At 73.3% G+C, this 56,784-nt stretch carries 49 protein-coding genes, 1 tRNA gene, 1 pseudogene and 1 riboswitch (2 of these 52 only partly in view); of the genes and pseudogenes, 25 read left to right on the top strand and 26 right to left on the bottom strand.

The genetic code is table 11. From position 1 onward, the window contains the following. Nucleotides 1–798 carry the 3' portion of an ABC transporter substrate-binding protein gene (locus K2F47_RS09355; RefSeq protein ID WP_242902364.1) on the top strand. The gene continues 84 nt to the left of window position 1, outside the view, so only the last 798 of its 882 coding nucleotides appear in the window; its start codon lies off the left edge, out of view; it ends in the stop codon at nt 796–798. A gap of 543 nt (nt 799–1,341) precedes the next feature. Next, nucleotides 1,342–1,752 carry a hypothetical protein gene (locus K2F47_RS09360; protein ID WP_242902365.1) on the top strand — a complete coding sequence of 137 codons (411 nt, stop codon included), beginning with the start codon at nt 1,342–1,344 and terminating at the stop codon, nt 1,750–1,752. Between the two features lie 371 nt (nt 1,753–2,123). Here K2F47_RS09360 and K2F47_RS09365 read toward each other — a convergent pair whose 3' ends face one another. Then, the gene (locus K2F47_RS09365; protein ID WP_242902366.1) at nt 2,124–2,654 is read right to left on the bottom strand and encodes a PM0498 family protein; all 531 of its coding nucleotides are present in this window, start codon (nt 2,652–2,654) and stop codon (nt 2,124–2,126) included. A gap of 237 nt (nt 2,655–2,891) precedes the next feature. Here K2F47_RS09365 and K2F47_RS41305 point away from each other — a divergent pair, with 237 nt between their 5' ends. Next, on the top strand, nt 2,892–4,028 hold the full coding sequence (locus K2F47_RS41305; RefSeq protein WP_242902367.1) for a barstar family protein: 1,137 nt from the start codon (nt 2,892–2,894) through the stop codon (nt 4,026–4,028). A 373-nt stretch (nt 4,029–4,401) separates the two neighbouring features. On the opposite strand, the gene K2F47_RS09375 is transcribed toward K2F47_RS41305, so the two are convergent. Both K2F47_RS09375 and K2F47_RS09380 read right to left on the bottom strand, forming a co-directional pair. Beyond that, entirely contained in the window at nt 4,402–4,821 is a 420-nt protein-coding gene (locus K2F47_RS09375; RefSeq protein WP_242902368.1) for a hypothetical protein, read from the bottom strand. A 138-nt stretch (nt 4,822–4,959) separates the two neighbouring features. Next, on the bottom strand, nt 4,960–5,814 hold the full coding sequence (locus tag K2F47_RS09380; RefSeq protein ID WP_242902369.1) for a hypothetical protein: 855 nt from the start codon (nt 5,812–5,814) through the stop codon (nt 4,960–4,962). 359 nt (nt 5,815–6,173) lie between these two features. On the opposite strand from K2F47_RS09380, the gene K2F47_RS09385 reads away from it, so the two are divergent. Further along, the gene (locus K2F47_RS09385; protein ID WP_242902370.1) at nt 6,174–6,506 is read left to right on the top strand and encodes a S8 family serine peptidase; all 333 of its coding nucleotides are present in this window, start codon (nt 6,174–6,176) and stop codon (nt 6,504–6,506) included. Nucleotides 6,507–6,526: 20 nt separating this feature from the next. Next, the gene (locus K2F47_RS41670; RefSeq protein WP_372490839.1) at nt 6,527–6,847 is read left to right on the top strand and encodes a tyrosine-type recombinase/integrase; all 321 of its coding nucleotides are present in this window, start codon (nt 6,527–6,529) and stop codon (nt 6,845–6,847) included. Here the strand turns inward: K2F47_RS41670 and K2F47_RS09390 are convergent. After that, a tRNA-Pro gene (locus K2F47_RS09390) sits at nt 6,829–6,902 on the bottom strand. The genes K2F47_RS41670 and K2F47_RS09390 overlap by 19 nt on opposite strands. A gap of 134 nt (nt 6,903–7,036) precedes the next feature. Beyond that, on the bottom strand, nt 7,037–9,133 hold the full coding sequence (locus K2F47_RS09395) for an MMPL family transporter (protein WP_242902371.1): 2,097 nt from the start codon (nt 9,131–9,133) through the stop codon (nt 7,037–7,039). Nucleotides 9,134–9,410: 277 nt separating this feature from the next. Between K2F47_RS09395 and K2F47_RS09400 the strand changes: the two genes are divergently transcribed. From K2F47_RS09400 to K2F47_RS09425, 7 genes and pseudogenes are all read left to right on the top strand, one after another. Continuing rightward, nucleotides 9,411–10,310: a sigma-70 family RNA polymerase sigma factor gene (locus tag K2F47_RS09400; protein ID WP_242902372.1), complete on the top strand. Its 900-nt coding sequence runs from the start codon at nt 9,411–9,413 to the stop codon at nt 10,308–10,310. Between the two features lie 2 nt (nt 10,311–10,312). Next, nucleotides 10,313–11,629 (top strand): FAD-binding oxidoreductase, encoded by a 1,317-nt coding sequence (locus K2F47_RS09405; RefSeq protein WP_242902373.1) that lies wholly within the window; start codon nt 10,313–10,315, stop codon nt 11,627–11,629. Between the two features lie 33 nt (nt 11,630–11,662). Continuing rightward, nucleotides 11,663–13,168, top strand: a complete 1,506-nt coding sequence (locus K2F47_RS09410) for an MFS transporter (RefSeq protein ID WP_242902374.1) — start codon at nt 11,663–11,665, stop codon at nt 13,166–13,168. Between the two features lie 50 nt (nt 13,169–13,218). Continuing rightward, nucleotides 13,219–13,731 (top strand): annotated as a pseudogene (locus K2F47_RS41675) (class I SAM-dependent methyltransferase); the annotation flags it as partial. A gap of 208 nt (nt 13,732–13,939) precedes the next feature. Next, nucleotides 13,940–14,143, top strand: a complete 204-nt coding sequence (locus K2F47_RS09415; protein ID WP_242902375.1) for a hypothetical protein — start codon at nt 13,940–13,942, stop codon at nt 14,141–14,143. Continuing rightward, on the top strand, nt 14,133–14,678 hold the full coding sequence (locus K2F47_RS09420; RefSeq protein ID WP_242902376.1) for an AAA family ATPase: 546 nt from the start codon (nt 14,133–14,135) through the stop codon (nt 14,676–14,678). Before K2F47_RS09415 ends, K2F47_RS09420 begins: the two co-directional genes overlap by 11 nt. Nucleotides 14,679–14,847: 169 nt before the next feature. Continuing rightward, nucleotides 14,848–15,642, top strand: a complete 795-nt coding sequence (locus K2F47_RS09425) for a hypothetical protein (protein WP_242902377.1) — start codon at nt 14,848–14,850, stop codon at nt 15,640–15,642. Here K2F47_RS09425 and K2F47_RS09430 read toward each other — a convergent pair. Beyond that, on the bottom strand, nt 15,621–16,967 hold the full coding sequence (locus K2F47_RS09430) for a pyridoxal phosphate-dependent decarboxylase family protein (RefSeq protein WP_242902378.1): 1,347 nt from the start codon (nt 16,965–16,967) through the stop codon (nt 15,621–15,623). The two genes, K2F47_RS09425 and K2F47_RS09430, sit on opposite strands and share 22 nt — an antisense overlap. A gap of 263 nt (nt 16,968–17,230) precedes the next feature. Here K2F47_RS09430 and K2F47_RS09435 point away from each other — a divergent pair, with 263 nt between their 5' ends. The 4 genes from K2F47_RS09435 to K2F47_RS09450 all read left to right on the top strand — a co-directional run bounded on the left by K2F47_RS09435 (nt 17,231) and on the right by K2F47_RS09450 (nt 23,812). Further along, nucleotides 17,231–19,219 carry a PP2C family protein-serine/threonine phosphatase gene (locus tag K2F47_RS09435; RefSeq protein WP_242902379.1) on the top strand — a complete coding sequence of 663 codons (1,989 nt, stop codon included), beginning with the start codon at nt 17,231–17,233 and terminating at the stop codon, nt 19,217–19,219. Between the two features lie 486 nt (nt 19,220–19,705). Next, a riboswitch (cyclic di-AMP (ydaO/yuaA leader) is annotated at nt 19,706–19,861 on the top strand. Between the two features lie 11 nt (nt 19,862–19,872). Then, nucleotides 19,873–20,640, top strand: a complete 768-nt coding sequence (locus tag K2F47_RS09440; RefSeq protein ID WP_242902380.1) for a CHAP domain-containing protein — start codon at nt 19,873–19,875, stop codon at nt 20,638–20,640. A gap of 204 nt (nt 20,641–20,844) precedes the next feature. Continuing rightward, complete coding sequence (locus K2F47_RS09445; protein ID WP_242902381.1) at nt 20,845–22,587, top strand: glycosyltransferase family 2 protein; 1,743 nt, start codon at nt 20,845–20,847, stop codon at nt 22,585–22,587. Further along, on the top strand, nt 22,574–23,812 hold the full coding sequence (locus K2F47_RS09450) for a glycosyltransferase (RefSeq protein WP_242902382.1): 1,239 nt from the start codon (nt 22,574–22,576) through the stop codon (nt 23,810–23,812). Before K2F47_RS09445 ends, K2F47_RS09450 begins: the two co-directional genes overlap by 14 nt. Nucleotides 23,813–23,819: 7 nt before the next feature. On the opposite strand, the gene K2F47_RS09455 is transcribed toward K2F47_RS09450, so the two are convergent. From K2F47_RS09455 to K2F47_RS09465, 3 genes are read right to left on the bottom strand one after another with little or no spacing between them, the layout of a single operon-like run. Next, complete coding sequence (locus K2F47_RS09455) at nt 23,820–25,481, bottom strand: glycerol-3-phosphate dehydrogenase/oxidase (protein ID WP_242902383.1); 1,662 nt, start codon at nt 25,479–25,481, stop codon at nt 23,820–23,822. A 37-nt stretch (nt 25,482–25,518) separates the two neighbouring features. Then, nucleotides 25,519–27,033, bottom strand: a complete 1,515-nt coding sequence (gene glpK, locus K2F47_RS09460) for a glycerol kinase GlpK (RefSeq protein ID WP_242902384.1) — start codon at nt 27,031–27,033, stop codon at nt 25,519–25,521. Further along, nucleotides 27,026–27,862 (bottom strand): MIP/aquaporin family protein, encoded by an 837-nt coding sequence (locus tag K2F47_RS09465; protein ID WP_242902385.1) that lies wholly within the window; start codon nt 27,860–27,862, stop codon nt 27,026–27,028. Before K2F47_RS09465 ends, glpK (K2F47_RS09460) begins: the two co-directional genes overlap by 8 nt. Nucleotides 27,863–28,100: 238 nt before the next feature. Here K2F47_RS09465 and K2F47_RS09470 point away from each other — a divergent pair, with 238 nt between their 5' ends. The 3 genes from K2F47_RS09470 to K2F47_RS09480 are packed head-to-tail and all read left to right on the top strand — an operon-like array spanning nt 28,101 to nt 31,230. Then, nucleotides 28,101–28,868, top strand: coding sequence for an IclR family transcriptional regulator (locus K2F47_RS09470; RefSeq protein ID WP_242902386.1), 768 nt, complete (start codon nt 28,101–28,103; stop codon nt 28,866–28,868). 37 nt (nt 28,869–28,905) lie between these two features. After that, complete coding sequence (gene glpK / locus K2F47_RS09475; RefSeq protein WP_242902387.1) at nt 28,906–30,432, top strand: glycerol kinase GlpK; 1,527 nt, start codon at nt 28,906–28,908, stop codon at nt 30,430–30,432. A 33-nt stretch (nt 30,433–30,465) separates the two neighbouring features. Beyond that, nucleotides 30,466–31,230, top strand: coding sequence for an enoyl-CoA hydratase/isomerase family protein (locus K2F47_RS09480; protein WP_242902388.1), 765 nt, complete (start codon nt 30,466–30,468; stop codon nt 31,228–31,230). 170 nt (nt 31,231–31,400) lie between these two features. Here K2F47_RS09480 and K2F47_RS09485 read toward each other — a convergent pair whose 3' ends face one another. The 4 genes from K2F47_RS09485 to K2F47_RS09500 form a co-directional block, all read right to left on the bottom strand. Next, the gene (locus tag K2F47_RS09485) at nt 31,401–32,171 is read right to left on the bottom strand and encodes an ABC transporter ATP-binding protein (RefSeq protein WP_242902389.1); all 771 of its coding nucleotides are present in this window, start codon (nt 32,169–32,171) and stop codon (nt 31,401–31,403) included. Beyond that, nucleotides 32,171–33,223: a FecCD family ABC transporter permease gene (locus K2F47_RS09490; protein WP_242902390.1), complete on the bottom strand. Its 1,053-nt coding sequence runs from the start codon at nt 33,221–33,223 to the stop codon at nt 32,171–32,173. The genes K2F47_RS09485 and K2F47_RS09490 overlap by 1 nt, the downstream gene beginning before the upstream one ends. Continuing rightward, on the bottom strand, nt 33,216–34,289 hold the full coding sequence (locus tag K2F47_RS09495; protein ID WP_242902391.1) for an ABC transporter substrate-binding protein: 1,074 nt from the start codon (nt 34,287–34,289) through the stop codon (nt 33,216–33,218). Before K2F47_RS09495 ends, K2F47_RS09490 begins: the two co-directional genes overlap by 8 nt. Before the next feature lie 71 nt (nt 34,290–34,360). Next, nucleotides 34,361–35,011 (bottom strand): hypothetical protein, encoded by a 651-nt coding sequence (locus K2F47_RS09500; RefSeq protein ID WP_242902392.1) that lies wholly within the window; start codon nt 35,009–35,011, stop codon nt 34,361–34,363. 102 nt (nt 35,012–35,113) lie between these two features. On the opposite strand from K2F47_RS09500, the gene K2F47_RS09505 reads away from it, so the two are divergent. Beyond that, the gene (locus tag K2F47_RS09505) at nt 35,114–36,124 is read left to right on the top strand and encodes an aldo/keto reductase (RefSeq protein ID WP_242902393.1); all 1,011 of its coding nucleotides are present in this window, start codon (nt 35,114–35,116) and stop codon (nt 36,122–36,124) included. A 12-nt stretch (nt 36,125–36,136) separates the two neighbouring features. Here K2F47_RS09505 and K2F47_RS09510 read toward each other — a convergent pair whose 3' ends face one another. Then, entirely contained in the window at nt 36,137–37,588 is a 1,452-nt protein-coding gene (locus K2F47_RS09510) for a serine/threonine-protein kinase (RefSeq protein ID WP_242902394.1), read from the bottom strand. Between the two features lie 217 nt (nt 37,589–37,805). Between K2F47_RS09510 and hrpA the strand changes: the two genes are divergently transcribed. The 3 genes from hrpA to K2F47_RS09525 all read left to right on the top strand — a co-directional run bounded on the left by hrpA (nt 37,806) and on the right by K2F47_RS09525 (nt 44,642). After that, a complete protein-coding gene (hrpA, locus tag K2F47_RS09515; RefSeq protein WP_242902395.1) occupies nt 37,806–41,744 on the top strand; it encodes an ATP-dependent RNA helicase HrpA in 3,939 nt (1,312 codons plus the stop codon). Between the two features lie 38 nt (nt 41,745–41,782). Continuing rightward, a complete protein-coding gene (pip, locus tag K2F47_RS09520; protein ID WP_242902396.1) occupies nt 41,783–42,739 on the top strand; it encodes a prolyl aminopeptidase in 957 nt (318 codons plus the stop codon). Nucleotides 42,740–42,941: 202 nt separating this feature from the next. Beyond that, nucleotides 42,942–44,642, top strand: a complete 1,701-nt coding sequence (locus tag K2F47_RS09525) for a coiled-coil domain-containing protein (RefSeq protein WP_242902397.1) — start codon at nt 42,942–42,944, stop codon at nt 44,640–44,642. 48 nt (nt 44,643–44,690) lie between these two features. Here K2F47_RS09525 and K2F47_RS09530 read toward each other — a convergent pair whose 3' ends face one another. From K2F47_RS09530 to K2F47_RS09540, 3 genes are all read right to left on the bottom strand, one after another. Then, nucleotides 44,691–44,906 carry a hypothetical protein gene (locus K2F47_RS09530; protein WP_156222490.1) on the bottom strand — a complete coding sequence of 72 codons (216 nt, stop codon included), beginning with the start codon at nt 44,904–44,906 and terminating at the stop codon, nt 44,691–44,693. A gap of 196 nt (nt 44,907–45,102) precedes the next feature. Beyond that, nucleotides 45,103–45,834 carry a hypothetical protein gene (locus K2F47_RS09535; RefSeq protein WP_242902398.1) on the bottom strand — a complete coding sequence of 244 codons (732 nt, stop codon included), beginning with the start codon at nt 45,832–45,834 and terminating at the stop codon, nt 45,103–45,105. Nucleotides 45,835–45,964: 130 nt separating this feature from the next. After that, nucleotides 45,965–46,480 carry a hypothetical protein gene (locus K2F47_RS09540; protein WP_242902399.1) on the bottom strand — a complete coding sequence of 172 codons (516 nt, stop codon included), beginning with the start codon at nt 46,478–46,480 and terminating at the stop codon, nt 45,965–45,967. Between the two features lie 127 nt (nt 46,481–46,607). On the opposite strand from K2F47_RS09540, the gene K2F47_RS09545 reads away from it, so the two are divergent. Beyond that, nucleotides 46,608–47,402 (top strand): ABC transporter ATP-binding protein, encoded by a 795-nt coding sequence (locus K2F47_RS09545; protein WP_242902400.1) that lies wholly within the window; start codon nt 46,608–46,610, stop codon nt 47,400–47,402. Nucleotides 47,403–47,426: 24 nt separating this feature from the next. Here K2F47_RS09545 and K2F47_RS09550 read toward each other — a convergent pair whose 3' ends face one another. The 8 genes from K2F47_RS09550 to K2F47_RS09585 form a co-directional block, all read right to left on the bottom strand. After that, complete coding sequence (locus K2F47_RS09550) at nt 47,427–48,770, bottom strand: AAA family ATPase (protein WP_242902401.1); 1,344 nt, start codon at nt 48,768–48,770, stop codon at nt 47,427–47,429. Further along, nucleotides 48,767–50,239, bottom strand: coding sequence for a hypothetical protein (locus tag K2F47_RS09555; protein ID WP_242902402.1), 1,473 nt, complete (start codon nt 50,237–50,239; stop codon nt 48,767–48,769). The genes K2F47_RS09550 and K2F47_RS09555 overlap by 4 nt, the downstream gene beginning before the upstream one ends. A 190-nt stretch (nt 50,240–50,429) precedes the next feature. Beyond that, nucleotides 50,430–51,536, bottom strand: coding sequence for a hypothetical protein (locus K2F47_RS09560; protein WP_242902403.1), 1,107 nt, complete (start codon nt 51,534–51,536; stop codon nt 50,430–50,432). After that, nucleotides 51,533–52,393, bottom strand: coding sequence for a hypothetical protein (locus tag K2F47_RS09565; RefSeq protein WP_242902404.1), 861 nt, complete (start codon nt 52,391–52,393; stop codon nt 51,533–51,535). The genes K2F47_RS09560 and K2F47_RS09565 overlap by 4 nt, the downstream gene beginning before the upstream one ends. 109 nt (nt 52,394–52,502) lie before the next feature. Beyond that, nucleotides 52,503–52,886, bottom strand: a complete 384-nt coding sequence (locus K2F47_RS09570; RefSeq protein WP_242902405.1) for a VOC family protein — start codon at nt 52,884–52,886, stop codon at nt 52,503–52,505. Between the two features lie 35 nt (nt 52,887–52,921). Further along, a complete protein-coding gene (locus K2F47_RS09575) occupies nt 52,922–53,788 on the bottom strand; it encodes an NAD(P)-dependent oxidoreductase (RefSeq protein WP_242902406.1) in 867 nt (288 codons plus the stop codon). 76 nt (nt 53,789–53,864) lie between these two features. Continuing rightward, nucleotides 53,865–54,455, bottom strand: a complete 591-nt coding sequence (locus K2F47_RS09580) for a TetR/AcrR family transcriptional regulator (RefSeq protein WP_242902407.1) — start codon at nt 54,453–54,455, stop codon at nt 53,865–53,867. A gap of 53 nt (nt 54,456–54,508) precedes the next feature. Next, nucleotides 54,509–55,561 carry a phosphotransferase enzyme family protein gene (locus tag K2F47_RS09585; protein ID WP_242902408.1) on the bottom strand — a complete coding sequence of 351 codons (1,053 nt, stop codon included), beginning with the start codon at nt 55,559–55,561 and terminating at the stop codon, nt 54,509–54,511. A gap of 266 nt (nt 55,562–55,827) precedes the next feature. Here K2F47_RS09585 and paaI point away from each other — a divergent pair, with 266 nt between their 5' ends. Beyond that, entirely contained in the window at nt 55,828–56,262 is a 435-nt protein-coding gene (paaI, locus tag K2F47_RS09590) for a hydroxyphenylacetyl-CoA thioesterase PaaI (protein WP_242902409.1), read from the top strand. A 226-nt stretch (nt 56,263–56,488) separates the two neighbouring features. Here the strand turns inward: paaI and K2F47_RS09595 are convergent, their stop codons facing one another. Next, a protein-coding gene (locus K2F47_RS09595; protein WP_372490827.1) for a Sco1979 family transcriptional regulator crosses the window boundary here: on the bottom strand, nt 56,489–56,784 show its 3' portion. 628 nt of this gene lie beyond the right edge of the window; only the last 296 of its 924 coding nucleotides appear in the window; its start codon lies off the right edge, out of view — the gene reads right to left on this strand; it ends in the stop codon at nt 56,489–56,491.

The raw sequence follows: 56,784 nt of genomic DNA on the forward strand, positions 1-56,784 counted from the left end.
AGCGAGCGCCTCCGCATCGTCTCTCTATCCCCTACCGCCACGGAAATCCTTTACGCCGTCGACGCCGCGGACCAGGTCGTCGCGGTGGACAACGTCTCCGACTATCCGCCGCAGGTCAGCGGCAAGGTGGACAAAAAACTTTTCGCCATCAATCCTGCGTTTCGGGAAATCATGCGGCACAAACCAACCCTGGTGGTCATGACCGAGCTTGACGAGGCGGCCCCCAACACCGGCGTCGTTGACCAGCTCCGACACGCGAACGTTGACGTGCTCGTCCAGAAGGCGCCACGCAACCTCGATCAGGTCTACTCGTCGATCCTAGATCTTGGCAGCCGAGTCGGTCGGGAGCGGCAAGCGAAGTCGGTGGTTCGCACCATGCGTGCGCGGGTCACCGCTGCCCTGGCCTCCGTCTCCAAGAGCACCGCGGAGCGCACGTACTTCCATGAGGTCGACAAAAGCTTCTACACTGCCACCTCCAACACCTTCATCGGCTCCATATATGCACTTTTCGGAATGCAGAACATCGCCGATGGCTACGACATGGCCAACTCGGGTTATCCGCGACTGACTTCAAGGCAGATCATTGCGGGCGACCCTGATTTCGTCTTCCTGGCCGACACCAAGTGTTGCGGGCAGAACGTCGAAGCCGTGCGAGCCAGGCCTGGCTGGCAGAAGATCGCTGCCGTGCGCGGCCAAGGCCGCATAGTGGAGCTGAACGCCGACACGGCCTCGCGATGGGGCCCAAGAATCATTGATTTCGTCCAGCGAATCGCACGGGCAATCCATGAAGCGAAATAAGGATGGCATGGCGCCGGCACGAGGTTCCTACCGCAAGGCAGACTAGCGGCAGCGACAGGCGTCGTGGATCGCACCAAGCCGTCGAGGAACGTCATCCTACGGTCGTCGGGCGGAGCAGCGTGGAGGTCGTCCCTACCGCGCTCCAGAGCCGACCTGGAAGGGCGCCTCCAGAGGGATACAAAGGTTCCGATGCCGTCCAGACGATCCGTGGCGTGGGTCATGGTCCCGAAAAAGTCCAGCTCGGGGCGACCCCCGGACGTGGTGAACGAAGCACTGGTCGGGGCCTTGAGCCAGGGGAGCCGGGATCCCATCCCGGGAGGCCCGCTGGCCGTCGCGCTGCTATTCATCGAGTCCACGAGCGGCGGCCAGGACGCGGGGCCCGCCGTGACACAGCGGTAGACGGAACTGAAGGCGACGGCACCGCCCCGGAGCCCACAGCGGCCCGGCTCGACCTGGAGTACCGCACGGCACGAGCGCTCGGCGCGAGCACTCGTTCATAAAGGGGGCCCGGAAGATCATCGCCCAGTCCAAGGCCACCGAGCAATGGGGAAGGACGGCGACTCCGCTGGCTGGTGGGGGCGGCACCGCTTACGGGAGCCGGGCGCGACCGGGCGGCCCGCTGACGATCGACGGCTGGTCTACGTCGCGTCCATGGTGATGCTCGACAGCGCCTGCCGGAACCTCCAGGTGCCCGCCCTGGCGTGGTTCACGCTCGTCCTGGGGAATCGATACGACCGTCGCCGTGAACGCCCTCCGCCGTGTCGCGACGGGTCCGTCGGCGCGGTCATCGCCGCATGGTCAGCGGTCACGCTCATGGTCGCCGTCGAGCTGCTGATGGGCATGATCCGGCACGGCCAGGCCGACCCGGCTCCCCGCGGGCGCGGGACGGTTGGCGTGGACGGGCGCGCAGCTCGTCCAGGCCGCCCCGCGGGATGGTGCCGCACCGTGTGCTGATCTGCGTCATCGTGATCAGCGCGCCACCGGAATGTGCACGTGGCAGCGCACGACCTCGCCCCGGGTCACCAGCGGCCCAGCCGCAGCTGAGAACGGCAGCGCCACCCCTTTGAAAACCTGCTAGGTGACACCGGACGGCGCGGTCGTCGGGACTTGTTGGCTGGTGTCGGTCGGGCGGCAGCCCCTGGTCAGAACACCGCCCCCTTTTCCGGCCGCGGTGGGCTGGCGAGACGAGGTCGCGGACGGGCCCGCCTGGAGGACATCCGCGGCGAGATGCACCCGATGGACGTGCCCTCGGATCCAAACCTGGAATGACCTCGCGGCGCACTGCGCCCTTACGGCAACGATCTGCCGCCGTGGCGGCTGCTGGGTCATCGGGTGCCGGCCGGTTCGACATCGAGCACGATCATCTTGTCGAGTCGGTAGGTGTCGAGGTCGGGGGCGTGCCCGAATTGTCCGGGTCTGATCTGGTGGAACCGGAAGGTGGCGTTGCTGTCGTTCGCGCCCAAGATGCAGCGCACGGGGCTGGGCGGGTCGAGGGCGTAAACCAATCGGCTGAACTCAAAGGCGAACGCGAGGCCATGCAGAAGGAGGATCCGCTGATCGGCTTCGTTGATCATGGGTGCGTCATCGACGGTCCGAACATCGACCGGGACGGCGTCCTCCAGGTGGAAGGAACTGTCGGAGCACTCCCAGGCGGTCAGGTCCTTGAAGAACGAGGGCGCGCCCGCTGCTCCTCCGGTCGAGGATGCCCAGGTCAACACCTTCCCCCGGCGGACGATTCCCCGGCTCGCACGTTCTCGGAGGCCCGCCGCGAGGCCGCCGGGAGGCTCGAGGTCCGCCCGCCCGCTCAGCACCCCGAGCATGTCGGCCGCGGCATCGTTCATCGTCAGTGAAAGCACGCGCCCCATGATTGCAGCGGAGCACGGTAGGAGCACCGCCTGGAGGATCGAGTGAGCGAGGTTCCCCACACCAAGCGACTGCTGGCGCTGCATGCTGGCGCTGCCAGGAAGCGCTCCACCGAGGCGCCGAGGATTGCAGTGCCTTCAGCAACTTCGGGAGTCCGGGGTCGATGATCTATGAATTCGGGGGCTGAGGTGCAGGTCGCGAGTCATGTCGGATGGGGTCGGAAGGTGCCGGTGCGGTATCTCCTGGCCCGGGAGGACGAGGATGGCGTTGAGCGGTTCTGGGGCAAGGCTGCCGGCGTGGAGGGGTTGTTCGTCGATCCCGTCCCGCCACGGCGGGAGATCATCACTCTGCTTGGCTGTCGCCCCGACGGCCCGCTGAAGGACGCCCTGTTCAGCGACGATGTCTCGGCTCAACGTCCGGGTGAGGTGTGCGTCGAGGTCTGGGACGATGAGCGGCCCGTGCAGTGGTGGACCCTCCTCGACGCGGTCGTGATCGCGCGTCAGCCCCATCCCGGCGATGCGACGCGGTACGACATCGTGCTCGGAGCCGGTGTCCAGCATGAGGAGAGCTTTCTCCAGCTCCCTGCGGCGCCGCGCTTCGAGCTGTTCGCCGGAACGACCGCGGCTGCTGGAGGGGCGGGAGAGTGCCTGGCAGTCGACGGACTGTTCAAGCAGCGACCAGCCCCAGCCCCCGTCGCCCTGGAACTGGTCGGCTGCGAACCCGCCGAGCCTCTCCTCGCGGTTCTGCGGCGTCCGCGGGCATGGGAACGGGACTGGGCTCACCTTCTGGTCCTGGACCGTCATGGCGCCGTCATGGCCTCCCACGTCGTAGGGCTGGCCATCGCCGGTGCCCGCCCGTCCGTCCTGGGTGGCGCCCTGGTCGACATCACCTTGGCCAACGGTGGAGACGACCGTCCTCTCCCAGCGATCCGCCCGGTCTGGGATCAGTGGTATCAGGGCCCGCCGACCGAACCGAACCTGTGGGCGCCTTATGACGCGGCGGGCAGGCTCGAATGGATCGGCCTCACTACCCGCGCCTTTCGGCTGCCCGCGCCCAAGCCGGATCGGTCGGGGGGCCGCCACCATCTCGACGGTCGTTTCGTCACCGACATTCCAGGGCTGCACTGTGCGGTCGCCGAGGCACTCCTGGGCCCTGGTCACTACTTCGGCCGGGAGTGGAACGCTTTCAAAGACTGCCTGGGCGGCGGCTTCGGGGTAGCCCCGCCGTTCACCCTGATCTGGCATGACTCCGAGGTGGCACGTCGAGCGCTGGCCGAGGAGATCGACGGTCCGACAAGTGATATCTCCTACTTTGAGGATATTGTGCAGCTTCTCCGCCGATGCGGAGCCACCGTCGTGCTCCAGTGAGTCCTTGCGAGGGGGCGGAACCGGCCGACTCCGCCCCCTCACCGGACCCAACCGAGCACAGCGGGCCCGGCCTACCGAAACGGGGCGCCGGTCCAATCGAATTCGATCCAGATCCGCTTCCCCTTTTCACTCTCTGTGATGCGGAACTCGGCCCTTCGTTGGACGTGCGCATGCACGGGACGCGCGGCCGTCGTCGTGGTGCCTACAGCTGGGTGTGCACAGCTAAGGCGCTAGCCGCCCCGGCCGCTGAGGGGCCGCCTACCTAGCAGTATCGGTGCCGCCGCCGCGCCGTCAGCACCGTGGTCGCCACGGCCGGCCTGGCGCGACCACGAGGATCCCGGCCGCAGCGGCGTCGCCCCGCCTCACCACCCGGTCAGCAGCCCCCGACCCATTTGTTCGACAGGCTGTTGTCATTCAGGTCCGAGAAGTATCGCGCGCCCCAGCCGCGGTCGAGACAGAGCTGATAGCCGCCGTGCCAGTTGAGCGTCGCGTAGATGATGACCGACGAGGGGTAGTCCGGCGTTCCGTTGTTGTACCAGGACGAGTCCTCTTCGGCGACCCACGAGTAGTTCACCCGCCAGTCCTTGACGCTACCGGGGATGTTCGCGACGGGATATCCGGCCGGATTGAAGTCGATGTCCCGGTAGACGCACAGCGACCCGTAGGCGCAGCCGTTGGGGGCCGCGCCGTGGTACCACACGGGTGCGGCGGCGTGCGCGGCGGTCGCGGGCAGCGCGGTCAGGGCCGCGACGGTCGCACCGGCTCCCGCGATCGCATGAATGATCTTTCGCATTGTTCTGCACCTCGATTGGTTCGGTTGGATTGCGCGGTTCGTGAGGAGGATTGCGGCGGCGCGGTCTCTCGGAGGCGCGCCGGAATGCGGCGGGAGGGGCGCGGGATCGGGGAGGAGCGGACGTGACGGACGCCCTCATCAGCCGGAAAGCTTCGTGGCGCGTGCCAAGGCCTTGGCTATGACGTCGCCGTAGACGGCGGCCTCGTTCCGAAAGCGTCCACGGGCTGCCAGGTTGATCAGGCCCTGGTGGCGCTGCGCGCCGACCACCGTGAGCTGGGACGAAGCATTGCATTGCGCATCGGCGACGGCGGTACGGCGCTCGGCTGGCCGAACGGACTGCGTGGTCGACCCGCGCGCGGCGGTCATAGCCCTGGCGGCGTCCGCCGGGCTGGAATAGTGGAATCCCCGGCCGCTCATGCAGGAGCGCCAGGCCCCGAGCGCCGCCGAGTAAGCCGGATCCTTCTGCAGGTCAGAGAAGGTGCTCGCCGGCAGGTTGGTGATGATGACCTTGGCCCGGATCCATTTCCTCTGGTCCCCGTAGAGGCGCTGACGGGCCTTGGACTGGCAGCCGTCGGCGCTGGTGAATATGGTTCCGAGTTCGGGCACTTCCACGGTGATCGCGGACGGGTCGGTGCCGTCCAGGGCTCGCCGGTAAAGTTCCCGGCGATCCTTGGACAGGCCCGCTATGTAACGGCCGTTCGACCTGTCCCGTGGAACTTCGGACGCGGTGCCCCTCTGGGAGTAGCCGTCCGTCCCGGCCCGGGCGACGTCGTTGCTCCCATAGGGCTGCTCGGCCTGCGGTCGCGACCGGGCGGGAGGCGGCACGACGAAGTACTCGAAGCCGCGGCCCTTCATGCATTCCTGGATCAAGCGCTGCTCGGCCACATAGAGGAGATCGCTTTCGGCCTGCGAGAGCCGCGTCCGCGGCTCGGCGGTATGGCCGTCAGGGGCGGTCGCCGAGCAGCCGGCAGTGAGCGCGGCGACGAGGAGCACGCCGCCCATTCGACGCCGGGCAGGGCCGAATACCATGCCGGGGCTTAAAGGAGTGGAACGCATCGAGTCGCTGCCCGCCTCTCCTGTGTCCTGCACTTCGATATGTAATCGAGCGCTTCCTCAGTGCGGTGCCGTGATGTTAAGCAGACGTAGATTCCGCGATCAATCACTTTTCTGCGAATTACAGTGAGTGAGCACTCAACCAGATCTTGAAAAAAGTCGAACCCGGCAGGTGGCGCAGAAGGAAGTGGGGCGGTTTACTGAAACTAAGTAAATATTTCTTTACTATCGGATGCCAGGCAGTGCGCTACCACCAGTCGGCGACCTGCGTCCGAACCGACATCAGATACGCCGAGGGTTTGGGCGTCGTCGAGGGGCCCTGCTCGATCAGGGCGTGGTGCGGCGGCAACGGCGTGAACGGGAGGCTTCCGGATCTGCAAGCGGCAATGGTTCCCGGGACGAACGCGGAGACCGGCGGCGGGGACGGTCAGGTGGGTTCCTCCTCGGTGTTGGACGATTCGCACGGAACGGCGATGGCGAGCTTGATCGCGAGTCAGGGGACCGGCACCGGTTTCGTGGGAGTCGCCCCCGAGTCGAAGATCATGCCGATCAACGCCAATGTCGCCGTCTGGGACAAGGCCATCCGGTTCGCCGTTGATCACGGCGCCAAGGTGACTGGGACGAGGTCGTAGAGAGGCTCGGCTATGAGCACCTGCGGCGCCACGACCTCCGGCACACGAAGTTGACCTGGATGGCCGACGCGGGCGTTCCGGTGCACGTCCTGCGGGAGATCGCCGGCCACGGTTCACTCACCACCACGCAGCGGTACCTGCACCCGGACATGCAGTCGATCACAGACGCGGGAGAGGCGCTCAGCCTGCACTTGAGCGTGCGCAGGTCTCCAAATGGTCCCCAGCTTCGGGCGGTCGGATCAACCCGCTGCGCTGCGATGCTAGACGCGAATAAGCCCGCTGACCTGGCTAAAGCCAAGATCGGCGGGCTTTCGTGTCGCTGTCGGGACGGCGGGATTTGAACCCACGACCCCTTGACCCCCAGTCAAGTGCGCTGCCAAACTGCGCTACGTCCCGGTGCCTGGCGGAGCAGGCGTGATTACTCTAGCGCAGTCTGCGGGTGTGTGCGTACCGGGTTACGGCGGTCCAGGAGGCGTCGGTGCGGCCGTCGGCTGGGCGGGATTCCGCCTGGCAAGGGGGCCGGGGTGGGGTCAGTCTTCTAGTCTGGTGGGCCACCAGATGCGTTTGCCCGCGTCCAGTGCCAGGGCGGGGACGAGCAGGCTGCGGACGGCGAGGGTGTCGAGGAGGACGCCTCCGGCGATGAGCAGGCCCTGCTGGAGGGCGCCGACGGTCGGGAGAACGACCAGGACGCTGAAGGTGGCGGCGAGGACGAGGCCGGCGCTGGTGATGACGCCGCCGGTGAGGCTCAGGCCGTCGCGGATGCCCGCCCGGTGCCCGTGGAGCTGGGCCTCCTCTCTCGCCCGGGACATCAGGAAGATCGTGTAGTCGATGCCCAGGGCGACCAGGAACAGGAAGCCGAACAGCAGGAGGCCGCGGTCGATGTGCGGGTGGCCGAGCGCCCGGTACAGCAGGCCCGCCAGGCCGAGGGCCGCGCCGTAGGAGAGCACGACGGACGCGATGAGCAGCAGGGACGCGGTGACGGCGCGCAGCAGCAGGACGAGCATGAGCAGGACCACGGCGAGGATCAGCGGGATGAGGACGGCCTCCTCGGTGCCCTGGGCGTGCGAGGTGTCCAGCGCGACGGCCGTCTGCCCGCCGACGACGGCTCCGCTGCCGTCCAGGGCGTCGCGGATGCGGGTGATGGTGGCGCGGGCCGACGGGGTGTCGGGTTCGTCGGCGAAGACGGCGGTCAGGTGGGTGTAGCCGCCCGCCGCGCGCTCCTTGGCGACGGCGGCGACGCCGGGGACCTTGGCGACGCGGGCCAGTGTCGTCGCGGCCTGGGCGTCGGCGACGTAGATGTCGGCGGGCTCGGATGATCCGGCGGCGAAGTGGCGGCCGATCTGGCGCTGTCCCGCGATGGCGTCGGTGGTCTTGGTGAACTGCTCGTCGAGCCGCTGGCCGGAGTCCAGGGTGAACGACGCCGCCGCCAGGGCGGCCAGGATCACGGCGGTGCCGACCCAGATCCGGCGCGGGTGCGCGTCGACGGCCGTGGCCAGGCGCCGCCACAGGCCCGAGCCGGTGTCGGGGGAGGGCGAGGTCCGGACGGTGGGCCGCCGGGGCCAGAACACCCAGCGGCCGAGGCAGATCAGCAGTGCGGGCAGCAGGGACACGGCGGCCAGGCAGACGACGGCGACGCCGATCGCGATGACCGGGCCCAGGCCCTGGGTGTTGTTCATCTTCCCGAAGACCAGGCACAGCGACGCGATCACGACGGTGGCGGCCGAGGCGGTGACGGCGGGCAGGCAGCGGTGCAGCGCGTGCGCCATCGCCTCGTGGCGGTCGGCGCGCCGGCCCAGCTCCTCGCGGTAGCGGGCGATGAGGAGCAGCGCGTAGTCGGTGCCGACGCCGAGGGCGAGCACCGTCAGGACGTAGCTGGACTGGCCGTCCACCTTCAGGCCCGCGTGCTTGGCGAGCAGGTAGACCACGCCGGTGGCGATCCAGGTGCCGAGGAACGTCGACAGGAGCGGGACCAGCCACAGCACGGGGCTGCGGTAGGTGACGAGGAGGACGAGGGTGACGATCGCGAGGGTGACGCCCAGCAGGGCGCCGTCCATGCCGGAGTAGGCGTCGATGAAGTCGGCGATGGTGCCCGCCTGGCCGGTGACGCGGACGTCCAGCCCGGACGGCGCGCCTGCGGAGGTCGTCCTCCTCAGCTTGTCGACGGCGTCGCCGAGCACCTCGTTGTCGTTGGGGGCCATCGGGACGGGCGCGCTGAACAGGACCGACTTGCCGTCGGCGGACCTGGTCTCCGCGGTCGCGCCGGGCGCCGTCCCGCGGTCGGCGTCGACCTTGGCCAGGTCGGCCGGGGTGAGCCCGGCGTCGCGGGTGTAGACGACGACGGCGGTGGCGCGGTCGTGGTCGGCGAAGTGCCGCTCGGCGATCTCGACGGCCCGGGTGGACTGGGAGTCGGCGGGCAGCCAGGACGCCGGATCGTTGTCCTGCACCTGGGAGAGCTTGGCGGCGAACCCGCCGGCGACCATCAGGACGAGCAGCCAGGCGGCCAGGACCGCCCATTTGGAGCGCCTGCCGGTGACGGCGGCGATGTAGCGGTTCCAGTGGGACGGGGGAAGCGGCGCGGGCGCCGCTCGCGGCGGCTCGGGGAGCCGGTTCACGGATGTCTCGGTCATGTACGTCTCTCAGGAGGTGGCCGGGAGGAGAGGGGCGGCCGGTCAGGCGGCGTCCCGTCGTGCCTCCTCGAACATTTGTGCGGTCGTTTGCGTTGACCGGCGCCGCCCACCGGATGTGACTGCCCTCCACAGTGACCTGGATCACAACGGGACGTCAGCGGCGTGACCGGCGTCATAGCGGCGTCCGGTCACAGGGGGCGCCTCGCCGAGGTCAGGGAGGAGAACGCGGAGCACCCGCTCCCGAACCGGACTGCCAGACCAAAGGTGGTGCGACCACATGACCGACCCGTCCGGCGACCCGTTCGTCGCCGAGGAGTTCGAGCGCCTCCGGCCGCATCTGCGGTCGGTCGCCTACCGCGTGCTCGGTTCGCTGACCGAGGCCGAGGACGCCGTCCAGGAGGCGTGGCTGCGGCTGCACCGCTCCGACCGGGCGGAGATCGACAATCTGGGCGGCTGGCTGACCACCGTGGTCGGCAGGGTCAGCCTCAACCTGCTGAAGGCGCGCCGGGGGCGGCGGGAGAGCGGCCTGGCCGAGCTGGCCGAGTGCCTGCCGGACCCGATCGTCACCCCGGCCGACCGCACGCCCTCCCCGGAGGAGTCGGTGCTGCTGGCCGACTCGCTCGGGCTCGCGCTGCTGGTGGTGCTCGACACGCTCACGCCCACCGAGCGCCTGACCTTCGTCCTGCACGACATGTTCGGCGTGGGCTACGACGAGATCGCCCGGATGGTGGAGCGTTCCCCCGAGGCCGCCCGCAAGGCCGCCAGCCGGGCCCGGCGGCGGGTGCGCGGCAGCGGCGCCCTGCCCGATCCGGATCCGGCGCGCCAGCGCAGGGTCGTGGACGCGTTCCTCGCCGCCACCCGCGACGGCGACATCGGGGGGCTCGTGCGCGTCCTCGCCCCGGACGTCGTGCTGCGCGCCGACACCGGCGTCCTGCGCGTCATCGCCGGAGCGCCCGCGGTGGCGCAGCAGGCCGCCGTGTTCCGCCGCCTGGCGCACAACACCCGGCCCGTCCTGGTGAACGGCGTCGCCGGGCTCGCCAACGACGCGGCCGTGCTGGCCTTCACCGTCCAGGACGGCCTGATCACCGAGATCGACATCCTCGGCGACAGGGAACGCCTGGCCCGCCTGGACCTGACCTTCCTCGACGACGAGACCCTTACCGAAGGAGCGCGGTGAGCATGCGCGACGGCATCCTGAACGATCTCCGCGACCGTGTCGTGGGCCCGGTGCTGCTGCCCGGCGACGCCGGCTACGACGCTGCCCGGACGCCGTGGAACCTGTCCGTCGACCAGCGGGTGGACGCGGTCGTCGAGGCCGAGCACGCGGGCGACGTGGTCGCGGTCGTGCGCTTCGCCCGTGAGCACGGGCTGGCCGTGACCGCCCAGCCGAGCGGGCACGGGGCGGCGCCGCTCGGCGACGGCACGATCCTCCTGCGCACCCGCGCGCTGGACGAGGTGTCCATCGATCCCGGCGGGGCGGCCGTCCGCGTCGGCGCGGGGGTCCCGTGGTCGCGCGTCCAGGAGGTCGCGTCGCCGCACGGGCTGACCGGCCTGCTCGGCAGCGCCCCCCACACCAGCGTCGTCGGCTACACGCTGGGCGGCGGCCTGTCGTGGTTCTCGCGCCGCTGGGGCCGCGCCTCCGACCATGTCACCGCGTTCGACGTGGTCACCGCCGACGGTGACACGGTGCGGGTGGACGCCGAGACCGACCCGGACCTGTTCTGGGCGCTGCGCGGAGGCGGCGGCGACTTCGCGATCGTCACGGCGATGGAGTTCGGGCTCCAGGAGGCGGGACTCGTCCAGGGCGGGCAGATGATGTGGCCGGGCGAGCAGGCCGCCCGGGTGCTGGCCGCCTTCCGCGAGGTGACCTGGAACGCCCCGCCCCAGCTGACGGTGTGGCTGCGCCTGTTCCGGCCGCCCGTTCCGGACGGGCAGCCGATGGTCATCGTGGACTCCACCTTCGTCGGCGCCGCCGAGGAGGCCGGACGGCTGCTGAAGCCGCTGGAGGCCGCCGGCGCCCCCGTGCTCGACACCCGCCGCGCGCGGCGGCCGGTGGAACTCGGCGACATCACCGGCGACCCCGTCGACCCCGCGCCCCTGCGCGCCCGTACCGAGATGCTGACCGACCTGGACGACACGACGGTGTACGCGCTGGCGCGGGCCGCGGGGGAGCTGCCGCCGCTGATCGCCGTCCAGGTGCGCCACCTGGGCGGGGCGCTGGCCGCCTCGACGGGGGCGGCCGGGCCGGTCGAGGACCCGTTCCTGATCTCCATGATGACCGTCCCGTTCGGCCCACCCGAGCCCGGCATCGCCCGGCGGCGGGCGCTCGCCGACACGCTGTCGCTGAGCGGCGGGCCGAAACCGTTCACGCTGCTCGCGCCCGAGGAGAAGGCAGCGGCGGCGTTCGAGCCGCGCACCCTGGACCGGCTGCGGGCGATCAAGCGCGAACGCGACCCGGGCGGGGTCGTGCGCGGCAACCACCCGGTGCTCGGCTGAGCCCGGCCTGCGGAATCGAGAAGGAAGACTCACATGACCCAGCTCGCGGACGACCCGGTCGGCCCCGGCCGGCTCGGATTCCTCGGCACCGGGCGCGGCAGGATCATCCTGGCCCTGCTCTGCCTGGTCGCCTTCGTCGACCTCATCGACGCCTCGATCGTGAACGTCGCCCTGCCCGAGATGAAGGCGGACCTCGACTTCTCCCAGCAGTCCCTCCAGTGGGTGCCGTCCGGCTACCTGCTCACCTACGGCGGGTTCATGCTGCTCGGCGGACGGTTCGCCGACCTGCTCGGACGGCGCCGCGTGCTGGTGGCCGGCACCGCCCTGTTCGGGGTCGCCTCGGTGCTCGGCGGGCTCGCCCAGAACGAGGAGACGATGATCGCCGCCCGGCTCGCCCAGGGGCTCGGCGCGGCGCTGATGTCCCCGGCCGCGCTGTCGGTGCTGACCACCGCCTTCGTCGGCCGGGACCGCGCCGCCGCCCTCGGCGTGTGGGGAGGCGTCGCCGGGGCCGCCTCCGCGATCGGCGTGCTGGCCGGCGGCGCGCTCACCGACGGCCCCGGCTGGCGCTGGGTGATGTGGGTGAACCCGCCCGCCGTCGCGGTCATCGTCGCCGGGGCGCTGTGGCTGCTCGCCGACGACCGGCGGAAGGCGGCCCTGCGCACCTTCGACCTGCCCGGCGCGGTCCTCGCCACCGGCGGCATGCTGCTGCTGGTGTACGCGCTGGTCGAGGCGCCCGAGAAGGGCTGGGACACCGCTCGGACGTGGGCGTCGATCGCCGGGGCCCTGGCGCTGCTCGCGCTGTTCGTGGCCAACGAGGCGCGGAGCCGGAACCCCCTGCTGCCGCTGTCGATCTTCAGGATCAGGGGGCTGCCGGGCGCCGACGTGGCGCAGTTCGTCGCGATGGCGGGATTCATCGCCATGTTCTTCTTCCTCAGCCTCTACATGCAGCTGGTCCTGCACTACTCGCCGGTCAGGACAGGCCTGGCCTACCTGCCGCTCACCGTCGCCGTCGGCGCGGGGTCGGGGCTCACCGCGGGGTTGATCCCGAGGGTCGGGACCCGTCCGCTCATCATCGCCGGGCTGCTGGTCGGCGCGGTCGGCATGGGGATGCTGGCGCGGTGCCCGGTGGAGGGGAGCTACCTCCGGGACCTGCTACCGGGCCTGGTGGTCGTCGGCGTGGGCCTCGCGCTGGTGTTCGTCGCGGTCACCACGGCGGCCAACGCCGGGGTGCCCGCCGACCGGGCGGGCCTGGCCGCCGCGCTGATCAACGCCTCCAGCCAGGTCGGCGGGGCGCTGGGCCTGGCGATCTTCTCGGCGATGGCCACCTCCCGCACCGACGACCTGCTCGCCGACGGCGCCCCGCCCGCCGTCGCCCTCACCGAGGGCTTCCAGCGCGCCCTGCTCGGCGCGGCCGCCTTCATCGTCGCGGCGGCCGTGATCGCCCTGCGCGCCACCAACACCAAAGGCGAGCACCAGGAGGAGGACGAGGCGTCCGGCCCGGCTGCCGACGCCTCAACGGAGGCGGTCGAGCGCGCCTGAATCCGCTCCTCGCCTCGGAAAGTCCCCCGCGCGCGCAACCGGCGGCGATCATGGAACGGGACGGGAGCCGGGCCCGCCTGCGAGGGCGGGCCCGGCCGCCGTCCCGGAGAGCGGGTGCGTCCAACCTGGAGGTGCAGTTGATCGAGGAGCGGATTCTTCGCTACTACGAGCAGGGGGACGAGGGCGGACGGCTGTCGTCGGGGGCCGAGCGTCTGGAGCTGCTGCGCGTCCAGGACGTCCTGCGCCGGGTGCTGCCGGGGGCGCCGCTGCGCGTCCTCGACGTGGGCGGTGGGCCCGGCGTCCACGCGCGGTGGCTGGCGGCCGACGGCCATGCCGTCCACGTCGTCGATCCGGTGCCACGGCACGTACGGCAGGCCGCCGGGCACGCAGGCGTCACCGCCGCGCTCGGCGAGGCCAGGGCGTTGGCCGAGCCGGACGCCTCCTACGACGTGGTCCTGCTGTTCGGCCCGCTGTACCACCTCGTCGAACGCGCCGACCGGCTCGCCGCGTGGCGCGAGGCGGCACGCGTGGTGCGGCCCGGCGGCGTCGTCGCGGCGACCGCGATCAACCGGTTCGCGTCCCTGCACGACGGGTTCAGGCGGGGCTTCCTGGAGCGACCGGGGGTCCGGGAGGTGGTCGAGACGACGCTCGCGGACGGCCGGCACCTGCCCGGCGACCGGGCCCCGTTCACCGACGCCTACCTGCACCATCCCGACGACCTGGCCGACGAGGTCCACGCCTCCGGGCCTTCACCTGGAGCATGTGTATCCGGTGGAGGGCGCCACATGGCTCATCGAGGGGATCGAGGCCTGGATCGACGACCCCGACAAGCGGGAACTCCTGCTCTGGGGGCTGCGGCGCACCGAACGCGAGCCCACGCTGCTCGGCGCGAGCCGTCACCTCCTCGCGGTCGCCCGCGCCGTCGCGTCATGCACTTCCGCACACCCGAGTCGAAAGGCGGACCATGCCCAGTAGCGTCGTCATCCTCACCGGTCCTCCCGGGGCGGGGAAATCGACCCTCGCGGCGCGTGTGGCCCGCAGCCATGCGAAAGCCGTCCATTTGCATACCGACGACTTCTGGCACTGCATCGTGTCCGGTGGGATCGCGCCCTACGAACCGGACTCGCGCATGCAGAACGAGACGGTCATGGACGTCATCGCCGGAGCGGCCTTCGGTTACGCGGCCGGGGACTTCACCACGCTCGTCGACGGTGTCGTCGGCCCGTGGATGCTCGGCCATTTCCGCGAACGGGCGCGCCGGAACCCGGAGACCCCGGTCCACTACGTCGTGCTGCGTCCGCGTCGCGATGTCACGCTCGCGCGCGCCCAGGAGCGGACCGCGCCCGACGCGCTGGTGGACCGGCATCCGATCCTGACGATGTGGGACCAGTTCGCCGACCTCGGGGAGCTGGAGTCCCACGTCCTCGACACCTCCGCCGACGACGTCGCCGGGACCGAGCGGCGCGTCCGTGAAGCATTGGCGTCCGGATCTTTTCGGCTGGACCGATAGGCCACGGAGACTGATGTTCGCCGTTGGACGCCGCGGGGTCTGGTAGGCATGCGTGGTGGCTTCTTTGATGGCGCGGGCCGGGGCGGCCGGGTTGGTCGTGCTGGCGTGCGGGTGCCAGGCGGACGGGCCGTCCGGTGACGGCGGCGCGACGGCCGGGGGGAGTCCTCGGGTGACCAGCGAGAGTCCGCGCGCGACGAGCGCGAGTCCGCGGGCGCGGCCGCCCGCCGTGAAGGTTCCGGCGGGGGTGCGGGCCTCCTACGTCGTCTACGACCGGAAGCTCGGACGGATCGTCCTCCAGCGGGAGGTCGAAAGGACGTACCGGTCGGCCTCGGTGGTGAAGATCCTGCTGGCGCTGGACTACCTGCGCGAGCACCGGGCCTCGGCGGCGGACCGGGACCTGCTGGGGCTGATGCTGCGGTCCAGCGACGACAAGGCGGCCACCGAGTTCTGGCGGCGGGGAGGGCGGGCGGAGGTCATCCGGCGGATGGTCCCGAGGGTGGGGCTCACCGAGACGGCGCCGCCGCCTTCGGACAAACCCGGGTTCTGGGGGTACACGGCGCTGTCCGCCGAGGACGTGCTGAGGACGTACCGGTACCTGCTGGAGAAGGCCCCGAAGGCGCATCGGGACTTCGTGGTGGGCCAGCTGCGGAAGTCCACGCCATGTGGCACGGACGGGTTCGACCAGACGTTCGGGATTCCGAGCGCGCTGGAGCGGCCGTGGGCCGTCAAGCAGGGGTGGTCGGGCTTCGGGACGCTGCCGGCCGCGCCGTGCCGTGGCGGGAGCGTGCAGTCGGTGGCGGTTCCCGACCTCGGGCTCGGACGGCCCGTCCTGCACACGACGGGGATCGTGGCCGACAAGATCGTGGTCGTGCTGACGTTGCAGCCGCCCGGGTCGTCGTTCCGGGCGGCGTCGGCGCGGGTGACGGCGCTGACGCGCCAGGTCTATCGGGCTTCGACGCGGTAGCCGCAGAGGGCGCGGAACGCGCGTTCCACGTCGTCCGGTGTCGTGCGCCAGTTGCTGAAGGCGGCGCGGAGGCCGGAGGTGCCCCAGAGGGTGGTGGGGGTGAAGAACGCCTCGGGCGCGGCGTCGCGGATGATGTCGTCCGGGGCGCGGGTGTCGTGGGTGAAGCAGACGACGTTGAGGCGCACGGGGGCCAGCAGGCGCCAGCCGGGGGTCGCCGTGACCAGGTCGCCGAGCTGCCGGGCCTGCGCGACGGAGCCCTCGACGATCGCGCGGTGGCCCTCGCGGCCGTAGGCGCGGAGCGTGAACCAGGCGGCGAGGCCCCGGAGGCGGCGGGAGTTCTCGGGGGTCAGGTGCAGAGGGTCCTCGCTGGGCTCTCCGAGGTAGGCGGCGTTGTTGTGGAAGACGCGGAGCTGGAGGTCGCGGCGGCGGGTGAACTGGACGGCGGAGTCGTAGGGGACGTTCAGCCACTTGTGGAGGTCGACGCAGACGGAGTCGGCCTCGTCCAGGCCGGCGACGAGGCCCGCGTGGGCGGGGGAGAGGGCGGCGAACGCGCCGAACGCGGCGTCCACGTGGAGCCAGAAGGGGTGGCGCTCGCGGAGGGCGGCGATGGCGCGGAGGTCGTCGAAGTCGACGGTGTTCACCGTGCCCGCGTTGGCGATGACGATCGCGGGGCGGCCGCCCAGGGCGGTGAGGGCGGCGTCGAGCGCGGCGACGTCGACGGCCTCGCGTCCGGGCAGGGACGGGACGGTCCGGAGGTTCCGGCGGCCGACGCCGAGCATCGACAGCGCCTTGCGGACGCTGGAGTGCGGCTCGGCGGACAGGACCGTGATCTCCCCGAGCGCCGCGACGCCCTCGTCGGCGACGTGGACGCCCTCCCGCTCGCCCAGCCACTCGCGGGCGATCGCGAGGCCGGTGGTGTTCGACATCGTCGCGCCCGACACGAACGCGCCGGTGTGGGACGGCAGGCCGAGCAGTTCGGCGAGCCAGCCGACCGCCTCCTCCTCCAGGTCGGGCGCGCGGGAGTCGAGCCGGGTCGCCGGGTTCTGGTCCAGGACGGAGGTCAGCCAGTCCCCGGCGACCGACGCGGGGGTGGCGCCGCCGGTGACGAAGCCGAAGTAGCGGGGGCCCGCGCTGCCCGCGAAGCCCGGCTCCCAGCGCGAGGCGAACTCGGCGAGCGCCCCGTCCAGCCCGGCGGCCGGGGGCAGCGGACGCGGCGGCGTGCGCGGCCCGGGCGGGACGGCGGCGGGGCGCTCGTCCAGCGTGGCGAGGAGGCGGGCGGCGTGGTCGGAGAGCAGGCCGGGCAGCCGTGCGAGGTCGTCGCGCATGGACTTCACGTTAGGGACGCCGGGTGGGGCCTGTCGCCGTCCAATCGGAGGAAGTGGACCGCTCCAGCGTCGTTACGGACGGCGGACGGCCGCCCGGGTGTGGCCGGGAGGTTTCAGGGAAGGTGCCCCTGAACCGGTCGTCTCCGGGCCGAACGGAAAACCGGGTTAAAGATCTGGGCTGCTGATGAAATGACGGCGAATAGTCCTTCATCGGCGTATGTACCTTTTCTCCCGGGGCCATAGAACGCCGAATGGGGGACGCGGTGGCGGAAGCTGACGGCGGTGGGGCGCGGACGCCCGAGCCTTCGGGGCCGTCCGACCCTTCGCAGACGTCCGAGCCCGCGGGCAAGGCCGCGGCGGCCGGCCCGTCCGGCGCGCACGCGGCCGTGCCCGACCTCGAGGACCTGCGGGGCGCCGCGCACGACCGCGCGATCCTGGCGGAGGCGCGGGTGGTGCTGGCGCGGCGGCTGGGCGTCCCGCCGGGGGAGGCCCTCCAGCACCTCATCTGGTTGGCCCGCGACATGGACATGGAGCTGGCCGAGGCGGCGGCGCTGGTGGTCGGCGCGCGCGACCAGGGGGAGGGACCGGGCCCGGCGGGCGCGGCGCCGGCGGGGCGGCGGGCGCCCCGGGCCAAGGGCGCCGACGAGCGGCGGGCGGTGGTGACGCAGGCCGAGGACGTGCTGCGGCGCGTCCGCACCGAGGACACCGCCGACGACGCGGGCATCATCGCCGGGCTGCCCGAGGACCCGGTGGCCAGGGCGTTCCTGGACGGGGCACTGGACAGCGCGGCGCACCTGGTCCCTGTCCGGGACGCGGGCGGGCGGGTCGCCGACTTCCTCTACGCCGAGCTGAACGACCTCGCGCGGGACCTGTTCGGCCGGGGCGCGGAGGAGCTGACGGGCCGCCGGCTGTTGCAGACCGAGCCGGGCATGGCGATGAGCGGGCTCTTCGACGACTTCGTGGAGGTGGTGGAGAGCGGGACGCGGCTGGAGCGCGCGTCGATGACGTACTCGACCGCGCAGGGCGGGCTGTCGCGCACGTCCCGGATGAGCGTCCGGTGCGTGGCGGCGCCCACCGGACTGTGCATGGGCTGGCGCTACCACGACGACGCGGACCGGCAGGCGCGCCGGCTGGAGCGGGTCGAGCGGCTCGCGCTGCTCGGGTTCGGCGAGTGGGACCTCGCCACCGGCGAGGCGGAGTGGACGCCGCAGATGCTCGCCAACTACGGCCTGCGCGCCGACCAGGTGCCGCCGATGCCCGACGACCTGCCGAAGGTCGTGATGGACGACGACCTGCCGCTGGTGGAGGAGGCCGTCCAGACGCTGTTCTCCCGCCGGGAGCCGGTGGAGGCCGAGCACCGCGTCGTCGGGCCGGACGGCGCGCCGAGGCACCTGTGGGTGTTCGCCGAGCCGGTGCTGGACGACTCCGGGCTGCCGGTCTCGATCAACATCGTCTCGCAGGACATCACGCGGCGGCGCGGGATCGAGCGGGCCCTGGCCGAGACTCGGCGGCGGATGCTGGAGCAGCAGGCGCAGACGGCGCAGGAGCGGCGGGTGGCGGTGACCCTGCGCCGCGCGATCCTGCCGGACGAGAGCGAGCTGGACGAGCTGCCGGGGCTGAGCGTCGACCTGCGCAGCCTGGCGGCCGAGAGCACCGCCCGCATCGGCGGGGACTGGTTCGCGACCCGGGCGATGCCCGACGGGCGGGCGCTGTTCGCGATCGGCGACGCGGCGGGCCACGGGCTCCCGGCCGCCGCGGCGATGGCCCGCACCCGCAACGGCCTGCTCGGGCTGGCGTGCACCGGGAAGCCCACGGGACGGCTCGTGGGCTGGTTGAACGAGCTGGTCGGGCACATCCAGCCGCCCGCGACGGGCACCGCCGTCGTGGCCCGGTTCGAGCCGCGCCGCCGCGTCCTGGAGTGGACGTGCGCGGGGCATCCGCCGCCGATCCTCGTCCGGGGCGGGCGGGCGGCGCCGATGGAGGTCGTCTCGGACCCGATGCTCGGCGCGATGCCCGACTGGGCGTACGGGACGGCCAGGACCCGGCTCAGGCGCGGCGACCTGATCTTCCTCTACACCGACGGGTTGGTGGAGCGCCGGGACGCCGATCTGGACGAGCAGATCGAGCGGCTGACCGCGATCCTGGCCGAGTGCACGGCCGGCCCCGAGCCGGTGCTGGACGAGGTCCTGGCGCGCATGGAGCACGACCGCGCGGCCGACGACACGACGCTGTTCGCCCTGCGCGTCGAGTGACCCAGATCACTCCCCCTGCTGTCCGGTGACCCTGGGTGACGTAGGACTCATTCCGGGTTTAGGGCGGGCCGCCGTGGCCCTCCTCCACGGCGCCGATGACCTTTTTTACCCGGCCGTTGCGTACGGGGGTCAAGGTAAAGCCAGGTCCGGGACGGAAGGGCGGGATTCCAGCCCCATAAGGGTTGCGGGGCCCTCCGGTGAGCCCCGGCGAAGAACGGGGGAAAGATCGGGAAGACCCGGCGGGCCCCCGGCGTTGGGACTCCCTTGAGAGGGCTTTGAGCAGGCAAGACTCAGTTTTGTGCCTGGTTTGCTTTTCTTGAGAAGGTTGGTACCTTCTACCCGAATCACCCAACGCGTTCCATGCGTTGTGGGCCGGTCGCGCCGAGCGCGTCCGGCGGTCGCGGAGCGGATCCCGCCCGCGACGCGCGCCCAATGACGCGCGCTCCTCAGGTCAGTCACTGAGATACATCCGAACGCATCGCGCCGTGCGATGCGAGGCCGAGTCCGTGCCGGTCGTCCCAGACCGCATGGAGCCGGGGACCCAGTTTCCAGGGGTGAATCGGGGCGCTCCCAGAGCGCGCCGTAGGGCTCTTCCATGCCCGAATCCGTCAGCTAACCCGGTAGGCGCCATGGAAGACAAGGAGATCCCCTGCATGACCGGTCGTTTCGATCGTCTTTCCACCAGCCTGTCCCGCCTGTCCCCTGAGGACAGGGCCGTCGGCACCGCCGTCGGCGCGGTCCTCGTCGGCGCCCTCGGGCTGGCCGTGTTCAACCCCCTCGCGAGTGGCAGCGCCACCGCCGAGACCCCTGCCCGCGCCGCCTCGCTCGCGCACGTCGGCGGCAAGGCCGCGCACGCGGAGAAGGCCGGGGCCCCGGCGGTCTCGCAGGCCGCCGAGGCCCGCCGCGAGGGCTTCAAGGTGCCGCCGCACCGCGTCCAGGCCAAGGAAGTGATCAAGATGGCCGAGTCGCAGGTCGGCATCCGCGAGGGCAAGGGCGGCAACACCAAGTTCCACAAGTGGTACATGTCCACCCCGCACGCGGCCGAGACCGCCAAGCGCGACGGCGGCGCCGTCAGCGAGTACAAGGGCGCGAGCTGGTGCAACATGTTCGTCTCGTGGGTCGGCGCGCAGGTCGGCGCCAAGGACATGGGCTGGGACGCCTACACCGTCCAGCACGCCACCTGGTTCAAGAAGGAGGGCCGCTGGGGCCAGACCGCCAAGCCCGGCGCGGTCGTGTTCTTCGACTTCAAGGACGGCCGTAGCGGCGGCATCGACGGCATCGAGCACGTCGGGTTCGTCGTCAAGGACAACGGCAACGGCACGATCAGCACCGTCGAGGGCAACACCGGCGACGCGGTGAAGCAGAAGATCCGCCAGAAGTCGCAGGTCGTGGGCTACGGCTACCCCGACTACTCGGGCTGATCCACCCGTACCCACCCAGCCTCACGAAGTACGCACGGAAGCCGCCCGGCCTTGCCGGGCGGCTTCCGGCATGCCGGGCCTCGCCCGGTGCTCCCGGTTTCGGGTAATGGGAATCATTGAGGCCCTTTGATCGGTCTTGGACGTTCCCGCGGCGTTCCTGGAAAGACTCCGGCTGACGGGGCAAGCCGGGAGGGGGGACCGCCCATGCGGGCGCGCCCGCGGGTCAGCGTGGTAGTGATCGCCTACAACGACGAGCGGCGGCTGCCGCGGGCGGTGGCCTCGACGCTGGCGCAGTCGCTGGGCGGCGTGCAGACGGTGATCGTCGACGACGCGAGCACCGACGGGACGGGCCGGGTGGCCGACCGGCTGGCCGCCGCGCATCCCGGCCGGGTCGCCGCGGTGCACCTGCCGTCCAACTCCGGGGGCTGCGGTGGGCCGCGCAATGCCGGGATCGAGCGGTCCGACGGCCGGTACCTGATGTTCCTCGACAGCGACGACCTGCTGGACCGGCACGCCTGCCTCAACCTGGTCGCCGCCGCCGAGGAGACCGGCGCCGACCTGGTCTCCGGGCTCTGCGAACGGATCTTCCTGGACGTCCCCGAGGGCGGCCGGGACCGCGTCCGCCCCTGGTTCCCGTGGCTCTACAGGCGCAGCGTCCTGTACGGGTCGCTGGGCGAGTACCCGAACCTGCTCTACGACACGCTCTCCACGAACAAGGCTTACCGCCGGGACTTCCTGGAGCGGGCCGGGCTGCGGTTCGTCGAGAAGCTCCACTACGAGGACCTGCTGTTCACCGCCGAGGCGTACCTGGCGGCGGAGGGGACGGCCCTGATCCCGCACCGCGTGTACAGCTGGCTCGTCCGGGAGCGGGCGGCGGCGCCGTCGATCTCCGACCGGCGCGCCGAGACGGCCAGTCTCGCCGACCGGCTGGAGATCCACCGGCGCATCGACGCGCTGTTCGCGCGGCACGGGGCCCACGAGCTGAAGCGGGCGAAGGACACCAAGTTCGTCAACCACGACCTCCCCCTGCACCTGCGGGACCTGCGCGCCGAAGGCCCCGGCCACCGCGCGCGCTTCCTGGCCCTCGCCTCCGCCTACCTCGCCGAGGTGGACCCGCGGGCGATCGAGGCCGCCAAGCCGCTGCCCGCGATCGCGGCGCTCCTGCTCCGCGAGGGCGACCACGAGGGGGCGCTGGCCGCCGCCGAGTACGACCGGCTGGAGCGTCCCGAGCTGCGCGTTCACCTGCGGGAGCGGGACGGGCGGGTCTACTGGGGCGACCCCGGCGGGGAGGCGCTCGCGCGCCGCGTCCTGGACGTGACCGGCCTCGGCCTCCACAAGCGGTCGCTGAGGAAGCTGCGCCCGGCCAACACCGTGACCCGGCTGGAGACGCGGGACGGCCTGGCGCGCATCGCTGGATACGTGCTGAACCCGCTCGGCCGGATCCCCCCCGACGCCCCGCTGACGGCCTCGCTGGAGTTCCGCGACCGGCGCCGCCCCTCCAGGACGGCGCGGACGGCCGCGCGCGTCGAGCACCGGGGCGACCGGCTGGCCTGGAGCGCCGAGTTCGACCCGGTGCGCCGGATTCGCCCGATCGGCCTCGCCGACCCTGTCTGGGACGTGCGGCTCCGGCTGGGCACCGGACGCGGGGAGCTGGTCACCCGTCCCGGTGCGGGCCCCGGATCACCTTGCCTGGACGGTGTCGCGTTCCCGGTACGTCCCCGGCTCACACGGCTCGCCGCCGACCGGTTCCGCTCCTACGTCACCGCGGGCGGGCATCTGGCGTTCACCCTCGACGCCGGCGGGAGGCGGGGCAGGATGGCACGGGCGGTCGTACTGGGCGCCGCCGCGTCCCCGCCCGGACGGCTGGCCCGGCGGCTGGCCGGGGCGGCCCGGCGCGGAGCCGCCGCACCGCGCCTCCCGGGAAGGAGCGGGCGTGGCCGGACGTGACGTCCTCATCATCTGCGACAACGTCGACGCCATGGGCGGCCTCCAGCGCTGGGCGCACCTCATGGCCCGCCTGCTGGCCGGACGCGGCGACCGCGTCACGCTCGTCGGCGTCACCGGGGCCGCCGTGTCCCACCACCACGGCCGGGACGGCTCCTACGCCGTGGAGGTGCTGCACCGGCGCTGGCGCCCGCCCGCCTTCGCGTGGCGGCCCACCACGGCGCGGCAGCGCCTGAACCCGGTGGCCTTCGCGCGCGAGCTGTGGCGCCGGGCGTCCCAGCGGCGCGGCGCCGCGCGGCTGACCGAGCTGTTCGTCGCCGCCCGTCCCGGCGCCATGGTGATCGTGGCGCAGGTGTGGGCGATGGAGTGGGTCCGGCGGGCCGACACCTCGGGGCTGCGCGTCATCGGCATGAGCCACGAGTCGTACGCGGCGAGCCGCCGCTCCTCCCGCCACCGGCGGGTCAAGGAGCACTTCGCCCGGGTGGACCGGCTGCTGGTCCTCACCGCCGAGGACGCCGACGCCTGGGCGCGCGACGGGATGACCAACGTCGACCACATCCCGAACCCGCTGCCGGTCGAGCCGCGCGCCCGCCCGACCCTCGACCTGCCCGTCGTCGCCTGCGTGGGGCGCCTGTCCCACGAGAAGGGCGTCGACCTGCTGCTGGAGGCGTGGGCGGAGGCGGTGGCGACCCGTCCCGGCTGGCGGCTGCACGTCTACGGCGGCGGGCCACGGGAGGCGGAGCTGCGCACGCGGGCCGTGGCCGCCGGGATCGCGGGCTCGGTCGAGTTCCGGGGCGTGGTCGCCGACGTCGAGGACGCGCTGATCGAGGCGTCGGTCCTCGCGCTGCCGTCCCGGGACGAGGGGCTGCCGATGTCGGTGATGGAGGCGATGGCCTACGGGCTGCCCACGGTCGCCTTCGACTGCGCCCCCGGCGTCCGCGTGCTGATCGAGGACGGGCAGTGCGGGCTGCTGGCCCCGAAGCGCGACACGGCCGCGTTCGCCGCCGCGCTCGGCCGCCTGATGGACGAGCCGGACCTGCGGCGGGCGCTCGGCGGCGCGGCCCGCGCGTCCGTCCGGCGGTTCCACCCGGACGCGGTGCTCGCCCGCTGGGACCGGCTCTTCGGCCTCCTCGACGACGCCGCGTCCCCCGCCCCCGAGGAGAGCGCCTCGCAGAAACCCCACGCGGGGACCGCCCCCGAACCCGCCCTGGAGAGCGATTCCCTCTAGAGCGCGCTCAGGCTGCGGTGACCGGCGGTTCGGCCGCCGCTGGGCCGCCGCGGCGTTCCGACCTGACCAGCAGCGCGTACCGCTCGATTTCGCCGGCGACGTCCTCGGCGCTCCAGCCCAGGCGCGGCGCGAGCAGCCCCGCGACGTGCTCCGCCGTCTCCAGGCCGCCGTCCCGCTCCTCGATCAGCACACGGAGGCGGCGGGCGAGGACGTCGTCCAGGTGCAGCGCGCCCTCGTGCGTCACCGCGTGGACGGCCTCGGCGCACAGGTAGTCCTCCGCGCCGGGCAGCGGCGCGGCCAGCGCCGGGTCGGCGGTGATCAGGTCCAGGACGTCGTGGACGCACGATCCGTACCGGCGCAGCAGATGCTCGACCCGCGCGACGTGCAGCCCCGATCCGGCGGCGATCCGGCGGCGGTCGTTCCACAGCACCTCGAAGCCGACCGCGCCGAGGATCGGCAGCCGCTCGGTGACCGACGCGGGCACCGGCTCCTCCAGGCCCGCGGCGGCCGCGTCCACCGTGTCCCGCGCCATCACCCGGTAGGTGGTGAACTTGCCGCCCGCCACCACGACCATGCCCGGGACCGGCTCGGCGACCGCGTGCTCGCGGGACATCCGGGCCGTGTCGCCCTCCTCCGCCGACAGCAGCGGGCGCAGCCCCGCGTACACGCCCTCGACGTCCTCGCGGGTCAGCGGCGTGCGCAGCACCGCGTTCGCCTGGTCGAGGATGTAGCCGATGTCGGTGTGGTCGGCGACCGGCGCGTCGGGCGCGTCGTCCCAGGGCGTGTCGGTCGTCCCGACCAGCCAGTGCCGCCCCCACGGGATCACGAACAGGACGCTCCGCTCCGTCCGCGTGACCAGGCCCGTGTCCATCGGGATCCGGTCGCGCCGGACCAGCAAGTGCGCGCCCTTGGACGCCTGCACGCCGATCCGGGCCCGCCGCCCCGTCATGGCCTGAGCGGCGTCCGTCCACACCCCGGTCGCGCAGACGACCCGGCGGGCCCGGACGGCGATCTCCCGCCCGGCCTCCAGGTCCAGGACGCGCGCCCCGGTCACCCGCTCGCTCTCCCGCAGGAACCCCGTCACCCGGGCGCGGGTCGCGATCCGGGCCCCGTAGTGCGCGGCCGTGCGGGCGACCATCATCGTGTAGCGCGCGTCGTCCACCTGCGCGTCGTGGTACTGGATCGCGCCGACCACCACGTCCGGGCGCAGCGCCGGGGCCTCCCGCAGCGCGCCGCGCCGGGTCAGCTGGCGGTGCCGGGGGAGCGCCCCGGCACCGCCGATCGTGTCGTACAGCGTGACGCCCGCGCCGACGTACGCCCGCTCCCACATCCGGTGCCGCAGCGGATACAGGAACCGGACCGGCCGCACCAGGTGCGGCGCGAGCCGCAGCAGCAGCCCCCGCTCCCGCAGCGCCTCCCTGACCAGCCCGAACTCGCGCCGCTCCAGGTAGCGCAGGCCGCCGTGGATGAGCTTGCTGGAGCGGCCCGACGTCCCGGACGCGAAGTCGCGCGCCTCCACCAGGGCCACGGACAGCCCCCGGGAGATCGCGTCCAGGGCGACGCCCGAGCCGGTGATGCCGCCGCCGACCACCAGGACGTCGAACTCCGTCCCGGCGAGGTCGCGGAGGGTGTCCTCGCGGTACTGCGGTCCGAGCGCTACGGATCTCACTGCGTGCTCCCATGCTCCCGATGAGATGGCGGCCGCGTCAGTCGACGTCGACCCAGTCGAGGGTGCGGCCCACGGCTTTCTTCCATCCGGCGTAGCCGTGTTGGCGTTGGTCGTCGGTCCAGGTGGGCTGCCAGCGTTTGTCCTGGTTCCAGTTGGCGCGCAGTTCGTCGGTACCGGTCCAGAAGCCGGTGGCCAGTCCGGCGGCGTAGGCGGCGCCCAGGGCGGTGGTCTCGGCGACGACGGGTCGCGAGACCGGGACGCCCAGGATGTCGGCTTGCAGTTGCATGCACAGTTCGTTGGCGGTGACGCCGCCGTCGACCTTCAGCACCTCCAGGTGGACGCCGGAGTCCTTGGCCATGGCCTCCACCACGTCGCGGGACTGGTAGCAGATGGCCTCCAGGGTGGCGCGGGCCAGGTGGGCGTTGGTGTTGTAGCGGGAGAGGCCGACGATGGCGCCGCGGGCGTCCGAGCGCCAGTAGGGGGCGAACAGGCCGGAGAAGGCGGGCACGAAGTACACCCCGCCGTTGTCGTCCACCTGCCGCGCCAACGCCTCGCTTTGGGCGGCGCCGGAGATGATGCCCAGCTGGTCGCGCAGCCATTGCACCGCCGACCCGGTGACCGCGATCGACCCCTCCAGCGCATACACCGGCCGGTCCTGCCCGAACTGGTAGCAGACGGTGGTGAGCAGGCCGCTGTCGGAGCGCACCGGCGTCTCGCCGGTGTTGAGGAGCAGGAAGTTGCCGGTGCCGTAGGTGTTCTTGGCCTCGCCGGGCGCGAAGCACACCTGCCCGACGGTGGCGGCCTGCTGGTCGCCGAGCGCGGCGGTGAGCGCGACCTCGCCGCCCAGCACGTCCGGGCGTGTCACGCCGTAGGGGTCGGGTGCTGAGGAGGGTTTGATGGTGGGGAGCATGGCGTGGGGGATGGTGAAGAAGGACAGCAGCTCGTCGTCCCAGTCGAGGGTTTCCAGGTCCATGAGCATGGTGCGGCTGGCGTTGGTGGGGTCGGTGACGTGCACGCCGCCGTCGGTGCCGCCGGTCAGGTTCCACAGCACCCAGCTATCGATGGTCCCGAAGATCGCCTCACCTTTTTCGGCGGCCTCGCGGACGCCTGCGACGTTCTCCAGAATCCACTGCACTTTGCCGCCGGCGAAGTAGGTGGCGGGGGGCAGGCCGGCGCGGTGGCGGATGGTGTCGCCGCGGCCGTCGCGCTCCAGCGCGGCGGCGATGCGGTCGGTGCGGGTGTCCTGCCACACGATGGCGTTGTGGTAGGGGCGGCCGGTGCGGCGGTTCCACACCACCGTGGTCTCGCGCTGGTTGGTGATCCCCAGCGCGGCCAGATCCCCATGACCCAGGTGGGCTTTGTTGAGGGTGGTCTGGATCACCGCGCGGGTGCGTTCCCAGATCTCGGTGGGGTTGTGCTCCACCCAGCCCGCCCGCGGCAGGATCTGCTCGTGTTCCAGCTGGTGCCGGGCGACCTCGTTGCCGCCGTGGTCGAACACCATGAACCGGGTACTGGTCGTGCCCTGGTCCAACGCACCGACGAAGTCAGCCATGGGTGGGGTCTCCCGCCTTCTCGTATTCGGGCTCGGGTTGGGACGCGGGGGGCGCGTCGGAGGGCAGGAACCGGCCGATCAGGATCTTGTAGAGGCCGGCGCCGAGCACGCCGCCGACCAGCGGTCCGACGATCGGCACCCAGAAGTAGAGGTCGCCGTTCTGGTCCCGCCACGCCGTCCCGTATCCGGTGAGGTAGGAGGCGAGCCGGGGGCCGAAGTCGCGCGCCGGGTTGATCGCGTATCCAGCGTCCGTGCCGAAGGCCATGCCGATCGCGACGACCAGCAGGCCGATGATGAACGGCGCCAGGTTCGCCAGCGGCGGCGCGTTGCGGACGTCGGTGACGGCCTTGATCACGAACAGCAGGATCGCGGTGCCGATCACCTGGTCGCGGAACGCGCCCCAGGTGCCCACCGGAAGCGACCCGTTGCCGGGCAGCGTCGAGAAGACGCCCTGGGTCTTGATGGTGTGGCCGGGATCGGCCTTGGCGAGCACCTCGCTGTAGTTCCACCGGACGATCAGGGCCGCGACGAACGCCCCGAGCGTCTGCGCGGCGGCGTAGGGCGCCACCTTGCGCCAGGGGAACTCCCTGAACACCGCGAGGGAGAGCGTCACCGCCGGGTTGAGGTGCGCGCCGCTGATCCGCGCCGCGACGTAGACGCCCAGCGTGACGCCGAGGCCCCAGGCCCAGGCGATGCTGTCGTGGTCGCCGATGTCGGCGGCCGCCACCTGGGCGACGACGCCGATACCGAACAGGAGGAGGATCATCGTGCCGGCGAACTCGGCGGCGAGTTCACCGGCCGGCACCCCGATTCTGGTTGGTTCCGCCATGTCTGCTCTCCTCGGCGCGCGGGGGTGGACGCGGTGGCCTGGACGCTAGATGGCGACGGAACGGGTTACAACAGGTCAGTGCCGACATTGTCGAACACTTTCGCCGCCGTCCGGCGGCGGTTAACCTCGGCCGCGTGCACAAGATCACAGCGTTCGGGCAGTTCACGGCGCGGCGGACGGTGATGTCGGCGGCCGCCGACATTGTCGGCACGGTGTCCGCGGAACTAGCATCCGCCCCATGCCCGGACCTGTGCAGTCGATCGAGCGGGCCGCCGCGATCCTGCGGCTGCTCGCCGCGAGCCAGGGCCGGCTCGGGGGCGGCGAGATCGCCGCGTCCCTGGGCCTCGCCCGCGGCACCGCGCACGGCATCCTGCGCACGCTGGAGCGGGTCGGGTTCGTCGAGCGCGACGACGGCTCGGGCAAGTACCAGCTCGGCGCCGCGCTGCTGCATCTCGGCACAAGCTACCTGGACGTCAACGAGCTGCGCTCGCGGGCGATCAACTGGGCGGACGCGCTGGCCTCGCGCAGCGGCGAGGCCGTCCGGATCGGGACGCTGCTGGAGGGGCGGGTGCTGGTCGTCCACCACGTCTTCCGCCCCGACGACACGCTCCAGGCGATGGACGTCGGGACGCTGCTGCCGCTGCACGCGACCGCGCTCGGCAAGGCGCTGCTCGCGCACGACGCCAACGCGGCCGCGTCGATCCGCGACACCGTCCTGGAGCCGTACTGCAAACGGACGATCACCGAGCCGCGCGCGCTCGCCCGCGCCGCGACCCGCGTCCGGGAGAGCGGGTGGGCCGCGGAGGTGGAGGAGCTGTCGATCGGCGAGGCGGGTATCGCCGCGCCGATCCGCGGGCACGGGGGGCTGGTCGTCGGCGCGATCGGGATCTCCGGCGCGGTCGAGCGGGTCTGCGACGCCCGCCGCGTGCCCGAGCCGCGGCTCGTCGCGTTCGTCCGGGACGCGGCGCGCGCCGTCTCCCGCGACCTCGGCGGTTCGCGCTGGTGAAGCCCGGTAACGCGGGGCCCGGGGGAGGGGGCGGCCGGTGACCGAACGCTATGTCATGTCGATCGACCAGGGCACGACGTCCACGCGGTGCATCCTGTTCGACCACGGCGGCCGGCTGGTGTCGGTGGCGCAGCGCGAGCACCGCCAGTACTTCCCGAAGCCCGGCTGGGTCGAGCACGACCCGCTGGAGATCTGGCGGAACCTGGAGCGGATCGCGCCGGAGGCGCTCGCGCAGGCGGGCGCGACGGCGCACCAGGTCGTCGCCGTCGGCATCGCCAACCAGCGGGAGACGACCGTCCTGTGGGACCGGCTCACCGGCGTCCCGATCGGCCGCGCGATCGTCTGGCAGGACACCCGCACCGCCGCGCTCGTCGACGAGCTGGCCCGCGCGCCGGGCGCCGGCGCGGTCCCCGAGCGCAGCGGCCTGCCGCTCGCCACCTACTTCTCGGCGCCGCGCGTCCGCTGGACGCTCGACCACACCCCGGGGCTGCGCGAGCGCGCCGAGCGCGGCGAGGTGCTGTTCGGCACGATGGAGAGCTGGCTGATCTGGAACCTCAGCGGCGGCGTCGACGGCGGCGTCCACGTCACCGACGTGACCAACGCGGGCCGTACGCTGCTGATGGACCTGCGCACGCTGGACTGGGACGACGACCTGCTGGCGTTCTTCGGCGTCCCGCGGGCGATGCTGCCGGAGATCCGCTCCTCCAGCGAGATCTACGGGACGGCCCGCAAGGTGTTCCCCGGCGTGCGGATCGGCGCGGCGCTCGGCGACCAGCAGGCCGCGCTGTTCGGGCAGACCTGCTTCGCGCCCGGCGAGACCAAGTGCACCTACGGCACCGGCGCGTTCCTGCTGATGAACACCGGAACGACGCCGGTGCGCTCGGCGAACGGGCTGCTCACCACCGTCGGCTACAAGATCGGTGACGAGCCCGCCGTGTACGCGCTGGAGGGCTCGATCGCGATCACCGGCGCGCTCGTCCAGTGGTTCCGCGACGGGCTCGGGCTGATCACCACCGCGCCGGAGATCGAGACGCTGGCCCGCGCGGTCGACGACAACGGCGGCTGCTACATCGTCCCGGCGTTCTCGGGGCTGTTCGCGCCGCACTGGCGCGGCGAGGCGCGCGGCGTCATCGTCGGGCTGACCTCCTACATCACCAAGCACCACCTGGCCCGGGCGGTGCTGGAGGCGACCGGCTGGCAGACCCGCGAGGTCGTGGACGCGATGAACCGCGACTCCGGGCTCGGCCTGCGGGAGCTGAAGGCCGACGGCGGCATGACCTCCGACAACCTGCTCATGCAGATCGTCGCGGACGTGCTGGACGTGCCGGTCGCCCGGCCGATGGTCGTCGAGACCGTCTCGCTCGGCGCCGCCTACGCCGCCGGGCTCGCGGTCGGGTACTGGGCCGGCCTGGAGGGGCTGCGGCGCAACTGGCACCGCGCGGCGCGGTGGGTCCCGGCGATGGACCCCGGACGCCGCGCCGCCGAGTACGACAACTGGCGGCGCGCGGTGGAGCGCACCTTCGGCTGGATCCGCGCCGAGGACGGCGACCCCGCCGACCGCTAGCCGACCGCCGGCCGACCCGAGGAGGGAACCCGCTTGATCACCGCGACCGACCACGGCACGACCCGGGTGCTCACGATCGACCGCCCGGAGGTCCGCAACGCGATCGACGTCCCGACCCGCGTCCTGCTGCGGGACGAGACGCGCCGCGCGATGGACGACCCGGGCGTGCGGGCGGTCGTGCTGACCGGCGCGGGCGGCACGTTCTCGGCGGGCGGCGACGTCCGCTCGATGGAGGGCGCGCGCCCGGAGGAGGTCCGGGAGCGGCTGGCGCCCCTGCACGAGGCGGTCCGGCTGATCGCCACCGGCGGGACGCCCGTGGTCGCGGCGGTCGAGGGCGTCGCCGCCGGGCTCGGGGTCTCGCTCGCCGCGGTCTGCGACCACGTGGTCGCCGCCGAGGACGCCCGGTTCGTCGCCTCGTTCGGCAAGGTCGGCCTCGTCGCCGACGGCGGTCTCCTCTGGACGCTCCCGAGACGCGTCGGGACGGGCCGCGCCAACGAGATGCTGTTGTTCGGGAGGGCCGTCCCCGCGTCCCGCGCCCACGAGATCGGCCTCGCCGACTCCCTCGCCCCGTCCGGCGGCGCGCTGGCGGCGGCCCTGGAGCGCGCCGCCGAGGCCGCCGCCCTCGCCCCGCTGGCGGTCGCCGCCGCGAAGCGCATGCTCACCCTGCCCGATCCGAGCCTGGACGCAGTGCTAGAGGCCGAGTGCGAGGAGCAGGCCGCCCTGTTCGGCACCGCCGACTTCGCCGAGGGGCGCGCGGCGTTCGCCGAACGCCGCGCGCCCCGGTTCGAAGGCCGCTGACCCGCGCCGGCCCCGCCGACCCCAAAGCATCAGCCGTCGCGCGAGTGCGTGACCTGACCGGTGGGGCGACGCCGGAGGCGAGCCCCACCGGGAAGATCGCGAAGCGATTGTGCACTCGCAAAGGCTCGGTCACGCCCCGAGCCGCCAGGCGAGGGGCGTGGGCCGTGCCTTCAATCGATACAGCTGGCGATGGCGATGTGCGGGCGGCCGGTGATCGGGTGGGCGCCGATGTGGGCGCGCACGCCGAACACCTCGGCGACGAACTCCGGCGTCAGCACCTCCAGCGGCGGTCCGGACGCCCGCACCCTCCCGTGTTCCAGTACGACGACCCGGTCGCAGTAGGCCGCCGCGTGGTCGAGGTCGTGCAGTGCGGTGAGCAGCGTCAGCCCGAGCGACCTGACGAGGTCGAGCAGGCCGAGCTGGGCCCGCACGTCCAGGTGGTTGGTCGGCTCGTCCAGCACCAGCAGCGGCGCCTCCTGCGCGAGCGCCCGCGCGACCAGGGCGCGCTGCCGCTCGCCGCCCGACAGCGTCGAGAACAGCCGTCCGGCCGCGTGCGCGAGCCCGACCCGCTCCAGCGACTCCGCGACGACCGCCCGGTCGGACGCGTCCTCGCGTTCGAGCAGGCCCTTGTGCGGGGCGCGCCCCATCGCGACGACCTCGGCGACGGAGAACTCCCCGGCCAGGTCGCCGTGCTGGGTGACGACGGCGCGGCGGCGGGCCGCGTGCCGGGCGCGCATCCGCCACAGGTCGTCGCCGTCCAGCGACACGGCCCCGGCGGCCGGGCGCAGCGAGCGGTAGACGGTGCGCAGCAGCGTCGACTTCCCGCTGCCGTTCGGGCCGATCAGCCCGACGAACATGCCGGGCTCGGCGACGAGGTCGATATCGGACACGATCGGCGTGCCCTCGATCTCGGCGGTGACGCCCGCGATGACCAGCCGCATCAGTGCTCGCCCCCCGACCGGCGCCGCAGCAGCCACAGGAAGAACGGGACGCCGAGCCCGGTGGTGAAGATCCCGATCGGCAGCTCGTTCGGCCGGTCGACGGTGCGGGCGGCGATGTCCACCGCGACGAGGAACACCGCGCCGCCCAGCGTCGCCACCGGCAGCACCCGCCGGTGGTCGCCGCCGACGAGGAACCGCGCCGTGTGCGGCACCATCAGCCCGACGAACCCGATGCCGCCGACCACGCTGACCGACGTCGCGGTCAGCAGCGACGCGACGACCAGCAGCGCGATCCGCAGCGTCCGCACCGACGCGCCGAGCCCGGCCGCCGCGTCGTCCCCGGCCGCCAGCGCGTTCAGGCCCCGCCCCTGGACCAGCAGGAACAGCGTGCACACGGCGATGACGGCGGCGGGCAGGCCGAGGTCGGACCAGGTGACGCCCGCGACGCTGCCCATCAGCCAGAACATCAGCCCGTGCAGTTCGGTCGGGTCCACCTGGAGCTGGACGTAGCTGGTCGCGGCCGAGCACAGGTAGCCGACCGCGACGCCCGCGAGGACGAGCCGCGAGTCCAGCAGCCGCCCGCCGCGCTGCGCGAGCAGGTACACGACGAGGACGCTGAGGACCGCCGTCGCGAACGCCGCGCCGGTCACGCCGATCCCGCCGGCCAGCGTCGCGCCCGACGACACCACCAGCACCGCGCCCAGCGACGCGCCGGAGGAGATCCCGAGCACGTAGGGGTCGGCGAGCGGGTTGCGGACGAGCGCCTGGAGCGCCACGCCCGCCGCGCTCAGCCCGGCGCCGACCAGCGCCGCGACCAGCACGCGCGGGGTGCGGATCTCCCATACGACCTGCTCGCGCAGCGGGTCGCCGGACGCCGACCCGGTGAGGTGCGCGCCGACGACCCGCCACACCGAGCCGACCGGCAGGTTCACCGACCCGATCGAGATCGCGGCGATGGCGGCGACGGCGAGCGCGACCACCAGGCCCGCGACGAGCACGCCGGTCATGCGGCCGGAGACCATGTGCGGCCCCCGGCGGGCCAGGTCAGCCATCGGCGTGCACCACCTTGGCGAGCTTCTCCACGGCCCAGGCGTTGAGCGGGCCGAGGAACGCGCCGTCCGCGAGCGTCGTGTACGTGCCGGTCTTGGACGCGCGCCACTGCGGGTACTCGGCGAACAGCTTCTTCGCCTCGGCGTCCGGCTTCTCGTTGGGGGTGAACATGCCGACGGCGACGACGTCGACGTCGGCCACGGCGAGCTGCTCCTTGGTGAGCGTGCTCGTCACGTCCCGGGACCGTCCGGCGAACGCGTTGACGCCGCCCGCCGCGCCGATCACCTCGTCGGTGATCCGCCCGGTCATCACGGCGGGCAGCCCGGAGGCGTTCATCATCGACATGCCCGGGTAGACGATCAGCACCTTGCGCGGCGGCCTCCCGGCCACCCGCGCCCGCACCGCCTCGACCCGGCGCCGCAGCCCGGCGGTCACCTCGGCGGCCTTGCGCTGGACGTCGAACACCAGGCCGAGCAGCCGCAGGAACTCGTGCGAGGAGTCGATCGAGATCCGCTCGTAGGCGCGCTTCTCCGCCGCCGACGCGCCCGTCTTGCCGTAGGCGCAGTTCACCGGGTTGACGAGCGTGGTGATCCCGGCGGCGGCGAGCTGCTCGCGGGTGGCGAGCCCGCGCTTGGCATCGAACCCGCCCGACCAGGTCGAGATCACGAGGTCCGGCTTGGCGGCGAGGACCTGCTCGGCGGGCACCTCGAAGTTCTTGTTCATGCTGAGCCCGCCGGTGGGCATCGCCTTGATCGCCGCGACCATCGACGGGTCGTCCGACACCCCGTAGGACTGGGCGTTGGCGAGGACGTGCCGTTGCAGACCGAGCAGGACGAAGCTCTCCGACTCGGCGACCGACGTCCCGTTCAGGATCAGGACGCGGCTCGGCGGGCGGGTGAAGGTCACCTTCTGCCCGCAGTTGCTGAAGGAGAGTGGATAGGACGTGGCGCCGGGCGCGCCGTCGAGCTTGACGGCCGTCGCGCCGCCGCCTGAGTCGCCGGCGCACGCGGCGGCGCCCAGCAGCGCGCAGACGGTGAGCGCGGACAGCGCTGCCTTGCGTTCGAACATGGGGGATCCCTCATTCCGGTGGGGTGATGGCATGCGGGGCACGCCGCACCGCCCCACCGGCTCGGGCGGGGTCAGGCGGCGCGCGGCGGGGCCACCGGAGGGCCGCGGCGCCGGACGGCGCGGGCCAGCAGCACGCCGAGGCGCGGCGCCGGATCGTCCGCGACCACCACCGGACGCGGCGGACGGCTCGTCCGCGCGGGCGCGACCGGCAGCGGCCGCGCGACCGCCGCGAAGACCGCCCCGTACAGCCAGGCCAGGGCGCGCTCGGCGCCCGAGAGCAGCAGCGCGGCGGCGAGCGCGGCGGCGGCGTGCCCCGCCAGCATCGACGGCCCGAGCCCGAGCCCGTGCGCCATCCCGGGGCCGTGCACCATCGCGGGGCCGGGTGCGGGCGCCATGGGCGGCGGGCCCGCGCCCATGTGGTGCGCGGGGCCGGAACCGGACACGGCGAAGGTGAAGGCGAAGTGGAACGCGACCTGGGCCCACCCGACCACGGCCAGAATGCGCCGGAACGACATCATCCGACCGGCGAGGCCGACGCACAGCGCGCCGACCACCGCGCCGGTGCCGAGGATGGCGGGGAGCGGCGGCACGCAGCAGGCGCCGCGGGCGCCGGCCATGTGACCTGCGAGCGCGAGCGCCGTGCACGCGGCCGCGAGGAAGGTGCCCCGCGCGTACCGCGTGCCCCGCGCGTACCGCGGCGTCGCCGCACCCGGACCGGTCACGCCGCTCAGCCTATGAGCGGGTCGCCGGCTCCGCCACGGCGCCCCGCGATCATCGCCGGTAACGTGAACAGATCGCGCAAACTAGAAGAAGGAGTACCGATCATGAAAAATCGTGACTTCGCGGGTAGGTCGGTGGGCGCGATCGGGCTCGGCTGCATGGGAATGAGCTGGGCCTACGGCGAGTCCGACGACGCGGCGTCGATCGCGCTGATCCGCGAGGCGCTCGACCTCGGCGTGACGTTCCTGGACACCGCCCAGCCCTACGGCGACGGTCACAACGAGGCGCTGCTGGGCCGGGCGCTCGCCGGGCGCCGGGACGAGGCCGTCCTCGCGACCAAGACCGGCCTGGTCGTCGAGGACAAGAAGACGTTCACGATGGTCCGGCGGGGCACGCCCGAGCACGTGAAGTCCTCCGCCGAGGACAGCCTGCGCCGCCTGGGCACCGACGTGATCGACCTGTACTACCTGCACCGCGTCGACCCGGACGTGCCGCTCGCCGACACCTGGGGCGCGATGGCGGAGCTGGTCGCCGAGGGCAAGGCGCGCGCCATCGGCCTCTCGGAGGTGGGCGTCGCGCAGGCCGCCGAGGCGCACGCGATCCACCCCGTCGCGGCGATCCAGTCGGAGCTGTCGCTGTGGACGCGGGACGCGATGGGCGCGCCGAGCACGGAGACCAGCGGCTCGGTCGGCATGCTCAGCGTGGTCGGCGGCGCCGGGGACGCGGGGGACGTGGTCGGCTGGTGCGCCGCCAACGGCGCCGCGTTCGTGCCGTTCTCGCCGCTCGGCCGGGGCTTCCTCACCGGGACCGTCTCCGCGTCCGACTTCGAGGACGAGGACTTCCGGAAGATCAACCCGCGCTTCCAGGAGGAGGCGGTGAAGGCCAACCAGCGCATCGTGGACGTCGTGAAGGCGGTCGCGGAACGGCACGGCGCCACCCCGGCGCAGGTCGCCATCGCCTGGACGCTCGCCCAGGGCGACCACGTCATCCCGATCCCCGGCACCAAGAAGTCCCGCTACCTGCGCGACAACGCGGGCGCCGCCGACCTGGAGCTGACCGAGCGGGACCTCGCCGAGCTGGACGCCGTGCCCCCGGCGGTCGGAGGAAGGTACTGACGTTCCGGGCGCTCAGCGCGGCCGGTAGTCGGCCAGGTAGCGGCGGACCTTCTCGGCGTACGGCATGAACCGCGCCGGGACGCCGCCCTCCTTCACAACGGTCTTGGAGGAGCTGCGGTAGCTGACCGCCAGGTTCAGCGCCGGGTCGCCCGGCACGCCCTTCAGGTCCTTGCCCCAGAAGCACAGGTAGCGGCCCATCGCCGGGATCGACAGCTCCGGGGTGATCTGGGCGGGCCGCGGTTCGGGGTTGTTGAGGCCGCCCGGCTGCCAGAACACCAGGATCTTCGGCGTCCACCGCGCGATGCCGTACTCGTCCTTCGCCGGGTCGGACAGGTGCGGGTCGAAACCGCTCTCGGCCTTCAGCATCGCGGCGATCAGCGCCGGGCTCAGGCCGGGCATCTCGCACCACGTGCCCGCCCGGACGATCAGGTCCCGGTACTGGCGGGGCACGTCGGACCCCGCGCGCAGGTAGCGCGACTGCGCGTCGTCCGCCGCGGACCCGTCGTCGCCCATGCCCGCGACGGCCCACGCCGCACCGCCCGCGACGACCGCCGCGGCCGCGAGGGCCGCCCCGGCGACGACGACCCGGCGGCGCGCGGGCCGCCGGGGCCGGCGGACCACCGCCGCCGGTGGTGAGTCGGGAAGCGGGTCGGTCGCGACGGAGCTGGTCGCCTCGGCCAGCGCGGCCCCGAACTCCTCCGCGCTCGGGAAGCGGCGCTCGCGGTCGGGCTCCAGCGCACGCAGCACGGCCGCGTCCACCCGGGGCGGGACGGCCGGGCTCAGCCGGCTCGGCGGCTCGGGCGGCGTGTGCGGCGGCTCGCCGGTCAGCAGGTGGTAGGTGAGCGCACCGAGCCCGTACACGTCGGCCCGCCGGTCGGGGGCGCCGTCGATGCGCGCCTGCTCGGGCGCCATGTAGCCGGGCGACCCGGCGGGCAGCGTCAGACTCGACAGCCGGTCGTCGGTGCGCGCGATGCCGAGGTCGGCGATCAGGACCCGCTCGCCCCCCTCCCCGCTCCCGTCTCTGTCTCCCGAGGCCGCCCGCAGCAGCACGTTGGACGGCTTCAGGTCGCGGTGGACGACGCCGAGCCCGTGCAGCTCCCCGACGCCCAGGATGATCTCCCGCGCGATCCGCAGCGCCTCGTTCAGCGGCAGCGGCCCGTCGGCCAGCCGGTCCTCCAGCGTGCCGCGGTCGGCGTAGGTCATCACGAAGTAGGGGCGCCCGTCGGGCAGCTCGCCGATGTCGAAGACCTGCACGAGCCGGGGCGAGTCGGCCCGCCGCAGCAGCCGCGCCTCCCGGACGAACCGCTCCCGGACGTCGGCGCGGTGCGTCCAGTGCTCACCGAGGATCTTGACGGCCACCGGCGCGTCGAGCTCCGGGTCGTGGCCCAGCCAGACCGTCGCGAACCCGCCCGAGCCGAGCAGGCGGACGATCGTGTGGCGGCCGGCGGTCCTCGGGGTCTCCATGTCACACCATCATGAGGGATGCTCCGGCCGAACGGTCAGTATCTCCAGGTGAAGGCTTCGGTACGCGGCGTGAGGGCGGCGGGAATCCGGGCCGGGCGCGCGGTGTTGTACGTCAGGCCCCCGGAAATTCGATCGCCCCGCATGGGACGTTGCGGCTACGGTGCGAAGGTTTGAGGGTGAGCGGGCCCGGGGCGCCCGAACCCTATCCTTGACGAGGATGATGAGGACGTCTGTGAACTCGCCGCTCGCCGGCCTGCGCGCGCGCCTGCCGTCGCTGACGCTGCACGACCAGCATCGCCTGCGCCGCCGCATCGACGGCGCGCAGAAGATGCGCGACGCCGCCCGCCGGGGCAGGGTCGCCGAGGAGATCACCGCCGAGATCGAGGCCGCCGAGCGGCGGGTCGAGCGGCGGCGCGCGGCCGTGCCCGCGATCACCTACCCGGCCGAACTGCCCGTCGCGCGCAAGAAGGACGACATTCTCGCCGCCGTCCGCGACCACCAGGTCGTGATCGTGGCGGGCGAGACCGGGTCCGGCAAGACGACGCAGATCCCCAAGATCTGCCTGGAGCTCGGCCGGGGCGTGCTCGGCTCGATCGGGCACACCCAGCCGCGCCGGCTCGCCGCCCGCACCGTCGCCGACCGGATCGCCGAGGAGCTCGGCACCGAGCTCGGCGAGGCCGTCGGCTACAAGGTCCGCTTCACCGACCGCTCCAGCGACGACACGCTGGTCAAGCTGATGACCGACGGCATCCTGCTCGCCGAGATCCAGACCGACCGGCTGCTGCGCCGCTACGACACGCTGATCATCGACGAGGCGCACGAGCGCAGCCTCAACATCGACTTCCTGCTCGGCTACGTCAAGGAGATCCTGCCGAGGCGCCCCGACCTCAAGGTGATCATCACCTCGGCGACGATCGACCCCGAGCGGTTCTCGGCGCACTTCGACGACGCGCCGATCGTGGAGGTGTCCGGGCGGACGTATCCGGTGGAGGTCCGCTACCGGCCCGTCACCGACCCCGACGACCCGTCCGCCGATCCCGACCGCGACCAGGTCCAGGCGATCCTCGACGCGGTGGACGAGCTGGGCCGCGAGGCGCCCGGCGACGTGCTGGTGTTCCTCAGCGGCGAGCGCGAGATCCGCGACACCGCCGACGCGCTCACCAAGCACCTCCAGCGGCAGCGGGGGACCGCCGAGGTCGTCCCGCTGTACGCGCGGCTGTCGGCGGCGGAGCAGCACCGCGTGTTCCAGCCGCACCGCGGGCGCCGGATCGTCCTCGCCACCAACGTCGCCGAGACGTCGCTGACCGTCCCCGGCATCAAGTACGTCGTCGACCCCGGCACCGCGCGGATCTCCCGCTACAGCCACCGCCTGAAGGTGCAGCGGCTCCCGATCGAGCCCGTGTCGCAGGCGTCGGCGAACCAGCGCAAGGGACGCTGCGGCCGCGTGTCCGAGGGCGTCTGCATCCGGCTCTACTCCGAAGAGGACTTCGAGTCCCGGCCCGAGTTCACCGACCCGGAGATCCTCCGCACGAACCTCGCCTCGGTCATCCTCCAGATGACCGCGCTCGGCCTCGGCGACATCGCCGCGTTCCCGTTCGTCGAGCCGCCCGACCGCCGCAACGTGAAGGCGGGCGTCGACCTGCTGCACGAGCTGGGCGCGATCGACCCGTCCGAGAAGGACCCGCGCAAGCGCCTCACCCCGCTCGGCCGCCGCCTCGCGCAGCTGCCCGTCGACCCGCGGCTCGCGCGGATGGTGCTGGAGGCCGACCGGAACGGCTGCGTCCGCGAGGTGCTCGTCATCGCCGCCGCGCTGTCCATCCAGGACCCGCGCGAGCGTCCGGCCGACAACCAGCAGGCCGCCGACGAGCGGCACCGCCGGTTCGCCGACCCCACCTCCGACTTCCTCGCGTACCTGAACCTGTGGAACTACCTGCGCGAACAGCAGCAGGAGCTGTCGGGCAGCGCGTTCCGGCGGATGTGCAAGAACGAGTTCCTGCACTTCCTGCGCGTCCGCGAGTGGCAGGACCTGCACGGCCAGCTCAAACAGGTCGCCAAGACCCTCGGCGTCACGGTCAACACCGCCGACGCCCCGCCCGACCGCGTCCACGTCTCGCTGCTGTCGGGCCTGCTCTCGCACATCGGCCTGGCGGACGCCGACAAGAAGGACGCCAAGCAGCGCCGCGGCCAGGAGTACATCGGCGCGCGCGGCGCGCGGTTCGCCGTGTTCCCCGGGTCGTCGCTGTTCCGCAAGCCGCCCCGCTGGGTGATGTCGGCGGAGCTGGTCGAGACGTCGCGGCTGTGGGCGCGGGTGAACGCCAGGATCGAGCCGGAGTGGATCGAGCCGCTCGCCGAACACCTCGTCAAGCGCTCCTACAGCGAGCCGCACTGGTCGAAGAAGCGCGCGGCCGTCATGGCGCACGAGAAGGTCACGCTCTACGGCGTGCCGATCGTCGCCGACCGCCGCGTCAACTACGGCTCCATCGACCCGGCCCTGTCCCGCGAGCTGTTCATCCGGCACGCGCTCGTCGAGGGCGACTGGGAGACCCACCACCGGTTCTTCCACGAGAACCGCGCCCTGCTGGAGGAGGTCGAGGAGCTGGAGCACCGCGCCCGCCGCCGCGACATCCTCGTCGACGACGAGACGCTGTTCGACTTCTACGACGAGCGCGTCCCCGAGGACGTCGTGTCCGGGCGGCACTTCGACGCCTGGTGGAAGCAGGCCCGGCGCGACGACCCCGACCTGCTCGGGTTCGAGAAGTCGATGCTCATCAACGCGACCGCGGGCGGTGTCAGCGAGGCCGACTACCCCGACTCCTGGCGGCAGGGGCCGCTGAGCCTGCGGCTGACCTACCAGTTCGAGCCGGGCACCGACGCCGACGGCGTGACCGTGCACGTCCCGGTGCAGGTGCTGAACCAGGTGCGGCCGGACGGCTTCGAGTGGCAGGTCCCCGGGCTGCGCGCCGAGCTGGTCACCGAGTTGATCCGGTCGCTGCCGAAACAGCTGCGCGTCAACTTCGTCCCGGCGCCCGACTACGCCCGCAAGGTCCTCGACCGCGTCGCGCCGCGCACCGAGCCGCTGCTGGACGCGCTGGAGCGCGAGCTGACCGCGCTGACCTCCGTCCCGGTCGCGCGGGAGGCCTGGGACACCTCCCGGCTGCCCGCGCACCTGCGGATCACGTTCCGCGTGGTGGACGACCGGGGACGGGCGCTCGGCGAGGGCACCGACCTGGACGAGCTGAAGCGCCGCCTCGCGGGCAAGGTCCGGGGGACGCTGTCCAAGGCGGCGGCCACGATCGAGCGGTCCGGGCTGCGCGAGTGGACGATCGGCGAGCTGCCGCGCACCTACGAGCGGAACCAGGCGGGCTACGACGTCAAGGCGTACCCGGCGCTCACCGACGAGGGCGACAGCGTCGCCGTCCGGATGTATGAGACCGAGTTCGAGCAGCGCCGCGCGATGTGGCTCGGCACCCGCAGGCTGATCCTGCTGAACGCGCCGTCGCCGGTGAAGCTCATCCAGGGCCGCCTCACCAACCAGGGGAAGCTGGCGCTCAGCCACAACCCGCACGGCTCCGTCGCCGCGCTCTTCGACGACTGCGTCACCGCCGCCGCCGACCGGCTCATCGCCGAGGCGGGCGGCCCTGCGTGGGACGAGGAGGGGTTCCGCGTCCTGTACGACCGCGTCCGCGCGGACCTGCACGACGCCACCGCCGCGATCGTCGCGCTGGTCGAGCGGATCCTGGCCGAGGCCCACGAGATCGACCGGCGGCTGCGCGGCACGACGAGCCTGACGCTCGTGCCCGCGCTGACCGCCGTCCGCGCCCATATCGCGGTACTGGTCAAGCCGGGGTTCGTCACCGAGACCGGCTGGCAGCGGCTGCCCGACCTGCCCCGCTACCTGCGCGCACTCCAGGTGCGGCTCGACAAGCTGCCCGAGAACCCCGGACGCGACCGCGCGCTCGCGCATCAGGTCGAGACGCTGGAGCAGGAGTACGAGCAGGCGCTCCGCCGGCTGCACCCGGCCCGCCGCGACGGCGAGCCCGCCAAGCAGGTCCGCTGGATGCTGGAGGAGCTGCGGGTCAGCCTGTTCGCCCAGCAGCTCGGGACCCGCTACCCCGTGTCGGACAAGCGCATCCGCAAGGCCCTCGCGCAGCTCTAGCGGCCCGACCATGATCACTTGTCGGGTATGACTGGAGCATGGAACTGAGGGGCTTCTACCCGGAAGTGGAACCGCACGACTCCGGGCTGCTCGACGTGGGCGACGGCAACCAGATCTACTGGGAGGTGTGCGGGAACCCGGACGGCAAGCCCGCGGTGTTCCTGCACGGCGGGCCCGGCGGCGGGGTGCTGCCGGCCCACCGGCGCTTCTTCGATCCGTCCGCCTACCGGATCGTGCTGTTCGACCAGCGCAACTGCGGCCGCAGCCTGCCGAGCGCGAGCGACCCGGCGGTGTCGCTGGAGCACAACACGACCCCGCACCTGGTCGCCGACATCGAGCGGCTGCGCGAGCACCTGTCCATCGACCGCTGGCTGGTGTTCGGCGGCAGTTGGGGCAGCACGCTCGCCCTCTCCTACGCGCAGGCCCATCCCGAGCGCGTCACCGAGATCGTGCTGCGCGGGGTGTGGCTCATCCGTCCCGAGGACGAGGCGTGGTCGCTCGCCCCGGGAGGCGCCGCGCACCTGTTCCCCGCCGAGTGGGCCGCGTTCCGCGACGCGATCCCGCCCGCCGAGCGCGACGACCTGCTCGCCGCCTACGGGCGCCGCATCCACGACCCCGACCCGGCGGTGCACGGGCCCGCGTCCCGCGCCTGGATGGACTGGGAGATGTCGGCCAACACCCTGCTCCCGATGCCGCCCCCCGACGTCGGCCCCGAGCTGCTCTACGCGTTCGCCCGCATCCTCCACCACTACATCGCGAACGGCGGGTTCCTTCCCGAGGAGGGGCTGCTCGCGGGCGTCGACCGCGTCCGGCACATCCCCGCCGTGATCGTGAACGGCCGCTACGACATCAAGACGCCGCCCGACCAGGCATGGGACCTGCACCAGGCGTGGCCCGAGGCGGAGTTCACCATCGTCGAGGACGCGGGGCACGGCGGCTCCGAACCGGGAACGCTGCACCGCCTCGTCGAGGCGACCGACCGCTTCCGCCCCTGACCGGGGAGCCGAATCTTCGGCTGGCCGAACCGGGCCCCGCCGACCTTCGGCGGGGGACAGGGGAAGCCCAGCGAGCATGCCGTTTCCGGATTTCGTGGACGCCCCGGAGGCCCGCCGGGCTCTCCGCGGCGCGACCTCTGCGTGCCCACACGAACCCCCCAAGTCACTGCGGCCACGCCGACTAGTGCGTATGGTTCATTCCATGCCTAACAGCGAAGAGCGCGACAATAGCGGCCCCGAGGAGACGGCCGCGACTCCCGAAGCCGCGGTCTCCGAAGGCGAGAAGCCGCAGGAAGACGCTGGTGCGCAGGGCGCGGGCACAGGGGGCGCGGGCACCGAGGGTGCCGGTGTGAAGGACAAGGAAGCGCAGCGCGCGGGTGTGAAGGGCGCGGGTGCGAAGGGCGCGGGCACGGACGGAGCCGGGACGGACGGCCCGGGCGGGCGGAGCCGGGAACCGGAGCGGACCGCCGAGACGGCGGTCGCCCGGCTGGGCGAGCCCGTCACGGTGTGGCCGTGCGCGAACTGCGGACGGCCCGTCCCGCAGCCGATGGGCGCCGTCCGCAGCGTCCGCTACTGCCGCGACAACGACGGCGCCTGCGCCCGCGAGGCCCGCGACCGCCGCGAGCGCGGCCGGGACGCGCCCGGCCTCACCGGCCAGGTGGCCTCCACCTGGGAGATGGTCGAGCGGCTGGAGAAGGCGGCCGACCTGCTCGCCGACTCGCTGACCTCCGAGCTGAGCGTCGCCGGCGTCGAGCGCCGCGTCGCCGAAGTGCGGGCCGAGGCCGCGCGCGAGCTCGCGATCGCGCAGAGCGAGCGCGACGCGTCCCAGCGCAAGGCGGAGGAGGCGTGGCAGGAGGCGACCTCCGCCCGCGGCCGCGCCGAGGAGAGCGAGCGGGTGGCCGCGTCCGCCCGCGAGGAGGCCAAGCTCGCCACCGCCAAGCGCGACGCCGCGCAGGAGGCGTGGGAGGAGGCGCACCAGATCGCCCAGCAGGCCACGAGCGCCAAGCTGGCCGCCGAGAGCGAGCGCGACCGCATCGCCGCCCGCGAGACCGAGCTGCTGGCCGCGCTGGAGACCGCGCGCGCCGAGCTGGTCACGCTGCACTCCAAGCTCGCCGAGGCCGAGGGCGCCGTCGAGGCGCAGCGGGTCGAGGCCGCCGTCGCCAAGCAGGGCGCCGAGGACCTGCGCAACGCCATGCGCGACACCGAGGCGCAGCGGCAGCGCGCCATGCAGGCCGCCAGCAAGGCCGAGGCCGAGCGCGCGACCGCGCTGCGCGCCCAGTCCGAGGCGGAGGCCGAGGTCGTCCGCGCCGCCGCCCGGGTGGAGGAGGCCGTCAAGGAGCGCGACGTCGCCCAGGCGCGGGCGCAGGCCGCCACGTCCGAGCGCGACGAGCTCAACTCCAAGATCAACGACCAGTCGGTGCAGCTCCGCCAGCTCTCCCAGTCGGTCGCCGAGCAGCAGGCCGCGCTGACCGCGCTCGCCGAGGAGCGCGACGCCGCCCGCGCCGAGGCCGACCGCGCCCGCCGCCAGATCGACCAGTTCACGCACAACACGCTGTCGTCCAACATCCCGCCCGGCGGCCGGATGCCCGGCGGCGGCACCCCGGCGCCGCCCGCGGGCATCTCGCACAACTCGAGCCACACCCAGGCGCCCGGCCTGCCCCCGGGCCCGCCGCCGATCGGGCAGCCGCCGAACGGGGCGCCGGTCCAGCAGCACGGCCCGCCCCCGCCCGGCGCCGCCCCGCACCACCCCGGCCCGGCCGGTCCGCCGAACCACGGGCCGCAGGGTCACGGCCCGCAGCACCCCGGCCAGCCGAACCACGGCACCCAGAACCACGGCGCGCAGAACCCCGGGCAGCCGCTCAACGGCGCCGACCGGGAGGACCCCCTGTTCACCGGCCCCTGACGACCTCCGACGGCTCCCGCTGCCGGGCCCGCCCCCGGGCGGCCCGGCTCAGCCGTATCGGACGATCATGAAGAACACCACCACCGTCCCCCCGGCGAGCAGGGCGGTGTGCGCCCGCTCCCGCAGCGCCGTGTGCCGCAGGCTGCTCACCCGCTTGCGGCCGAGCCGCACGTCGAACACCGCCCGCCGCGCGCGCTCCCAGTGGATCCCGGTGTAGACCGCGAGCGCGGCCACCCCCAGTAGCAGGAATCCCGTTCCGCTCATCTGACCCGCCTCCGTATTCGCGGAGGTTCAGATTGAACGCGCTCGCGCCCTGCCGGGCCGCGTCAGGCGACACATTCCGGGAACCCATGCGGAACCGGTCCACCACCTCCCACCGCCGATTCCCGCGCGCCGCTCCAGGGGCGTGACGGTTCCGCGCCCGGCATGTGGGGCCGGGCGCGGGGAGGAGGTGGCGAGGCTAGGCGAAGTGCTGGGGGTCGATCTCGATCCAGATCTGCTCCGCGCGGCCGAGGAGGCGGCCGTCGGCCCCGTACAGGGCCGTCGCCGCGTGCATCTTGCGGCCCTCCCGGCTGCGCGCCAGGCCCATGACCACGCACCGCTCGCCCGCCTCCGGGAGATCGGTGACCTGCGCGGTCATCGTGCCGAGAACGGCCGGGCGGCCCGTCACGTCGAACGCCCAGCCGCCGGGGCAGTCCATCGCCGCCCACACCAGCTCGGCCGGCGGCACCTCGGCGGGGACCCACGGCGAGGCGACCGTCCCCTCCGCCATGAGGTCGTTCCGGGGGGTGTGGGGGGGCGTCCCCCCACGAGAGACCGGCCCGGGCTCCAGGCGCAACCCGTCCCCGGGGGCGCGCTCGGGGCCGCACACGAAGCAGCGCGGGAACGGGTGGTTCTCAATTGCCCGGTACTTCTCCGCGCTCTCCAGCGCCGTCTCGAACGGGACGGGCGGCACCGGCGGCACGACGATCGCCCCCGCGAGCGCCTCCGCGACCAGTGTCTCGCCGTCCCAGAGCCGCACCCCGTGGCCGCGCTCGTCCTCGACCGTCACCGTCAGCTCGGTATCCAGCGGGGGAGGGCGCCGCAGCGTCACCGTCACCGTGTCGGAGGCCGCCCGCGCCGCGAGCAGCCCCGCCACGTACCCGCCGTTGCCGGACCCGTCCGGACCATGGAACCGCTTCTCAATGATCACCGTGCGTTTCCCCCGTGCTCGAACCGCCACCCAAAACGGGACCGATCTTAATGATGGGCTCTGACGTTCCCGCGCCGACCCCGGTTCCACGCCCGCGCCCCCGCGCGGGAGTGCCGTCTCCGCCCGGCCGCTACACCGCCCGGGACGGCTGCGGACGGCCCGGACGCGTCGTGAAGAACACCGACAGCGAGCCCCTGAGGCGGGCGCGGACGGTCTCCTCGTCCACGGCGGCCCCGGCGGACACGGGGGTACGGTCCAAAGCGCGCGCGATCAGCAGATCGACGTTGCGGTCGGCCACCAGCACCGAGCACGTGTCGCACGCGTACCAGGGGTAGAGCATGTTGAGGACGGCCACGGCCGTGTCGTCGTCGGACAGGTGCGTGGTGTCGAGCTCGACCTCGAACATGTCGGTGTCCTCGGGGTCGAGCGTCGGGTAGTACAGCCAGCTCGGCCCGGGGACGGCGCAGAAGTCGCACGACTGGTCCTGCGGGGCCGGCTCGCCCACGGCGAGCTCCAGCTCGTGGTCCCAGGGCTCCACGCGCCGGTTGTGGCGGTAGCCCACGCCGTCCAGCGAGCCCTCGCGGTTGTGCGTGACGTCGTGCACCTCGCCGCCGCAGCGGGCGCACATGAAGCCGATGTCCTCCATGTCCCTCCCCTGATCGCTGAGGCACCGGCTCTCACATTATCCGTCCCGGCCGCCCCTCGTACCTGCCGCGGCGAGACTTCGGGTACATTGCCGATCTCCAGCGCGTCCGCGTGTAGGGAGGCCCGCGTTGTCCCCGTCCGACGTCGTGCTCAACGCCGACAAGATCGACCTCGTCCGGCAGCGGCGCGTGCTGCTCGACCAGGTCACGCTGACCGTGCTGCGCGGCGAGCACTGGGCGCTGATCGGCCCGAACGGCGCCGGAAAGAGCACGCTGCTCGGCATCCTCGGCGCCTACACCCACCCGACGCGCGGCGCGGCGGAGATCCTCGGGCGCAGGCTCGGCCGGGTGGACGTCCAGGAGCTCCGGAAGCTGATCGGGCAGGTGAACCCGCGGCATCCGCTGGAGTCGGCGCGGACCGTCCGGGAGGTCGTGCTGACCGGCGTGACCGGGACGATCGAGCTGGTGCCGCGCTGGACCCCGTCCGAGGACGACCTGCGCCGCGCCGACGAGCTGGTCGCGCTGCTCGGCCTGACGCACCGCGCCGACGCCCGCTGGCCGAACCTGTCGCAGGGGGAGCGGGGCCGCACGCTCATCGCCCGCGCGCTCATGCCCGACCCGCCGCTGCTGCTGCTCGACGAGCCCGCCACCGGCCTGGACGTCGCGGCGCGCGAGCGGCTGCTGGCCGCCATCGACCAGCTCCGCGCCGACCGTCCCGACCTGACGACCGTGCTGGTCACGCACCATCTGGAGGAGCTGCCCACCAGCACCAGCCACGCGCTGCTGCTGCGGGAGGGGCGCGTGCTCGCCTCGGGCCCGGCGGGCGACGTCCTCACCACCGAGCGGGTCAGCGCGTGCTTCGACCACCCGATCACGATCACCCGGCACAACGGCCGCTGGGCCGCCACGGCGGGCCCCGCCTGAGGCCCCCGGTCCGCCTCGGGGCCCTCAGTCCGCCTGGACGCGGTGCCGCGCCAGGTGCGCGAGCACCGACTGGTTGGCCTCCCAGCCGTCCGGGAACTTCACGGGCACGCCGAGGCGCACCGGCTCGGTGGACGGGTGGGCGTCCAGCAGCTCGGGGATGCCCGCCCGCGCCACGACCACGCACGCGTGCCGGTGCCGTGACGCCAGCACGCACAGCCGCCCCGACTCCAGGTGGAACGCGGTGGCGTCGCGGCGCCCCGACAGCGGGTGCAGCACGACCGTGACGTCGTACTCGCGGCCCTGGAGGCGGTTGGCGGTGTCGACGGTGATGCCCTCGCCGTGCGGGCCGAGCGCCGCGCGGATCGCGGTCACCTGGTCGCGGTGCGCCGCGCCGATCGCGACCCGGTCGGCGCCGACGGGGGCCGTCCCCTGCTCGGAGTGCGCGACGGGCCCGCGCTGCAACAGCCGGACGGCCAGCGCCGCCGTCGCCCGCACCGCCTCGGCGTCGGTGCGCAGCGTGTGCCGGGCGGGCAGCTCGTACAGGGCCCAGCCGGTCGCCGCCGCCTCCTCCAGCGCCAGGTCGTAGGTGGTGCCCATGCCGCGCGCCTGGAACTCCAGGCGCCGCTCGCCCTCGCGCGTGCCCGCGCGGAACCCGGTGAAGGGGTAGAACGCGTCCGACACGACCGGCGCGGCGGACGCGGGCAGCCGCCACGACACCGGCAGCCGGTGGACGGGCAGCTCCGGGTTGTGCGCGAGCAGCACCGACACGGCGCTGCGCATCGGGTCCCAGGTCAGGCCCGCCCAGCGCTCCACCTCGACGGTGGAGAACGGGTCGAGCTGCCCGGGGTCGCCGACGAACAGCGCCCGCTCGAACCGTCCGGCGATGCGCAGCAGCAGGTCGGAGCGCATCTGGTACGCCTCGTCCACGATCGCCCACGGCCACGACCCGTCCGCCAGCGTCGCCCATTTCGCGCCGGTCGCGATCACGACGGTGTGCTCGGCGAGGTCGTCCGCCTTCTGCGCGACCCGCACCGCCGGATGCGCCAGGACGCGCTCGGACGGCACGTATCCGGACGCCGACAGGCGGCCGAGCGTCACCTCCGGGTGGCGGCTCGCGATGCGGTCGATGAGGTCGTCGACCTGCTCGTTGGTCTGCGCCACGATCATCAGCCGCTCGCCCGCCGCCGCCAGGTGCGCGGCGGCGCGGACCACCAGCGTGGACTTGCCCGCGCCCGGCGGGGAGTCGACGACCACGCCGCGGTGCCCGCCGTCGAGGTCGGCCAGGACGTCCTCGACGACCCGTGTCGCCGCCGCGCCCGGATCCTCCGGGCGCTCCGGCGGCAGGGCGACCAGGTGGCGTTCGGTCATGACCAGTCCTCTTCGGCGTCCTCGTCGGTCGGCACGTACTCGGCGGGCGGCCCGCCGTGCGTCCACGGGGTGTCCTCGCGGTCGGGGAACCGCGCCGCGCCCCACGACCCCTCGGTGAGCGAGGTGAAGCACACCCGCTCGCCGACCCCGGGGACGGTGCCCGGCTCGGCGGTGAGCTTGCGGCCCATCCCGCCGGTCAGCTCCAGCAGCACGCCGCCGGCACCGAACTCCACGATCCTCCCCTTGAGCGACGGCCGCGCCGCGTTGCACACGACGGCGCCCGGGTCGAGCCGGACCGGGTCCTCGGTGCCCACCCGCAGCAGCGGGCGCAGCTTCGGCCGCCGGCCCGTCTCGTCCAGCCGGTCGGGCTCGCACTCGGTCACCACGCCGCCGAACGCCTGCCCGGACAGCCGGTGCTCGGCCATGACCAGCGGGTCGTCGAACGCCCGCTGCGCGTCGTAGGCGTCCTGCGCCCGTTCGAGGTCGTGCAGCCGCCGCGCCGCCCGGACGGGCGGGTCACGGCGCGCCTGAGGATACGCCTCGCCGAACGTCTGGTGGTAGTAGGTGAAGGCGTCGCGGTCGCGCTCCCAGCGTCCCGGTACGCTCGCGCCCTCCGGCAGCGTCCGCAGGACGGCGACGGCCCGCCACATCAGCTCCCACGTCGGCGCGACCTGCCCGTGGACGGCGGCGCGCAGCCGCTCCAGCGCGCGCGGATCGCCGCGGGACTCGTGGTAGGCCGCGATCGCGGGGGCGAGGACCTCGTTGTCGAACGAGGGGTCGGTGGTCGGCCCGGCGGGCGGGCAGGCCACCGGGTCCTCGGCGCGCGCGGCGGCGGCCGGGCCGTCCAGCCCCTCGGGCGGGTCGATCCAGCCGAGCAGCGCGGCGAGGTTGCCGTCCTCCAGCGAGCTCTGCCCGGTCGCCCAGTGCAGCCGCAGCAGCTCGGTCATCGCGTGCAGCAGCGACGAGCCCGGATGGTCGTGGCGCTCGGCGAACCAGGTCAGCCACCGGCCGAGGACCGGCACCGCCGGTTCGACCGCGTACGGGCCCTCGGTGCCGCGGAACCGCGTCGAACGTCCGAGCAGCCGCAGGAACGCGACACCGCCCCGGTTCGGGACGAGGAGCTGCGGCGCGTTCCCGTAGCGGATCCGCTCCTCGCCCTCCTTGCCCGGCGGCAGCTCCTCGACGGCGCCGCGGCTCGTCTCGATGTGGTTCAGGACGAGCTTGGCCAGGTCCGCGGCGAACGCGAACCGCAGGTCGCGGTTGCGCGGCTGCGGCACGACCAGCAGCGTCGCGTCGTCGCGCGCGGCGCCGAGCATGACCGCGAGCGGCGCCGCCGCCTCGCCGGACAGCTTCAGCGGCACGAGCACCAGCGGCGCCTCCGCCAGATGGCAGTGCCGGACGGTGGCCAGCGGCTCGGCCACCCCGGTCGCCGCCGCCCGCAGCCGCGCGAGAGAGGACAGCACGCTCATCGCCCACCCCTCCCGACGGGGGCCACGAAGCCGCGCCCCGAGGAGGCGCGGCGTGGAGCCGGGCTCGCGGGGCGGGGAGCCGAGGCCGCGCGGCGAGGAGCCGGGGCCGCGCGCCGTGGAGCCGAGATCACGCGGCGGAAAGCCGAAACCGCGGGGCGGGGAGCCGAGGTCGTGCGGCGGGGAGCCGAGGTCACGCGGCGCCGCCCCGCGCCGCGAGCAGCGCCTCGTCGCGGAGCCGGGCGGCGGCGCGGAGCTGCGCGGCGGTCTCGGCCAGGTCGTCGGACGGGTGCAGCGTGCCGTCGGCGAGCGCCAGCGCCGTGCCGATCGTGTCGACGCCGCCGAGGTCGTCGCGGACCGAGCGGCCGAGCGCGCCCGTCGCCCCGCACGCGCGCGCCTCGTCCCGGCAGAAGAACGCCATCTCGCAGCCCGCCATGCACTCGGGCGCGTACCGGGCCTCGACCGCGCGCACCGACGCGGCGAGCGCGTCGCCCGGCTCGAACGTCAGGTCGCCGGGCAGCTGCTCCAGGATCACGTCGACCTTGGTGAGGCGCGCGAGCTGCCGCTCCAGGACGGCGAGCTGCGGCCGGACGTCCAGCGGCGTCGCCGTCGGACGGTTGGAGAAGTTCTCCGGGCACACCAGGAACACCTCGTGCGACACGCGTGCGGGGTCGTGGCCCAGCTCGGCGGCCAGCCGCCGCAGCGCCAGCACGTACACCGCCGACTGCCGCGCCGCCGCCGCGACCTGCTCCGGCTCGGCCTGCCCGTCCACGACCGCGAACGACTTGATCTCGATGACGTGCAGGCGGCCCGCGACCTGGAACGCGATCACGTCCGGCTCCAGGTAGGCGAGCTGCCCGGCGATCTCCAGGCGGAGCAGCGGATGGTCGAACAGCGTGCCCTCGCCGGTCTCCAGCGCGCGGGCCAGCAGCCGCCGCGTCCGGGTGTGCCGCAGCTCGCGCCCCTCGTTGCCCGCGACGACCTCCAGGTCGTCGTAGGCGACCTCCGCGACCTCCAGGCCGAGGCGCTCGCGCAGCAGCGTCAGCAGCTCCGCGCACCCGTCGGCCTTCACCTGCGCCTCGAACGCGTTCCCGCGCGTGATCGCGAACTGCGACTGGCCGAACGGCGCGGGGAACCCGAGGTGCCGCGCCACGGCGTCCTTGTCGACGCCCGCCGCGTCCATCAGACCGCGGCGGGCGCAGCCGGGATTGGCGGTCAGCGCGGCGATCGTGCGGGCGTCGTGGTTGCGCGGGGGAGCGTCGCCGCGCAGCCGGTCCAGGTCCGGCGCGGTCTCGGTCATCGGCCTCGTTCTCCAGGTGCGGCGCGTCGTCCGCCGGATTCGTGCAGGGCCCGCAGGCGGCTGCCGAACAGCCGCTCAGCGTCGTCGAGCCGGGTGCGGGCGCGCCCGGCGGCCGACGCGCGCAGCCGCCGGTCGGGTTCGCGGTGCACCTCGAGCTCCGCCCGCGCGGCCTCCGCCAGATCGGCCGGCTCGACTGTACCGACCGTACCGGTGACCGCACCGGGAATGTTGGACGCGAACCGCCACAGCAGCCGCCGCACGTCGGGGGAGGGCGTTCCCCGTCCGGCGTGCTCGGCGAGGCGGACCGCGCAGGTGAGGAAGTCGGTGCGCGGGCTCAGCGGCCCGACGATCCGCTGCTCCAGCGGCCAGGTGCTCACGGTCAGCAGGCCGCGGGCGGGCGCGAGCAGGTCGGCGGTCAGCGCCGCGCACAGGTAGTAGGGCCGCGCGTACGGCGCGGTGCGGAACGAGCGCTCCTCGTCGCGGCGCAGGCTCGTCAGGCGGCTCCCCGCGATCTCGCCGGGGAAGAACGCCGCGTACACCGACCCGATCAGCTTCGGCGCGGCGGGCGCGCCGAGCAGCGTCAGCGCCTGGTGGACCTGCTCCCGGACGGGCAGCAGCCCACGGGCGGCCTGCTCGCGCTCGGCGGACGGTTCCGCGCTCTCGGTGTCCGCGCTCTCGGCGTCGGCGTCGCCGAGGACGGCGTCGTCCCACTGCCGCTCGGCCAGTCGGAGGTCGGCGCGCAGGTCGCGGGCGCCCTGCCGGTCACCGGTCGCCACCGCGCGCCGGACGGCGGCGCGCAGCTCGGCGATGCGCGCCTCCAGCGCGTCGGGGGTCGGGACACCGGGGGGCCGGGGCATGCGGGCGACAGTACAGCAGCTTCCAGACAATTCCAGCGTTTTCCAGCGACACGGCGAGTCGTCCGGAATCCGCCGGGCCGGGGGGTGAGTGCCGGGGTCGGGTGCCGGGTCAGGTGCGCGCGTCGCGGCGCAGCGGATGCGTCTCCGGGACCTCGACGACGACGATGCGCACGCCGTCCGGGTCCTCGATCCACATCTCGACCAGGCCCCACGGCTCCTCGCGCGGCTCCCGGACGATCGGCACGCCCGCCGCCGCGAGCCGCCCGTGCTCGGCCCGCACGTCCCTGACCTGGAGCCAGAGCATCACGCCCGCGCCGCCCGCGCCGTGCCCCGACACCTCCAGGAACCCCGGGCCGAGGAAGAACACGACGCCGGGCGCGTCGGCCGGGCCGAACTCGCGGTACACCGCGAGCCCCAGGACGTCGCGGTAGAACGCCTGGGTGCGTCGCGGATCGGGCGGGCGGAGCAGGACGCGGCTGCTGAGGACCTCCATGCCCCCATCCTCGCCCCGGAGGGGGCCGGGGGGAATCAGCCGCCGAAGCTCGCGTGGTAGGTCGCGGACATGTCCTCGTCGCCGTGCCCCTGCGCCAGCGCGCGGCGGAACCGCTCGCCCGCCGCGTCGTTGAGGTCGACGCGCACGTTCCCGGACGCGGCCGCCTCATGGATCAGCCGCGTGTCCTTCTCGGCGTTGCGGACGGCGAAGCTCGTCGTGTAGTCGTCGGCGAGGATCGACTTCAGCTTGGCCTGGAGGTAGGGGCTGTCCATCGGGCCGCCGGTCACGACCTCGCCGAACAGCGCCGGGTCGAGGCCGAGGCCCCGGGCGAGCGCGAGCGACTCGGCGACGATCGAGGTCATGGAGATGCCGTAGCTCACCGCGGCGAGCTTGAGCTTGGACGCCGCGCCGCCCGCGCCGTCCTCGTCCAGCCACAGCGTCTTCGATCCGACGGCGTCGAACACCGGCGCCAGCGTGGGACGGACGTCCTGCGGCCCGGCGGCGAGGATCACCAACTTCCCCTGCTCGGCGGGCTGCCGGGTGCCCTGGACGGGCGCGTCCACGAACGTGAGGCCGTGCTCGGCGGCGAACCCGGCCAGCCTGTCCAGCGGGCCGATGCCAACCGTGCTCATCTGCGCCCAGACCTGGCCCGGACGCAGCGACGGCGCCGCGTCCGCCATCGCGGCGAGGACGGTCTCGCCGTCGCTCAGCATCGTGATCACGACGTCGGCGCCGGCGACGGCCTCGGCGGGCGTCCCGGCGACCGTGGCGCCGTCCGCGGCGAGCGGCTCGGCCCGCGACCGGGTCCTGTTCCACACCGTGAGCCGGTGCCCCGCCTTGAGCAGGTTGCGGCCCATCGCCGCCCCCATGATCCCGGTGCCCAGCAGCGCGACGTTGCTCATCTCTCCCACTCCCTTTTCTTGACCGATCATTACATTTTCAGGAACCGCATCGTGGCATGCGCGGCCCGGGGCGTCCCTACCCAGGAAGCGGCAGGGCTCGCAGCGCGGCGTCGACCACCGCGACGAGGCGGCGCCGGTCGGCCCCCGCCTTGCCCAGAACGCGAAGGCCCTGGATGGTCGTGGTGACGAAGTCGGCGAGCGCGGTCACGTCGGCGTCCTGGGGGAGCTCGCCCCGCTCGCGGCCCTTCCGCAGCGCGGCCTCGACGAGTTCGGCGATCCGGTCCAGGGAACCGCCGACGATACGCGCGGCGACCGCGTCGCCCGGGAGCCGCTCCACCGCCGTGTTCGTCATCAGGCACCCCCGCCGCTCCGGGTCGCCGACCGTGTCGTCGACCAGCGCGAGCAGCAGGTGGCGCAGCACCTCGCGGACGGGCTCGTCCCGGTCGAGCCGCACCGCCATCAGCGCGCCCGACTTCGTCGCGTAGTGCCGCAGCGCCGCCTCGTACAGGCCGTCCTTGCTGCCGAACGCCGCGTACAGCGAGCCCCGGCCGATCCCGGTGGCCTCCACGAGGTCCTGGATCGAGGTCGCCTCGTACCCCCGGCCGCGGAAGACCTCGGTGGCGGCGGCGACGGCCGCCTCGGTGTCGAACTCCCTGGCACGTGCCATACCGCAGACGTTAGCCATTTCTGGAACGTCTGGTCAAATTGGTGTCGCGGGCGCTAGCCGAAGGCCGGGTGCTCGTCCGCGCTCACGAAGGCCTCGGTGTAGGGCGCGGCGAACACCTCCAGCGTGCGGTCGAGCTGCGCCGACCACCAGGCGACCAGCGCCGCCTGCCCGCGCTCGCCGGCGCCGTCCGCGCCGAGGTAGCGGTGCCGCAGCGGCGCGACGTCGCAGAGCCGCTCCCACCACTCCCGGTGGACGGCCGCCTGGATCTGCCCCTCGTCCAGCGGGAACGTCGCGCGGTGGCCCCGCACGAACGCCTGGGCGCGGTCGAGGTCGAGGCCCCGCTCGTCCTCGCACGCGAACAGCCGCGCCGCCGCCCGGACGACCTCGCCCGCGACCGGCCCGGTGGTCAGCGCGTCCCAGCCGAGAACGGCGGTCACGTTTCCGGACCCGCCGTAGCGCAGGTTCTCCGCGTGGAACGCGCCGTGCAGGTGGCCGACCGTGCTGACCTCCATCTCCGGCGGCTGGTGCCCGGCGAACTCGGTGAGCAGCGCGTGCCGCTCGCGCAGCCGCCGCGCGGTCAGCGCGTCGAAGTCGGTGCCGTCCCCGGGGATGGCCTCCAGCATCGCCTCGACGGCTGCGGCGGCCTCCGCGGCGCGCGGCGTCGGCACCAGCATGCTCTGCTGGACGGGAGGGGTCGAGCGGTCGAGTTCGGCGTGCAGCCGTCCGAGGAGCCCGCCGAGCGCCTCGCACTGCCCGAACGTCAGCTCCAGCCCGCCGCGCACGCGTCCGGCGACCCACGGGTACAGCACGAAGCTCCGCCCGGACGCGGTGACGAGCGTCCGGCCGCCGCGAGCGGGGACGGGCGCGAGGACCGGCAGGCCCGCCGCGTCCAGCGCCCCGGTGACCGCGTGCCGGAACAGCACGCGCCTGCGGTCGGGATGCTCGTACTCCTTCAGGAAGTACGACCCCTGGGCGGTGTCGACCCGCATGCAGCGGTGCCCGGGGCCGGGGGACACGGCGTCCGGGTCGCCGATCTCCCAGCGGCGCAGCAGCCGTGGCGGCGGCTCGGTCTCAGCCTGGGTGTCAGCACTGCGTGATGTCGGCACCTCGGCACCTCGGCGTCGTCGGTCGGGACATCGGACGGGCTCTCGGTCGGGCTCGGCCGGGCTCTCGGACGGGCATGGGGACTGGTCGAACGGATGTTCCCACGATGACGCTACACGCCCGGACGTCCACCGCGAAAGGGAAACGCCCGTCCCGTGGGCGTTCCCGGCCTCCGCCGGTGGCTCTTGACCGGCTTGCACGCTGGTGGGCGATGTCTTCCGGCTCGGCCGAATGTTCGCCGACTCCGCGCGATCAATACGCTGTCCGGATGAGCGACGCGGCGGAGGTGGCGCGGCGATGCGCCGAGACGATGTACGCGCGGGACCGGGTGGCGCAGGACCTCGCGATGCGGATCGCCGAGGTCGCGCCCGGGCGGGCCCGGCTGCGGATGACGGTCGGCGACACGATGGTGAACGGCTTCGGGATCGCCCACGGCGGCTACATCTTCCTGCTCGCCGACACCGCGTTCGCCTACGCGTGCAACACCCACGACGCGGTGACGGTCGCGGCGGCCGCGGACGTGGTGTTCGTCGCCCCGGCCCGCGCCGGCGACCTGCTGGAGGCGACCGCCGAGGAACGCGTCCGCTACGGCCGCAGCGGCGTGTACGACGTGACGGTGCGCCGCGTCCCGGACGGCGAGGTCATCGCGGAGTTCCGCGGCGGCAGCCGCACCCGCGACGAACGCGTCCTGAACGACGCCTGACCGCCCGCTCCGCCACGCGCCGCGTCCACCACGAGGACGGCACGACGGCCGCACGCCCTCGCCCTGGATCGCCGACTCCCTCGACACCGGATGCCGCGTCCACGACGAGGACCGGCCCGGCAGCCCCACCGCCCTCACCCTTGGGAGGGTGACGGCATCGCCGAATCCCTCGGCACCGCACGTTTCGCGGCGCGCCCTGGGACGCGCCGTCGGTCTCGGCCTGTGGTCAGAGCTGGTTCAGGATGGCGTTCAGGTGGCGCGTCGTGTCGTCGGGGCGCGCGGCGGTGATGCACAGGTTGTTCATCGCGCGCATGTAGGTGTCGACGTCGGTGGGCTTGTCGAGGTAGAGCGCGCTGGTGAGCTGCTCCAGGTACACGACGTCCGACAGGCCCGGTTCGGCGAACCGCAGGATGGTGAACGGACCACCGGCCGCGGCGTGGCCGCCCGCGCCGAACGGGACGAGCTGGAGCGTGACGTTCGGCAGCTCCGACATCTCGATCAGATGGCGGAGCTGGCGCCGCA

It is taken from the genome of Actinomadura terrae (assembly GCF_022751215.1).
In the GTDB taxonomy this organism is placed as follows: Bacteria; Actinomycetota; Actinomycetes; order Streptosporangiales; family Streptosporangiaceae; genus Spirillospora; species Spirillospora terrae.

Bases quoted from the DNA above. Each gene is read 5' to 3' on its own strand.
- K2F47_RS09360 (WP_242902365.1), top strand. From the start codon at position 1,342: ATGGGGAAGGACGGCGACTCCGCTGGCTGGTGGGGGCGGCACCGCTTA.
- K2F47_RS09375 (WP_242902368.1), bottom strand. From the start codon at position 4,821: ATGCGAAAGATCATTCATGCGATCGCGGGAGCCGGTGCGACCGTCGCG.
- K2F47_RS09395 (WP_242902371.1), bottom strand. From the start codon at position 9,133: ATGACCGAGACATCCGTGAACCGGCTCCCCGAGCCGCCGCGAGCGGCG.
- K2F47_RS09400 (WP_242902372.1), top strand. From the start codon at position 9,411: ATGACCGACCCGTCCGGCGACCCGTTCGTCGCCGAGGAGTTCGAGCGC.
- K2F47_RS09405 (WP_242902373.1), top strand. From the start codon at position 10,313: ATGCGCGACGGCATCCTGAACGATCTCCGCGACCGTGTCGTGGGCCCG.
- K2F47_RS09410 (WP_242902374.1), top strand. From the start codon at position 11,663: ATGACCCAGCTCGCGGACGACCCGGTCGGCCCCGGCCGGCTCGGATTC.
- K2F47_RS09420 (WP_242902376.1), top strand. From the start codon at position 14,133: ATGCCCAGTAGCGTCGTCATCCTCACCGGTCCTCCCGGGGCGGGGAAA.
- K2F47_RS09430 (WP_242902378.1), bottom strand. From the start codon at position 16,967: ATGCGCGACGACCTCGCACGGCTGCCCGGCCTGCTCTCCGACCACGCC.
- K2F47_RS09440 (WP_242902380.1), top strand. From the start codon at position 19,873: ATGACCGGTCGTTTCGATCGTCTTTCCACCAGCCTGTCCCGCCTGTCC.
- K2F47_RS09445 (WP_242902381.1), top strand. From the start codon at position 20,845: ATGCGGGCGCGCCCGCGGGTCAGCGTGGTAGTGATCGCCTACAACGAC.
- glpK (WP_242902384.1), bottom strand. From the start codon at position 27,033: ATGGCTGACTTCGTCGGTGCGTTGGACCAGGGCACGACCAGTACCCGG.
- K2F47_RS09465 (WP_242902385.1), bottom strand. From the start codon at position 27,862: ATGGCGGAACCAACCAGAATCGGGGTGCCGGCCGGTGAACTCGCCGCC.
- K2F47_RS09470 (WP_242902386.1), top strand. From the start codon at position 28,101: ATGCCCGGACCTGTGCAGTCGATCGAGCGGGCCGCCGCGATCCTGCGG.
- K2F47_RS09485 (WP_242902389.1), bottom strand. From the start codon at position 32,171: ATGCGGCTGGTCATCGCGGGCGTCACCGCCGAGATCGAGGGCACGCCG.
- K2F47_RS09490 (WP_242902390.1), bottom strand. From the start codon at position 33,223: ATGGCTGACCTGGCCCGCCGGGGGCCGCACATGGTCTCCGGCCGCATG.
- K2F47_RS09495 (WP_242902391.1), bottom strand. From the start codon at position 34,289: ATGTTCGAACGCAAGGCAGCGCTGTCCGCGCTCACCGTCTGCGCGCTG.
- K2F47_RS09505 (WP_242902393.1), top strand. From the start codon at position 35,114: ATGAAAAATCGTGACTTCGCGGGTAGGTCGGTGGGCGCGATCGGGCTC.
- K2F47_RS09510 (WP_242902394.1), bottom strand. From the start codon at position 37,588: ATGGAGACCCCGAGGACCGCCGGCCGCCACACGATCGTCCGCCTGCTC.
- hrpA (WP_242902395.1), top strand. From the start codon at position 37,806: ATGATGAGGACGTCTGTGAACTCGCCGCTCGCCGGCCTGCGCGCGCGC.
- pip (WP_242902396.1), top strand. From the start codon at position 41,783: ATGGAACTGAGGGGCTTCTACCCGGAAGTGGAACCGCACGACTCCGGG.
- K2F47_RS09525 (WP_242902397.1), top strand. From the start codon at position 42,942: ATGCCTAACAGCGAAGAGCGCGACAATAGCGGCCCCGAGGAGACGGCC.
- K2F47_RS09530 (WP_156222490.1), bottom strand. From the start codon at position 44,906: ATGAGCGGAACGGGATTCCTGCTACTGGGGGTGGCCGCGCTCGCGGTC.
- K2F47_RS09540 (WP_242902399.1), bottom strand. From the start codon at position 46,480: ATGGAGGACATCGGCTTCATGTGCGCCCGCTGCGGCGGCGAGGTGCAC.
- K2F47_RS09550 (WP_242902401.1), bottom strand. From the start codon at position 48,770: ATGACCGAACGCCACCTGGTCGCCCTGCCGCCGGAGCGCCCGGAGGAT.
- K2F47_RS09555 (WP_242902402.1), bottom strand. From the start codon at position 50,239: ATGAGCGTGCTGTCCTCTCTCGCGCGGCTGCGGGCGGCGGCGACCGGG.
- K2F47_RS09560 (WP_242902403.1), bottom strand. From the start codon at position 51,536: ATGACCGAGACCGCGCCGGACCTGGACCGGCTGCGCGGCGACGCTCCC.
- K2F47_RS09565 (WP_242902404.1), bottom strand. From the start codon at position 52,393: ATGCCCCGGCCCCCCGGTGTCCCGACCCCCGACGCGCTGGAGGCGCGC.
- K2F47_RS09570 (WP_242902405.1), bottom strand. From the start codon at position 52,886: ATGGAGGTCCTCAGCAGCCGCGTCCTGCTCCGCCCGCCCGATCCGCGA.
- K2F47_RS09575 (WP_242902406.1), bottom strand. From the start codon at position 53,788: ATGAGCAACGTCGCGCTGCTGGGCACCGGGATCATGGGGGCGGCGATG.
- K2F47_RS09580 (WP_242902407.1), bottom strand. From the start codon at position 54,455: ATGGCACGTGCCAGGGAGTTCGACACCGAGGCGGCCGTCGCCGCCGCC.
- paaI (WP_242902409.1), top strand. From the start codon at position 55,828: ATGAGCGACGCGGCGGAGGTGGCGCGGCGATGCGCCGAGACGATGTAC.